Here is a 56,482-nt window from a genome sequence, read left to right on the forward strand (position 1 = left end):
GACCCATGCCCGGATGTCACCGATGGAGGGAGATGTCTTGCCGTTCTCGATGCGCGAGCACTTGGACTCGTGCCAGCCAGCGAGCCTGGCCAGCGCCCGCGCAGTGAGGCCGGAGTGTTTCCGGATCTCGCGCAGACGCTGGCCGAGTGCTTGCCTGGCGTGCTGAACACTGGAGGATGAGGGCAAGGCACCAGTGTGAGGGGGCCCCTGCCGGTCAGCTCAGCCGGTACTCCTCATGCGGGACGGCACGGGACCAGATCGCCTCGAACGCAGTGCCGCACAGCTTGATGACCGCTGGGTCCTCGACCAGTTCGTGCGCATCGACGGGAGCCAATTCTCCCTCCCCGTCAAAGTGGTGCACGAGCAGCACTTCTTCATCGAACAGCCAGAAATCGTTCCCTGGAAGGGCGAGGTCAGTGGCCTGTCGTCGGGGGAGCCATTTAACCTTCTCACCGGCTGCCACATTCGGGTCGGTGACATGATGCTCGAATCTGATGTAGTCGCTGACCGGCTCGGAAACGATACGGGCCCTGCGAACCTCGATTCCCCGGTCGGTGGACTCCCGCATCAGCCGCAGCCAGGGACGGCGCTCGGGATCGAAGTCCTCGGCGGTTTCCCGCTCACCACGAGCCCATGCGATGTAGCTCGGATCGGACTTCATGTAGCCGTCGCGCATCTCCAGATGCCACGCCGAACGGCGACACTTTTGAAACAGCTCCCGGATGGATGGCGTCTCAGCCACCGTTCACCTCCTTGAAGAAGCGCATCATGCGCCTGGGAAGCTCGACCACGGTTTCGTGCTCCGGCAGGTCGATTTGCGAAAGCCGATCGTGGTCGATCACCTTCCAGGACTGCACCAGGTAGGTGTCACGAGCATCGTCGTAATACACCGTCGGCGAGTTCCCGTCCCGGCTGTCCGGGTCTTTGCCGAGCATGTGAAGTGCCACTCCGTCTCCTTCGCCGTAGATGATCGGTGAACGCTCAGCATGCCTGCGAGCGCAAGGAGTTACCAGCAACTTGCGCGAACTTGCACAGTCGCGGCAGCTCCCACGTGTCCGTTGGGGGCAGGCCCCCTGGGTGCTTCCTCGGGCGGCGCCGAGCGGTGGTGTTGTCGTGGCCGGTCGCGTGGCTACGGAAGGGGCCGGGTCGGCCAGACGCGCCGCTTCTCGTCGGGTCGGGGCGGTAGGGCGCGGTCAGGAGGTGCCCGCCCCCGCGCCGCGGGGCGGGAGACGGCGGGGGTCGACGCGGCGGGCGGCCCACAGGACCGTTGCGCGGGTCATGACGAACGATTCGCCCGAGCCGAACACGAGCCGCTTGCGGCCGGGCCCGAGCGCCGCCATGTCGTGAACGGTGAATGCCTGCCCCCCGACCATGATCTGATCCCCGCGCCGCACGGTGTGCGCGTCGACCTCGACGGACACGACAACACCCTTCATGAGGCGGCCCCCTCGGTCCGGACCGGCGGCGGAGCCGGGGGCGCTGTCTCAGCGGGATAGATCAGGACATCGCAGTCCTGACAGTGCGCGCCGTCGTCGCGGCGCACCAATTGGCCGGTGTGGGGACATCCGGGCACGTGCACTCCTCCGGGTAAGGGCGTGGGGCATCAGCGGTTGAGGGCGGTGTCGAGGTTGCACCGCCCGAGGTCGATCAGCGGTTCGGTGTACGGGCGTTCGAGCGAGGGCAGGGCGATGCCGCGCCCAGCGAGCGCGGCGGCCAGCTCGGCCAGTACCCCCTGTGCGGCAGTGGACCGTGTCCCGGGCTGAGCGGTCATGGGTGCTCCCGACTTGGGCCGTGACGAAGTACCGCCTCGACACTCCCCGTTACCCGAGGAACGCCGAGCGTTGCGATGATGGTGCCGGGCATCTCGTCGGCTAGGCAAGTGTTCGCTTAGGATTTCATTCCTTCAGGCAAAGATGGCATATGCCTGGTGTTCGCCCGGTGGACTCGACATCATGTATCCATGGCTCAGAGCGACATGCCCACCATGCGAAGCCGTCGGCTTGGCGCGGAGTTGCGCCGTCTGCGGGTAGAAGCCGGACTCAAGGTCACGGACGCCGCCGACCGGCTGGAGTGCGGTCACCCCAAGATCTCCCAGATCGAGACCGGAAGGCGCGGCATACGGCAAGTCGACCTGACGCTGCTGCTCGACCTGTACGGCGTTGATGACGAGCACCTGCGCGCAGACCTGAAGCGACTCGCCCGCGAGATTCACCGGGTGGACTGGTGGACCAGTGCCGGGCCCATGCTGCGCGGCACCTTGAAGGACTACCTGACGCTCGAAGCGGATTCGGAGTGCGTGCGCGTTTTCGAGGCGATGGTGATTCCGGGTCTGCTCCAGACGGAGGCGTACGCCCGGCACGTCATTGGCTCAGCCGTCCCCGAGCGGCTCGATCCGTTGGTGGAAACCCGCATGAAGCGCCGGGAACTGCTGGCCCAGCACCCCGGTTTCCGGTTGCGGGCGATCATCGACGTCCCGGCCCTGCACCGCATCCCCGGCGGTCGGAGCCTGGTTGTTGAGCAGCTGCACCACCTGCTGACGATGGCGGAGCGGCCGAACGTGAACATCCAGGTGCTTCCACTCGACGCCGTGCTGCCTACCGACCAGATCCCGCCGTTCAACATCTTCACCATGAGGGGTGAGTCGACAGCGAACATCCTCTGGTTGGAGCACCTCACCGGCGCTACGCTGCTGGAACAGCAGTCCGATGTGTCGCGGTACGCCGCGGCATGGGACGAGTTGACCGCCGCGGCGTTGTCTCCGGCGGCGTCCAAGCGATACATCCGTGACCTCATCAAGGACAACACATGAGCGTGAATCCGCCTGCCGCTGCCGAGTTCCAGGGCTGGCACACGAGCAGTTACAGCGACAACGGCAGTGGATGCATTGAGCGTGGGGGGAGCGTCACCGGTAGGCAGGCTGTTCGGGACTCCAAGGACCCGGCCCGTGAAGTCGCCCTGGTCTTCGGGCGGCAGCAGTGGCAGGCGTTCGTCAGCGCGGCGGTGTCCGGCGACCTGAGCTGATCCGGCCAGCGCGGGAACACGATGGCGCCCCGCCGCCGGCGCCCGCGTTGGTCCAGCAGTTGTCGCAACACCCGGCTCCCGGGGAGACGCCGGCCTTCAAGATCCGCAAGATCGCACGCCGCAGACGGGGTGCCGCCATTACGTCTGGGAGGCGCTACGCGGCAAGGACGGCGATCCGTTCGGATGCCTCCTTGACCCTCGATTCGTCGCGGTGAGGGGCGAACGCGCGGCTGACCTCCTGGAGGCGTTCGACGCTGCGCTGGGAGTGAATGCCCTTCTCGATGAGGTCGGCGGCCCTGTGGGTGGCGTCCAGCGCCCCGTCAAGGTCGCCGGTCTGCTGGTAGGCGAGCGCGAGAGTGCCGTAGCGAACAGCTCGATCACGGGGCGCGGCTTGGGTGACGGAGCGTTCCAGGGCTTCGGTGGCCTGCCGTGCCTGTCCACTCAGCAGCAGGAAGCGGCCTTCGGTGGACAGGAGCTGAGACTCGCCGAACCAGGCCAGATAGCCAGGAGTGTCGGAGGTGTCGGCGCGGTCGAGGGCGTCGAAGGCGCGGTTGAGAGCTTCTGCGGCCCTCCTGGTCTCTCCGGCTTTGCTGTAGACGGTGGTCTGGTGGGCCGCCACGGACGCCCGCATCACGGCCGGAACGCGGGCGCGTACGGTCTCGGCGGTGTCCATCAGGCTGACGGCGGCGCGCTGCTCGCGCTGGTTGGCGGCTTGGGTGGCCATGAAGCACAGTGTGTGGGCGCCCAAAGCGTCGTCTCCCGCGGTCCTGGCAGAGCGCAGGGCGGCCGTGTAGTGCTGCTGTGCGGACGTATGGAGGCTGGCGTCGTAGCTCATCCAGCCCAGCAGACAACAGACTTCGGCGGCCAGCGCGTAGAGCCGCTGTCCGGTCGCCTCGGTGTAGCGGCCGTTGTCGAGCATTCGGGCGATCAGGCGCAGGTCGGCCCGTGCGGAGTCGAGATAGTCGCCGCCCCCGGTCTCCTGCTCCATGGCGCGCAGCGATTCGACTCGTTCGCTCATGCGGTCCACCGTGGCGGGCGTGACCGTGTCTCCGGTTGTGGCTGCGGCGACCGCCGAGTCGGCGGCGGCCCACTGGGCGCCGATGCCCGCGAGTGCCGCGCCTCCGGTGCCGAGGAACCCTCTCCGGTCCATGGATGCACTCTCCGCAAGTTGAGTCAGGGATTCCAGCGTAGCCGTCCGGTTCCAGGGGGCCGCGATGGATAAGTTCTCCCATGCCGGCAGCCAGTAAGGCCAGGGAACGGACGTGCGTGCGGAATCGGGAACCTTCAGCATGTCGGCGATCACACATTGGGTGATGTCGTCCGGGGTGTGATCACCGCGTTCCCACTTGAAGATCGTGGACCTGGTGGTTCCCAGATTGCAGCCGAGCGCGCGCCCGTGCAGGCGGATCGTCTCGGCGAACTTCGTCTTCCCCTGCCCGAGATTGGCCCGCACGAAGGCCAGGGGGTGGCGCAGTGCCTCGTCTGGCTGACCGAACATCAAGACTCCCCGCTGTCACCTGCCTGCTCAGCGTAACGCCGCTCTCGGCGTGCGGACGTAGGCGCGGCGAGCAGGTGAAACCCCCTTGAAACCTTATGTCGTTGCAGCCGTGCGGTGGATGGTCGTTACCCCCGTCCCGGAGTCCGGGCGACCCAGAAAGAGGGAAGCGGAGTGTGATCCGTCGTGCTGGAGCGACTGCGTAGATCTGTGCCCCATGGCTTCCGCGTCACACCGACCGGTGGGTCGGTGTCGGCAGCGCGTCAGCGGGTCATATCGGTGGTCTCCGGCTGGCAGCTCGGCCTGTCGCAGGATCGGCTGGACGATCTCCGGCTGCTGACGAGCGAAGTGGTCACCAACGCGCTCAAGCACACCGGCGGCGCGTGCGCCGTCTGCGTGCGGTGGACCGGGACGAGGGTCCGGGTGGAAGTCACCGACCATGACCCCGCGTTGCCGCAGCCTGCCAACGGCCGACTGGACGAGGAGTCTGGGAAGGGGCTGACGCTGGTCGCCATGCTCGCCGTGGCCTGGGGAGCGAAGTCCAACGTCGCTGGAAAGACTGTGTGGTTCGAGATCGAGGCCGATCAGCCGGTCGTGGCTGGTGATCGCCAGCCGGCCGGGGGCGCTCACCCCGCATCGTCCCGAACGCACTTCCGCCCGCTGCTGCGCGGCGCCGCATAAGCGCGCCCGGGCAGCCGCTCGGCCGACAGCCGCCGACGCCAGACGAGGGGCTATCCCCCCGGGTCCGCTCTGGCGTCGGCTTCCCGCCCGCCCCTGCCGGGGTGTTCACCCAGTTGGCCACTGGGGTTCCCGCTGCCCCCCGGCAGGGGCGGGCTCATTCGACAGCCCCCTTACGGAGGAGTGAGCGTCAGCGTGATTCAGCACCGGGCCTTACAGGGCCTTGGCAGTGCTGTACCGGTCCGCGTCACGGTGGACCGGACCTTGCGCGTCAAGGTCATCGATGCGTGCGGCATGACCTGCACGTTCTGCCACAACGAGGGGACACCGGTCAGCGTGGACAATCGCGCGCGGCAGGCTACCGGCGTTCCCACCCGGGCATTCAACCCCGCTGGCCCGTCAGGTCGGGTGTCCATCTACCTCGCCTCGAACGGCGCGCGCTTCGTCGCGGCGCCCATCAACGCCACGGAGAAGTTCCGCGTCGCCCTCGAACAGCTTCAGGAGGCCATGAGCTTCACGGAGGCGCACCTCACGGGTGGCGAGCCCACCCTGCACCCGAAGCTGGCCAGCGTCGTAGCGCTGGCCGGCAACAGCGGCTACCGGGTCAGCGTCACGTCCAACGGGGAGAACGGCGCCCGTATCCTCCCGGGCTGTGTGCAGGCCGGACTCCAGCGCGTCAACTTCTCGATCTTCGGCACCGATCCGGGCGAGCTGGCCGAGGTGCAGAACGAGAAGTTCCGCAGGGGCAAGCTGGCTGCCGCTAAGATCAAAGCGTTGGACAAATCGATTCGTGCGGCGCTGGACTTGGGCCTGAGGACGCGGGCGAACGTCGTGCTTCCCGACCGTTCGCACGTCGGGCGCGTTCACCGGCTTCTGGACCGGTACTCGCCGCACCTGTCGGTCCGCATCCTGTCGTCGCTGGCAGACGGCGAGGAGTCGCTTGACGCCATCGACACCCTGTTGACGGAACTCAGGGCGGAACCTTATGAGGTGCACCTCATCGCCGGCACGTCAGGGTTTCGCGTCTCCTATCGGCTGCCGAACGGGCGCGCGCTCATGGTCAAGCACATCCGCCCGCTTCGCCTCCCCGAGACCTGCACCGGGTGCCGTTTCAACAACGACACCGACTGCCAGGAGGGGTACTACGGGGTGCGTCTTTACCGCGACCCCGCAGGAACCTTCCACGTCGGCGTGTGCATTCAGCGCATGGACCTGTGTCTGCCGGTGGAAGAATTCGTCCGCAGTGGACTGTGTGACGAGATCAAGAAACTGCGGGACCGGGAATTCTACGGCCTGCACGAATGACACTGTTTCTACCGAGGGAAAGTGATGGCGGAACACGAGTACGAAGCCAAGTTCCTGGCGATCGATGTGGAGATTCTGCGGGACCAGATCCGCAACGCTGGCGCGAAACAGGTTTTCCCCGAGACCAAGTTCACTCGCCTGATCTTCGAGAACGACGCCGTTCAGGGCGAACAGTGGCTGCGCCTGAGGGATGAGGGCGGGAAAACCACGCTCACGCTGAAGCAGGTCAGCGACGCCACCCACATCGGCGGGACCACGGAGATCGAGATCGAGGTCAGCGACCTGGAGAAGACGGCCGAACTCCTGAAGGCGGTCGGCCTGCGGCAGGTCCGCTATCAGCAGAACTACCGCGAGGAGTGGCAACTCGACGGCATCACCTACGACTTCGACACCTGGCCCGACCTGCCTACCTTCCTCGAAGTCGAGGGGCCGTCCGAAGAAGCTGTCCGAAAGGCCGTCGCGAACCTCGGTCTCGACTACACCGAGGCGCGGTTCGGCAGCATCGATCTGATCTACAAGAGCGAGGCGAACCGCGACATCCTCGCCGAGCCAACGCTGCTCTTCCCGGAGCACTGAGACCGCCTCGGAGCCAGTGAAGACGCTGCCCGCAGTCCATCCGCGGGCAGCATCCGCGCAGCGCCTCGCGCGCGGGCGCGAGGCGCGACCTGACGGCGGTCAAGGGTGCACCCCCATGGCCGATGCCATGGGCGTGCGGGACGCCAAGCGCCGGGGTCAAGGGCCCGAGTTGTGGGTGCGGGCCGAGGTGGGGCGGGTGTTTCTCGTGGGGGGCGTCAGCGGCACGCTGGGCGCGTAATCCTCCGCCGCGGTCGTTACCAGACGTCGCCGTCGCGCCAGTCGCAGACCAGTTCGGCGGTGCGGTCCAGGGGGATGGCCGCGGTCGGGAGGACGTAGACGCCGTCGTCGTCCTCCTCGGTGCGGGCTATGCCCATCGGGGTCAGGGCGAACGTCGGGCCCTGCCACGCGAGCCAGCCGCGGGAGGCGTACATCCGCCGGCCCTCGGCCGACGAGGACAGCGCGCCCAGGTCGTAGGCGTTACGGATCACCCGTTCCAGCGCGGCCATGAGGGCACCGCCGTGCCCGCGTCCGCGGTGGGCGCGGTGGACGGCGACGCCCTCCACGTAGCCGGCGCGCAGGGCGCGGCCCGCGTGCAGCAGGCGGCGTTGCACGACCGAGGCGTGGCCGATCAGGTCGCTGCCCGCCCACAGCAGGGCGTGCACGCCGCCGAGGGCGTGCTCCCAGTCCAGCTCGGTCAGGTCTCCGTCGAACGCCTCGTCGAGCAGAGTCCTGGCCGCGGCCAGCGTCGCCGCGTCCAGGTCGGCGGTATGAACGGTGCGCACCTCGGTCATTCGCGTCTTCCTTTTACGTCATCGGGCCGCTGCCAGCGCGCGGGTGCCGGCGGTGCAGCTCTCCGTCAGGCGCGTCAGCTCGGCGGGCGGCAGCCGTCCCGCGGCGCCGCGCCGGGTGGGGTCGAGGTGGGTGCGGGCCGCGGCCAGCCAGTCGCGCGGCGCGGGCACCCCCAGGAAGGCGGCCAGGCGGGTCAGTTCACCGGCCGGATCGTTCAGCAGGTCCTCGTAGGCCAGCACGGAACGCTGCGCGCCCGGGACCTCGCCGAGGTGGCCGACGCCCTCGATGATCAGCTCCGACCACAGCGTGCCGAAGCGCACCGGCGACACGTCGGTGTGCGCCCGCAGCACCGCCGCCGGGCGCTGCTCCGCACCGGGTGCGTCCCGTATCGCGCGAATCACGCGGTAGCCGACGTGGCGGCTCATCGACAGCGCGCAGTCCGGGCCGTTGCGGTGGAGGTGGACGAACCGGGCGGTGGGGAACGCCGCGTGCAGCCGCGGGACCCAGCGCAGGGAGTAGCCGGAACGCTCCACCACCGCGTCGCCGCCGAACCGGGCCCGCAGCAGGCCGATGAGCGCCAGATGGTGAACGGCCGCGGCGCGGGCCGGCCAGGCGGCGATCTCCGCGGCCAGGTCGCGCAGCACGGCCTCCGGTTCGCCGGTGAGGTGCGGCAGCACCATCAGGCACAGGGCGGGGCTGCCCGGCCGCGGGCGCAGGAACTCGGGCATCGGCACCCCGTCCCTGATCATCGCGTCGAAGGCGGGGTGCGGCTCGGCGAGCAGCCGCAGGAACGTCCGCCCGTCGACCGGGTGGGCGGGCAGGGCCACGTCGGGGTCGCCGAGGGTGGAGAGGTATTCGTTGAGGCTGAGGATGTCCGGGTGCTGGTTCAGGACGCGGGACAGCGCGGTGGAGCCGCTGCGGCCGGTGCCGACGACGAAGGTGAGCGAGGTCATGGTCCGCACGGGCGCAGCGTAGCGGGCTCACAGCCCGCGGGCGTGGGCGCTGAGGGCAGCGTTGCCTATGAGAAACGGCAGTGATGCCGATGGGTAACAGCGCCCGCGCACGCTCGGGGCATGGGTACGACAAGGCGTGTGGTGGTCGTGGGCGGCGGGATGGCCGCCGCGCGGCTCGCGCAGCAGCTCGGCGGCCGCGAGGGCCGGGCCCACGGGAGCTGGGCCGTGACGGTGCTGGGCGAGGAGCCGCACGCGCCCTACAACCGGGTGCTGCTCGCGGACGTGCTGGCCGGCCGGTACGCGCCCGGGGTGCTCGCGCTGCCGCGCCCGGCAGAGGGCGTCGCCTGGCGGACCGGGACGCGGGTGGTGCGGATCGACCGTTCAATGCGGGTGGCCGTCTGCGACGACGGCACGAGCGAGGCGTTCGACGCACTGGTGCTCGCCACCGGCTCGAATCCGGTACTGCCGCCGCTCCAAGGTCTCTTCGCGCCGGGCGGGGCCGGGCTGCCGGCCGGCGTGCACGCGTTCCGGACGCTGACGGACTGCCTCGCGCTCGGCCGGGAGGTGCGCGAGGGTGCGCCCGCGGTGGTGATCGGCGGCGGGCTGCTCGGCGTGTCGGCGGCCCGCGCGCTGGCCGCCCGCGGCGCCCGGGTGGTGCTCGCCCAGCAGGGCGAGCACCTCATGGACCGCCACCTGGACGCGGGCGCGTCCGCGCTGCTGCGCGCGCACCTGGCGGACCTCGGCGTGGAGGTGCACACCGAGTGCCGGGTCCGCGGCGTGCGCGCGGCGGCGCCCGGCGGCCGGGTGACGGCGGTCGAGCTGGCGGACGGCTACCTGCTGGCCGCCGATCTGGTGGTGCTGGCCTGCGGCGTGCGCCCGCGCACGGGCCTGGCGCGCGCGGCGGGCCTGGCGACCGGGCCGCGCGGCGGCATCGCGGTCGACGACGCGCTGCGCACCCGCACCGACCCGGACGTGTACGCGCTCGGCGACTGCGCGGAGCACGACGGCGTGCTGTACGGGCTCGCCGGGGCCGCCCAGGATCAGGCCGACGTACTGGCCCGGGTGCTGGCCGGCGAGCCGGGCGCCGCGTACACCGGCACCCGCGCGCTGGTGCGCCTGACGCTTCCCGGGCAGGAGGCACTCCCAGGACAGGAGGCAGGCCCAGGCCAGGAGGCCGACCCAGGCCAGGAGGCGTCCGCGCCCGCCGGGCCCTGGGCGGGGCCCTGGGACGTGGCCGCGTTCGGGCAGCCGGACCCCGCTCCCGGGGACGACGTCGTCCAGCTGGCCGACGCGACGCGCGGCGCCTACCGGAAGATCGTCGTCCGCGGCGACCGGCTGCGCGGCGGGATTCTCGTCGGCGACCTGGGGAGCGTCGGAACCCTGGCCCGCGCCTGGGAGGGCGACGAGCCGCTGCCCGCCACGCCGCTGCTGCACCTGCTGACCCACGACGGAGGGTACTGACGCATGTCCACGACCACCGAGACCATCGTGCTGATCGGCCACGGCATGGTCGGCCAGCGCTTCCTCGAAGAGCTGGCCGACCGGGGGGTCACGGCCCGCGCCCGCGTCGTCGTGCTGTGCGAGGAGCCGCGGCCCGCGTACGACCGCGTGCACCTGACCTCGTACTTCTCCGGCACCTCGCCCGAGGAACTGTCCATGCTGCCCGCCGGGTTCACCGAACGGCACGGCATCGACCTGTACGTGGACGACGCGGCCGTGGCCGTCGACCGGGCGGCGCGCGTGGTGACGGCGCGTTCGGGGCGGACGTTCCGCTACGACACGCTGGTGCTGGCCACCGGCTCCGCCCCGTTCGTCCCGCCCGTGCCAGGACACGACAGCACCGGCTGTTTCGTGTACCGCACCGTCGAGGACGTGCTGGCCATCGAGGCGTACGCGAAGGACGCGACGACCGGCGTGGTCGTCGGCGGCGGGCTGCTCGGCCTTGAGGCGGCGGGTGCGCTGCGCGGCCTCGGACTCGCCACGCACATCGTCGAGTTCAACCCGCGGCTGATGGCGCTCCAGGTCGACGAGGGCGGCGGAACGGCGCTGCGCCGGACCGTCGAGGACATGGGCCTCGTCGTGCACACCGGCGTCGGCGGGCAGGAGATCACCGCGGGCGACGACGGCGCGGTGACCGGGATGGTCCTCTCGGACGGCTCCGCGGTCGCGGCCGACCTGGTGGTCTTCTCGGCCGGGGTCAGGCCCCGCGACCAGCTGGCGCGCGAGGCGGGCCTGGCGACCGGCGAACGCGGCGGCGTCGTCGTGGACGAACGGTGCCGCACCGAGGACCCGGCCGTCTACGCCATCGGCGAGTGCGCCCGCGCCGCCGACGGCATGGTGTACGGGCTGGTGGCGCCCGGCTACGAGATGGCCGCCGCGGCGGCGGACGCCATCGCCGCGGCCGGCGGCCAGGAGACGGCGGCGTTCCGCGGCGCCGACACGTCCACGAAGCTGAAGCTGCTCGGCGTGGACGTGGCGTCCTTCGGCGACGCGCACGGCCGTTCCGCGGGCTGCCTGGACGTGGTCTACTCCGACTCGCGGTCCGGGGTGTACAAGAAGCTGGTCATCGGGCAGGACGGCACGCTGCTCGGCGGCGTCCTCGTCGGCGACGCCGACGCCTACGGGCTGCTGCGCCCGCTGACCGGCAGCGTGCCGCCCGCGGCGCCGGAACAGCTGGTGCTGCCCGCGGGGCTGGCCCCGCCGACGGCGCTCGGGCCCTCGGCGCTGCCGGACGACGCGGTCGTCTGCAACTGCCACAACGTCGCGAAGGGCGCCATCAGGGCCGCCGTGGCCGAGCAGGGCTGCACAAACGTTCCCGAGGTGAAGCGGTGCACGAAGGCGGGAACGGGCTGCGGCAGCTGCCTGAAGGTGCTCGGCCAGCTCGTGGACGACGAGCTGGCCGCGGGCGGCGTGGCGGTCGACACCGGCCTGTGCGGCTGTTTCGCGCACACCAGGCAGGAGCTGTACGAGATCGTGCTGGCGCTGCGCGTCACCTCCTACCGGCGGCTGCTCGACGAGCACGGGCGGCCGGAGGCGCGCGGCGGCGACGGCTGCGAGACGTGCAAGCCGGCCGTGGCCTCGATCATCGCCTCGCTCGCCCCGGCGATCGGCGCGGACGGCTACGTGCTGGGCGGCGAGCAGGCCGCGCTCCAGGACACGAACGACCATTTCCTCGCCAATCTCCAGCGGAACGGCTCCTACTCGGTCGTGCCGCGCGTGCCGGGCGGCGAGATCAGTCCGGAGAAGCTCATCGTGATCGGCGAGGTCGCCCGCGACTTCGGCCTGTATACGAAGATCACCGGCGGGCAGCGCATCGACCTGTTCGGCGCCCGCGTCGACCAGTTGCCGGCGATCTGGACGCGCCTGGTGGAGGCGGGCTTCGAGTCGGGGCACGCCTACGGCAAGGCGCTGCGGACGGTGAAGTCGTGCGTGGGCTCGACATGGTGCCGCTACGGGGTGCAGGACAGCGTGCGCATGGCGATCGACCTGGAGCTGCGCTACCGCGGCCTGCGGTCCCCGCACAAGCTGAAGTCGGCGGTGTCCGGCTGCGCCCGCGAGTGCGCCGAGGCGATGGGCAAGGACTTCGGGGTGATCGCCACCGCGAACGGCTGGAACCTGTACGTCGGCGGCAACGGCGGCGCCACCCCGCGGCACGCGGACCTGCTCGCGCAGGACCTGTCCGATGCCGGACTCGTGCGGCTGATCGACCGGTTCCTGATGTTCTACATCCGCACGGCCGACCGTCTTGAACGCACCTCGGTGTGGCTGGAGCGGATCGAGGGCGGGCTCGCGCACGTGCGGGACGTGGTGGTGCACGACTCGCTCGGCATCTGCGACGAGCTGGAGACGCTGATGGCCGCCCACGTCGCGAACTACCGCGACGAGTGGGCCGAGACCCTGGGCGACCCGGAGAAGCTGCGGCGCTTCGTGTCCTTCGTGAACGCGCCGGGGGCGCCCGACCCCACCGTCCGGTTCGTCGCGGAACGCGAGCAGGTCAAGCCGGATCTGACGATACTCGCCGGGCCGGTGCTGCCGGTCCGCACCCTGGAAGGGAGCAGCGCGTCATGAATGTGGAGCTGGAAGTGACGGCGGGACAGTGGATCGCGGTGTGCGGCCCGGCGGAGCTGACGCCGGGGCGCGGGGTGGCCGTGCTCCTGCCGGACGGCGGGCAGGCGGCGGTGTTCGCGGACCGCGGCGGCCGGACGTACGCGATCGGCAACCGCGACCCGTTCACCGGCGCCTATGTCCTCTCCCGCGGCCTCGTCGGCTCGACGGGCAACGGGGGCAGCCCGTTCGTCGCCTCGCCGCTGCTGAAGCAGCGGTTCGACCTGGCCACCGGGGCCTGCCTGGACGACCCGGACCCGGGCCGTTCGGTGCCGGTCTACGCCACCCGCCGGGGCCAGGCGATGTCCGAGGCGTGACCCCGTCGGGTCGCCGCCGCCTCGCCGACTGCGACAAAAGGCGCGAGAGTGGACAGAGGCCGCACGGGAGCACGGGAGCACGGGAGCACGGGAGCACGGGAGCACGGGAGGCAGCGGACGCCATGACTCGCCCCATCACCGCCGGAGTGGACGGATCGCCGCAGAGCCTGGCCGCCGTGGACTGGGCGGCCCGGGAGGCGGCACACCGCGGGCTGCCGCTGCACCTGGTGCACGCCTGGCTCACCGAGCCGCTCTACGTGCCGCCCGCCCCGGACGAGGAGGCGGCCCGCGCCCTGCTCGAACGGACCGCGGCCGGGATCGCGGCGGCGCACCCGGACGTGTCCCTGACCACGGAACTGATCCCCCAGGCGGCCTCGCCGGGACTGATCGACAAGGCGGCGGAGGCCGAGCTGACGGTCCTCGGCTCCCGCGGGCACGGGCCGGTCGTCGGCTTCCTGCTCGGCTCGGTGGGCCTGCCGGTGATCGCCCATACCGAACGCCCCGTGGTGCTGGTGCGTTCGGACCCGCAGGAACGGGAGGGGAACGAAGCGGAGGACGAGGCGGGGGACGAGGCGGGGGACGAGGTCGTCGTCGCCGTCAAGGACGCGGGACCGGCCGCGCTGCCGCTGCTCGACTTCGCGTTCACCACGGCCGCGGCGCGCGGCTCGGGCGTGCGCGCCGTGCGCGCCTGGGGCACGCCGTCACTGTTCGGCGCCGACGTGCCGGACAGCCTGGAGGAGAACGCCGGTGCGGCCAAGGACCTGGAGAGCGCCGAGGACGACGTGCTCTCCGGCGTGCTCGCGCCGTGGCGGCAGCGGTTCCCCGGCGTGCCGGTGACCGAGCACCTGCGCTTCGGCAACGCGGCCGAAGTGCTGCTCTCGGCGGCCGCGTTCCGGGCCGGGCTCGTCGTCGTGGGCCGCCGCCTGCGCCGCCCGCTGCTCGGCACCCGCATCGGCCCGGTCGCGCACGCCGCCCTGCACCACGCCCGCGCGCCAGTCGCGGTCGTCCCGTACCGGGACGAGGAGCCGCCCGGCCCGGAGGGTCACGAACCCGGCTGATGCGGCTCGTGGGGCAGCGGCAGCAGCCGCTCCTCGCCCGGGGCGATGTCCACGCTGTCCTCCGCCAGCACGACACGCACCGACGTCTCCTCCCCGCGCGGCACGCCGATCCACAGCTGGCCCGGCTTCATCCGCACCCGCACCGCGACCCCGCGGTGGCGCACCGAGAAGCCGAACGCCGAGAGTTCGGGCACCGGCGCCGGGTCGAGCCACAGCGCGCCCTCCCGCGTCTGGAGTCCCGCGAGCCCGCGCTGCACCAGGTCGAGCGTGCCCGCCATGGCCCCCAGGTGGATGCCCTCCGCGGTCGTTCCGCCCTGGAGGTCCGACACATCGCTGGCCAGCGCCTCCTTCAGGTGCGTCCACGCCTCGCCGTGCCGCACGCGGGCCAGCACCCAGGCGTGCACGACGCCGCTGAGCGTCGAACCGTGGCTGGTGCGCGCCAGGTAGTAGTCGACGGTGCGGCGCCACGCCGCGTCGTCCACCTCGTAGCCGAGCCGGGCGAACAGCTCCGCCAGTTCGCCGGGCGAGAAGAGGTAGCCGAGCATCAGCACGTCCGCCTGCTTGGACGCCTGGTAGCGGTTGACCGTGTCGCCCTCGGCCTCAAGCAACCGGTCCAGGCGCCTGATGTCCCCGTACCGCTGCCGGTAGCCCTCCCAGTCCAGCTCGCGCAGCTCGCCGTAGCCGTCGAACTGGCTGATGACGCCCCGGTGGAACGGCACCAGGAGCCGCCGCGAGACGTCGTCCCACCGGTCAAGTTCCGCAGGCTCCAGGCGGATGCGCGCGAACAGTTCGCGCCGGCGTGACGCGGGCAGTGTGTGCGCCAGGTCGAGCGCCCGCGCGAGCACCCAGGCCGCCGTGACATTGGTGTACGCGTTGTCGTCGAGCCCCGGTTCCGGCGCGTCCGGATAGCCCTCGTGGTACTCGTCCGGGCCCACGACCCGGCGGATGCGGTAGCGCTCGCGCGCGCCGTCGTACGCCGCGCACGCCGCCCAGAACCGGGCGATCTGGAACATCATCTCCGCGCCCCTGGTGTGCGTGAACTCGGTGTCGCCGGTGGCCTGCCCGTACCGCCACACGTTGTACGCCACCGCCGAGCCGACGTGGTGCTGGAGCCGCGAATTGTCCGGGAGCCAGCGGCCGGAACGCGGGTTCAGGTGCACCTCCGGCGTCTCCTCGCGCCCGTCGCTGCCGCTCTGCCACGGGTACATCGCGCCCTCCCGGCCGGCGTCGCGCGCCGCCCGGCACGCCGCGGGCAGCCGCCGGTAGCGGTAGGTCATCAGCGATCTCGACAGCTCGGGGAAGTGCAGGTTGAGGTAGGGCAGTACGAACAGCTCGTCCCAGAAGACGTGCCCCCGGTACGCCTCCCCGTGCAGGCCGCGCGCCGGAACGCCGACGTCCAGGTCGGCGGTGTGCTCGGGCGACAGCGTCTGGAGCAGGTGGAAGAGGTGCAGCCGCAGGATGTGCCCCGACTCCCCCGGCACTTCGAGATCGGCCCGCCGCCACAGCCGTTCCCACGCCGCGGTGTGCGTGTCCAGCAGGCCCGCGAAGTCCGGTGCCCGCCGCAGCCGTTCCACCGCCGCGCCGAGCGGGCTGCTGATCGCCGCGTCCTTCGAGGTGTGCAGCGCGACCGTCTTCTCCACCGTGACCGGCCGCCCTGGGCCGATCGGCAGCCGCAGCCGCTGCTCGGCGCGGGAGTCCGTCAGCCGCGTCCGCACCTCAGGCGCCGGGCCGTCCGCGTCCGCGTCCGCGCCGGCATCCGCGCCGGCGCGCGTCCTGGCCGCCATCACCACCCGCACGTCCGACGCGCGGGTGCGGCAGCGCAGCCACACGATGTCCGGCTCCTCGTCACCGGTGCTCATGTGCGTCAGGTGGCTCGATGCGAGGTCCCGGTAACGGGCGACGCCCGTGTTCCGTGCCGCCGTGCCGTCCAGCGCGGAGTCCACCTCGATCGTGCCCGACCAGTCCTCGGCGGTGAACGTCGTCCGCAGCGCCGCGAGGTGCGGGTCCGCCATGTGCACGAGACGGGACTGCTCCACGCCCAGGTGCCGCCCGTGCGGGTCGCGGAACCGCACGGACCTGCTCAGCGTGCCGCGCCGCAGGTCCAGCGTCTGCCGGTAGCGCAGCAGCCCGGCCGGATCGTCGTCCGGCGTGAACCACGTGCCGTCCGGACCCTCGTCCGGGTGCGGCCGGAAGCGGAACGCCGGCCAGTTCGGCAGGTTCACCACGTCCTCGTGCTCAAGATCGCGCCCGGCCAGCGTCGTCGTCAGCCGGTTGTACACGCCCGCCGCGTACGTGCCGGGGTAGTGCGCCGGGCCCGCGACCGTCTCGGGCGCCGCGCCGCGCGTCGCGAAATACCCGTTCCCCAGCGTGCACAGCGCCTCGCGCAGCCGTTCCGTGCGCGGGTCGTACCCCTCGTACTCCCACGTCCACTCCGCCACCCGCACCTCACCTCCCGGGGCCGAGCAGTTCGGCCAGATCGTTCACGACGAGGTCCGCCCCGTTCCGCAGCAGGTCGCCCGCGCCGGTCGGCGCCGCCGACCGGTCCACGCCCACCACCACGCCGAAGCCGCCCCGCCGCCCCGCCTCGACGCCGGCCAGCGCGTCCTCCACGACCGCGGCGGAGGCGGCCGGAACGGACAGCCGCCGCGCCGCCTCAAGGAACAGCGCCGGGTCCGGCTTGCCCGGCAGGCCGAGCCGCGCCACGTCGTTGCCGTCCACGACCGTCAGCAGCAGCGACCGCACTCCGGCGCGCGCCAGCAGATCGCGGGCGTGCCGCGAGGCGGACACCGCGGCGCAGCGCACCCCGGCGCCGTGCAGCGCCGTCAGCAGCCGCACGGTGCCGGGGTAGACCTCGGCGCCGCCCTCGTTCAGCATCCGGACGAAGATCCGCTCCTTGCGCGCCGCGACGGCGCACACGCTCCCGGTGCCCGGCTCGTCGTCCGGATCGCCGACCGGCAGCCCGAGGCCCCGCGCGTCGAGGAAGGCGGCGGCGCCGTCCAGGCGCGACTTCCCGTCCACGAAGCGCCGGTAGTCCTCCCCCGCGTCGAACGGCGGCTCCACCCCCGGCACCGCGTCGAACGCCTCCTTCCACGCGGCGGCGTGCAGGCGGGCCGAGTCGGTGATCACCCCGTCGGTGTCGAACACCACCGCGCGGCACGTCCACAACTGCGGGACCGTCGTCATCACTCCATGGGAACCCGCGCCCGCCGCCCCCGCAATTCGCCGGAGCCACCGGACCGGTCGCAGAGGGCTGGCGCGCCGCGCGGCACCACGCCACGAAGCCGCGGGCGGCGGAGTACGGCGAGGCGGAGCCGCGGGACTGGCAGGAGCCGCTCGATCCGCCGCCCGGCGGAGGACACGTTCCGCACGCGGCCGTGAGGGTGGACGGGCACACCCCGGCGGTGACGCTCCGGGCGGGGTGGTTCCCGTCCGGCCGTGTCCACGGCGGAACGGAGGTGCCCCTGTCCCGGGACGCGCTGGACGAGATCTTGTCGGAACGGCGCCCGCACGGTCCGTGGCGGCACCGCGAGGCAAGCCCGGTGATCGCCAGGGACCCGCGGGCCGGTGTCCGTTCGGTACCGCGATGACGGCAGGTGGGGAACACCGAGTCTCCCGCTCATTCCCCCCAGGAACCGACCTCGATCTCCAGAACCAACTCGCCGTCCCGCATCTCGGTCTTGGCGCTGAGGATGGTCGGTTCTGGGTAACCGTCCTCGCGGTCGACGCCCCAGATGCATCCGATTTCCTTGCTCATGCAGTCGGGGTCCGCGGTAGGAACCCCGGCCGATCGGATACCCGGCCCCGCCTCCAGCCACGAGGCCATATCCGCCCATTGCGCGGAGCTCGGCTCGCCATCGACAGGTCCGCCCACGTAGACGACTCGCGCCCGTTCGCCGTGGACACGGGATTTGGAGTCCACGGTGAAGGAAACCGGATGCCCCATCGCCTCGGCTACCTCAAGGTTCTTCTCGTAGTTCCCGGTATCCGAGGCCAGTATCGAGAACGTCACAGCGGCCAGCACGACCGCGGTGATCAGCGCGCCCCAACGGAATATTCGTCGGCGGCGGACCGCGGCGGGCGTTCCCGCAGCGGCCCCAGGCCGGGGCTCCGGACCTGCGGGTGGCGTGGCGGGCGGCTGCGCGGGGGCGGTGGGCCAATAGGCCGGGTTTCCGGGCAGCGCCCCGGGAGTCGGCGGTGCGTCGGCCACCTGGTCCAACTGGGCCTGCAGTTGCTGCATGGTCAGGCGCCCGGCCGGTTCCTTGCGGAGCAGGCCCTCCAGCGTGGAAGTGAGGGGCCCGGCCCGCACGGCAGGGGCGGGCGCCTCTGTCACGACGGCGACCAGCACGGCGCTCGGGGCCGACCCAGCGAAGGGCGGATGCCCTTCCACGGCGGTATAGAGCGTGGCCCCCAGTGACCAGAGGTCGGACGCGGCGGTGGCCGGATGGCCCCGCACCTGCTCCGGCGCCATGAAGGCGGGCGTACCCATGATCAAGCCGGTGGCCGTGAGGGTGGCGTCGCCTTCCAAAGCCGCGATCCCGAAGTCGGTCAGGACGGCCCGGCCGTCCTCAAGGAGGATGTTGGCGGGTTTGATGTCCCGATGGGTGATCCCCGTCCGGTGCGCGGCGCTCAGCGCGGCGGCCACCTGCCGCCCGATGTCGGCGACGCGCTGCGGGGACAGAGGGCCCTGCTGGCGCAACAGGTCTTCCAGTGACCCTCCGGTCACCAACTCCATGACGATCCACGGCCGCCCGTCCGCGCCGGTGATCCGGTCGTGGACAGTCACGATGCCCGGGTGCTTCAGCCGCGCGGCCGCCCGCGCCTCGCGATCGAGCCGGGCCATCCAGTTGGCCCGCTCCTCGGCGTTCAGATGCTCGGGCAGGCGCAACTCCTTCACGGCCACGTCCCGCCCCAGCTGCTGGTCGTAGGCACGCCAGACCGCACCCATCCCGCCTTGGCCGAGCAGGCTGGTCAACTGGTACCTGTCCGCGAGGAGCTGTCCCTGATCGTCGTCCACAGACGGAATATAGCCGGGCCGACCTCGCGGGGCGGGGCCGCTCCCGAACCGAGGGCATTCCGGTCGGCTGTGCGGCCTGCCGGGCGCCAGGCGGGCTTCCGGGCAGGACGCGAAGTCCGTGCCCGGAGTTCCCCGGCCCGGCCCGGGCCCGGCGCCACGCCACGCCACGCCACGCCACAGGAGAGCACGGTCGCCCGCGTGCGCCCGGCCCGCGCCGCGGGGCGCCGCCCCGGGGCGGGTGTCCTCGGCCGGCGTGGCCCTACTCGAGGTGAACTCGGCGGCCGGTCACGCGTTCCGGGTGCAGCCGCACCCACAGCTCGGACGCGTCCCGCTCCTCCTCTCCCGGCCGGACGCCCGTGCGCCCGGCCAGGGCGGCGACCTCCGCCGGGTCCGTGATCTGCCGGGGCCTGCCGACGACGAGCACGCTCCAGCCGACGCCGCGCAGCTCGTCGAGGTGGTCGACCTCGAACGCGGTCTCCGCCGCCTCGCGCACGCACGAGACGCCCGAGCCGTTCGCCTTGACGCGGAAGACGATCGCGCCGTCGACCAGGCTGTAGGTCACCGGCACGATCGCCGGCCCGCTCGCCGTGTCCAGGGCGATGCGGCCCACATTGTGCTCCGCGACCAGTTGGTAGCACGCGTCGGTGTCCAGCTCGATCAGCCTGCCGTGCGGGGCGGCGTGCTGCCCCGCGGGCTGCGGCTCGGCGCCGCTCAGCTCGGACACGGTCGTGTCCAGCGCCCTGGCCACTCTGGTCAGCGACGCCTGGCTCGGCGAGGCGGGCCGCTCCTCCAGGTAGCGCAGGTATTGCGGCGCGACGCCCGCCCGGTCGGCCACGTCCTCGCGGCTGAGCCCAAGCTGCTCGCGGCGCAGCGCGACGCGCCGCCCGATGTCACTGCGATGATTACGCGTCTCATCGCTCACCGGCATCACCTCCGACCCAACCCCCAGGATGGCCGGACCGGGCTCAGCCCGCTCGTCGGGCAGCGTGGCGCGCACGCCCACAGGCGGAACGGGTAGCCGAAACGGGGATGCCGCAGGGTGCCGAGCTCGCGGGCCCGGACGCCGAGGTAGCTGCCGCAGAGGGCACAGTGCATACCCATGAGCTGGTACGGCCCCAGCCGTTCCAGCGGCGGCAGCGGCTCCCCGTTCACCGCACGCCGCCCCACGGAGAAGCGGTTAAATCCTGCACGACTGATATCTGCCCACCAATGCGGGTTCCGACCCGGATGAGACCACTCCGCGATCAGCCCGTTACCGTGTGCACGCCAAATCGGCGTCCTGCGCAGGTCAGCCGAGCGGCGCCGGCCCCACGGGGCCACCGGCGATGGAGTCGCGGCAGGCCGCGCAGGAGGGGTCCGCGCAGCGCGTCAGTGTCTGGTCGGCCCGCAGCGCGGCGACGGCCGCCGCCAGCGCCCGGGCGGCCGGGTAGGCCGTCCACCGCGAGGCGCGCACCATCCGCGTGGCGGCGCAGTGGCGCAGGTACGGCTCGAACCGGGGGAAACCCTCGGAGCAGGAACCGGCCTCCACCATGAAGACCTCACCGCCGGGCCGCCGCGCCCAGCGGACGAACAGGCGGCGCCCCGAACGCTGTTCCGCCAGATGCAGGGCCGTCATCCGGCTCAGTCCCACGCCCAGCAGCAGCACCGTGCCGCCCGCCGCCGCCAGCGCGCGGACCGGCCCGTAGACGTCGGACGGGCTCTGCGCCGCGGCCAGCCCGGCGGCGAGCGGGCCGACGGCGGCGAAGGAGTCCAGCGGGTGCAGCCCGCGGTGCCCGTCCGCGCGGGCGAGCACCGCGGCCGGCAGCGCCCCCATGGCCGGGTCGACAAGTCCGCAGTCGACGCGGAACGCGTGCCCCGGCGGCCGCGCCGACTCGTCGGGCGGCGTCGCGTAGTCGGTGCCGTTGCGCCCGGGGCGCAGGTGGGCCGGGGCCGCCGCCAGGAAGAACGACTCCGTGAAGGCCGGCACGAGGACAGTGCGCCCGCGCCCGAGCAGCGCGTCGAGCACGCCGTCCGGGCCGCCCTCGACCGGCTCGCCGAACGACCGCAGCGACGCGTGCACCATCACCGGACGACCGGGCGGCAACAGCTCATCGGCCACCGCCGCCAGTTGCGGAACGGAGAGGGTCATGCGCCGCAACGATAGCCTTGGCGCGTGAGCCCTGTTGATCTCGCTCCCGAGGAGGAGCCGGCCCACGGGTCCTGGAGCGGTCCGCGGCCTGCCCCCGAGCCGGTCACGGACGCCACGGAACGGCTGCACCGCCTCGCGGCCCAGGTGCGCGACGAGCTGGCCGGGGCCGGTCTCGGCGGTGCGGCCGTGCGCGTCGCGCGCGGCGGTGTCGACATCGCCTGGCCGGGCGCGTACTGCCCGGCGGGCGCGCAACGGCTGCTCGCCGCGGCCGGCTTCGAGCCGGTGGCGGTGGACGGCGTGCTGCGCGTGACCGGCCGGGCGCGCGGCGATGTGCGGCTGCGGCCGCTGGACGAGGCCCTGCTGCGGCGCCTGCTCGCGGCGGCCGTCGCCGACGCCGACCCGCTGGAGGTGATGCCGCCGGTCGCGGGCCCGCCCGGCTGGACGCGGGAGCGCCGCGAGGCGTTCGTGCGCTTCCACCGCTCCCGTTCGCTGTCGGCCAGGCCGGTGGAGTCCACGTACGCGATCGTGCTCACCGGGCCGGACGGCGCGGGCGACGCGGACGGTGCGGGCGACGCGGACGGTGCGGATGGCGCGGGCGGCGTGGTGGGGGCCGCCCGGCTCGCGCCGGTGACGGAGGAGCCGGGGTCGGTCGAGGCCGGCGTGTGGCTCGGACGCTCCGTGCGCGGGGCGGGGGTGGGCGGCGCGGTGCTGCGGCAGCTCGCCGGGATCGCGCGGGCCGGGGGCGCGGTGCGGATGGTGGCCGAGACGACACCCGACAACATCGCCTCGCAGCGCATCCTGTCCGCGCTGTGCGCGAGCGTGACCCGCCACGACAACGCCGTCACCGCACGCCTCGGCCTGGGCCACGCCCCGTCCTGACCCCTGCCGCGACGTGCGGGAACGTCCCGGCCAGCGTCCCTGACCTGTGACAATTCCACGGTTGAACCACACCAGGACCGCAACTACCGTCAGTGGCGACGTACCGGACGACAACCAGACATGGGGGGCGCATGGCCGGCCTGGCCGCGGAGCACCTGGGTCAGCTGCCGCCTCCGCCACCCGCCCCCGGCGCCGCGGCCTGGCGGCGCGGGCTCGATCCGGCCACGGGCGGCGTGGCGCTGGCCGCCACCGACGTGCACATACCCGGCGCGCTGCCGCTGCTGCTCGTCCGGCACTACCGCGCCGGGACGAAGGCGGGCCGGCGGTTCGGCAGGGGCTGGGGCTCCACGCTCGACCAGTGCCTGGTCCTGCGCCCCGACGGCGTCCGGCTGATCGCCGAGGACGGCCGGGTGCTCGACTACCCGGTCCCCGGGCCCGCCGCGGCCGTGCTGCCGGCGGCCGGGCCGCGCTGGCCGCTGACCTGGGACGGGCGGCCCGGCGGGGCGATGACGGTGCGGCGGCCCGAGACCGGGCACACGCTGCACTACCGGCCCGTCCCGGGCACGGCCGGCGCCGAACTGCCGCTGGTGGAGGTGACGGACGGCCGGGGGAACGCCGTGCGCCTGGCCTACGACGGCGGCGCACCGGCCGAGGTGGCGCACAGCGACGGGCACCGCGTCGGCGTGATCTCGCAGGGGGACGGGCGCGTGGCCGAACTGCGGCTGCTGAGCGACCCCGCGGGGCCGCTGCTGCGCCGCTTCGGCTATGACGCGGCGGGAAACCTGCTCGCCGCGGAGAGCGCCGAAGGCCCGGTGGAGCGTCTTGAGTACGACGTGCGGCGGCGCCTCACCGGCCGGGCGCGCGGCCCGGGGGGCTGGTACCGGTACGCGTACGACGCGTCCGGCCGCGTCGTCCGGGCGGGCGCGGAGGACGGCCGGGCGGCCGCCGTGCTGGCCTACGACGACGCGGAGCGGACGACCCGCCTGACGGACTCGCTCGGGCATACGACGGTCTACACGTTCGACGAGGAGGGGCGGCCGGTCGCCGAGACCGACCCGCTCGGCCACACCACCCGCAGGGAGTGGGGGCCGCACGGCGGTCTGGTGGCGCTGACCGACCCGCTGGGGCGGGTCACGCGCTGGGAGCGCGACGCGCACGGCGCCGTTACCGCCGTCACGCTGCCCGACGGCACGGTGGCCGCCCGCCCGGCGGAGGCCTCCGAGCCACTGCCGGAGCCACCGCTGGAGCCGCCGGTGGAGGAGCCGGGCGGGGAGCCGGGCGGGGAGCCGGGCGGGGAGCCGGGCGAGGACGGACTGCGGCGCGAGCACGATACGGAAGGCCGACTGACGGGCCTCGCGGATGCCGAGGGGAACAGCTGGACCTACACGTACGACGCCGCGGGCCGGCTGACCGGCGAGGCGGATACCGCCGGCCGCGCCCTGCGCCACCGCTACGACGCGGCCGGGCAGCACGTCGGCTGGACGAACGGCGCCGGTCAGCGCGTCTCCCACACCCTCGACGGGTGCGGCCGGCTGCTCGAACAGCGCACCGACAGCGGCATCGCGCGCTTCCGCTACGACGCGGCCGGCCGGCTGATCGCGGCGGCCAACGAGGAGACGGAGCTGACCTGGGAGCGCGATGCCGCCTCCGGCGCGGTGATCGCCGAGACGTGCAACGGCCGCACCGTGCGGTACGCCCACGACGCGCAGGGACGGCGGACCGAACGGCACACGCCGTCGGGCGCCGTGACCCGCTGGGAGTACGACGCGGCGGGCCGCCCGGCGGCCCTGCACGCCGGGCCGGGCAGCCTGGCGTTCGCATACGACGCGGCCGGGCGCGAGATCGCGCGGCGCCTCGGTGACGCCGGCCCGGTCCTGCGGCAGGAGTGGGACGCGGCGGGCCGCCCGGCCGCGCTGGTCCTGCCGGCCAGGCTGCGCCGGACGTTCCACTACCGGGAGGACGGCGCGCCGGTGCGCGTGGCGGACCCGGCGGCCGGCGTGCTCGACATCACGCTGGACACGACCGGGCGGGTGCTCGCCGTCCACGGCCCCGGCGGCACGCAGAAGTTTGGCCAGGACGCGGAGGGCGGACTGGCCGGCGCGACCGGCAACCACCGCTACGACGGCCAGGGGCGCGTCGTGAAGGCGGGGCGGCTCGGCCTCAGCTGGGACGCGCTGGACCGGCTGACGGACGTGGTCACCGCGGAGGGCCGGCACTGGCACTACGTGTACGACCCGCTCGGGCGCCGGGTCGCGAAGCAACTGCTCGACGACTACGGCGCGGTGGTGACCGAGACGACGTACGCCTGGGAGGGCACGAGACCGGCAGAGGAGCGCCGCCCGGACGGCACGGCCACCGCCTGGCACTGGGCCCCGGCCGGCCACCGGCCGCTGGCGCAGACCACGCACGCGCCGGAGGGCGCGGCGGTCTGGCACGCGGTCGTCACGGACCCGCTCGGGACGCCGACCGAACTCCTGGGCGCGGACGGCGCGGTCGTCTGGCGGCGGCGCGCCTCGTTCTGGGGAGCGCCGGACCCGGCGGGCGCTGCCGGCACGGAGGACACGGCGGAGTGCCGGCTCGGCTTCCCCGGGCAGCTCCTCGACCCGGAGACGGGCCTGTACTACCACCTGCGCCGCTACTACGACCCGGTCGCCGCGTGCTACCTCTCCCCCGATCCGCGCCGCGTGGGCCCGGCGCCCTACGCCTATGTCGCGCACCCGCTGCGCGACAGCGCCCCGGAGGGGCTGCCTGGCGGCGGCCCGTGGCCGGGCCGGCGGGGCTGGCTCGACCTGCTGCACGCCGTGGCGGGGACCGGCGCGGGCGCGGCGGACCCGCGCGCCGGGTGGCAGGGCTGAGGCGGGGATCAGACGCCGGTGACGGTGACGCGGAACACCGGGTGGTCGGGGGCTATGCGCCGCAGGTCATCCTCGGAGGAGTCGGGCCCCACCCCGTTGAAGAAGGCGCCGACCTCCGCCTTCCACCGCTTGAGGTAGGCGCGCAGCAGCTCCGGCTTCTGCTCGTCCGGCACCTCCTCGGCGGTGAAGTCCTGCACGCTCTTCCCCAGGAGGAGGCGGCCGCCGCCGGCCGCCCGCATGTTGTGCGTCCACTGGACGTGGCCGCGGGGGGCGACGAGGTACTGACGGCCGTCCACCGTCAGCAGATTGACCGGGGTGGTGCGCCACTCGCCGCTCTTGCGGCCGCGGACCGCGAGGACCCGGGAGCCCCAGATGCTGAGCCCGCGGCGGGTGAGGAAGGCGATGGCGGGGTTGAACAGGCGGCGGGTGATCCAGCCGGGCTTCTTGACGTGGAGAGTGGCGCTCATCGGAACTCCTCGGGGTGCGGCGCGGGGCGCCGGAATGAGTGAGCAGCGCTCGCTTTTGTGAGCACCAGCTCCCTGACGTGTTCCAGCATGCCCCACCCGCCGCTCAAAAACAAGAGCAGCGCTCACTTTGTTGAACGGTGCTTCCGACGGTGGCACACTGGCGGCATGACTGCGATCCAAGGAGCCAGGGAGCGGGCCAGGCGCGAGGTGACCGCGGCGATCAAGTCGGAGGCCCGCGACAGAATCGCGGCGGAGGGCGCGGCCCAGCTGTCGCTCCGCGCCGTCTCGCGCAATCTCGGCATGGCCTCCTCGGCCCTCTACCGCTACTTCCCCAGCCGCGACGACCTGCTGACCGCACTCATCATCGACGCGTACAACGCGCTGGGCGAAGCGGCCGAGGGCCCGCTGGCCTCCGGTGACCCGCCGGAGTCGCCCGCGGAGCGGTGGCTGGCCGTGTGCCTGTCCGTGCGGGAGTGGGCGCTGGACCATCCGCACGAGTTCGCGCTGATCCACGGGACGCCGGTGCCCGGCTACGCGGCGCCCCAGGAGACGGGCGGCCCAGGTACGCGGGTGCCGTTCGCCCTCATCGCGGTGACGCTCGACGCGCACCGCTCGGGCGCGCTCGGGCCCGTTCCCGGCGGCCCGCCGCCGCCCGCGGTGCTCGCCGAGGCGGCGGCACTGGCCGCCGAGCACGCGCCGGGCCTGCCGGCCCCGTCGATGGCGGCCGTCACCGCGGCCTGGGCGCAGTTGACGGGCCTGGTCGCGTTCGAGGTGTTCGGCCAGTACACGCACGTGATCGAGGAGTCGCGCGCGGAGTTCTTCGCGTACACCGTGCGCCGGATGGCCGCGGGGATAGGGCTGCCCTGAGTATGCCGCCGTCCGGCGGCGGCGCGGTGGCCGCCGCCGGACGGGCGGGTGGTGCGGGGAGGTGGTGGGAGCCGGGCGGTCAGGCCGCGTCGCAGACGGCCCCGTTGAGGCTGACCACGGGGGCGCTGTAGACGGCGCCGCTGTTGGTCTGGAAGCCGAAGCTCAGCGTGCCGCCCGCCGGGATGCTGCCGTTGTACGGCGCGTTGCGTGCCGTCACGGTGGTTCCGGCCTGCGTGAGCTGGGTGTTCCAGTGGCTGGTGACGGATTCGCCGGCCGGCAGGCTGAAGGAGACCGACCAGCCGCTGACCGCCTCCTCCACGGTGACGCCGACCTGGACCACGGAGCCCGCGTTCCACCGGCTGGTGACCTGGTAGGTGGCCAGGCAGCCCTCGACCGGGTCGGGGCCGGGGCCCGGGCCGCCGCCCGGCGTGCCGCCGAGGCCGGCGAGCACCCCGTCGTAGGCCGGTTTCGGCTGGTAGCTCTCGTCGTAGAGGCACGCCGCGCCCTGGCCCTCGAAGACGTCGGGTACCCAGGAGTCTGCGTCACCGAAGCCCCACACGGTCACGCCCGCGCAGCCGTCCACGGCGAGGCAGGCGCTGACCACGCCTTCGAACTGGTCGGCCTGGCGGTCCAGTTCGGCGCTGTCGGCGGGCATGGTGATCCGGATGTCGAGTTCGGTGACGATCACCTCAAGGCCGAGGTCGGCGAAGCGCTGGAGGTTCGACTGGATGTCGCCGGGGATCGAGTCGAGGATCAGGTGGGACTGGAAGCCCACGCAGTCGATCGGCACGCCGTCGGCGAGCAGGCCCTGCACGAGGTCGTACATGCCGTTGCTCTTGGCGTTGGCACCCTCGATGTTGTAGTCGTTGATGCAGAGCTTGGCGTTCGGGTCGGCGGCGTCCGCCGTGCGGAACGCGTTGGCGATGTACTCCTCGCCGATGGTCTGCTGGAAGACCGACTGGCGGAAGGTGCCGTCCTCGTTGAATGCCTCGTTGACCACGTCCCAGTAGGCGATGTCGCCCTCGTAGTGGTCCATCACGGTGGTGATGTGCTCGTCCGTGATCTCGGTCAGCTCGGCCGCGTCGAAGCCGCCGTTTTCCACCCAGTCCGGGAGCTGGCTGTGCCAGACGAGGGTGTGGCCCCAGACCTGCTGGTCGTTCGCCTGCGCGAAGTCCACCAGCCGGTCGCCCGCGGCGAAGTTGAACGAGCCGCGGGAGGGCTGGATCGACTCCCACTTCATGACGTTCTCTGCCGTGACGCTGTTGAACTCGGTGCTGGCGATACCGTTGTACGTGGCGTCGCTCAGCCGGTGGTCGGCGATGGCCGATCCGATGAACTTCCCCTGGGCTTCGGCCGCTTCACGCAGCGTTTCGGCTTGGGTGGATGGGTCCTGGGCTTGCGCGCTGCCGTGCATCGCGGCACCGGAGAGCAAAGCACCGGCAGCGAAGACGACCGCGGCTCTGCGCACCAGGGATAGCATGGAGTACCCCTCTCGTTGTCACGCCCCCGCAGGCTGACGGGTCCGTTTCTAAGGGGCACCCTGGGACGCGTCAAGAGTTCCGGAATAATGTCGAAAAACTTCCGGCATCCGGAACACGACAGAAGAGGTGCCCATGACTGGGGAACGTAAAGTCACGATCACGGCCATCGCCAGGGAGGCCGGCGTCTCCGTGCCCACCGTCTCCCGGGTGGTCAACGGGCGCTCCGACGTGGCCCCCGAGACCCGCGCGAAGGTCGAGGAGCTGCTGCGACAGTACGGTTACCGGCGCCGCACCCACGCCCCCGGCGACCGGGCGGCGCTGCTCGACCTCGTCTTCAACGATCTGGACAGCCCGTGGGCCGTGGAGATCATCCGCGGCGTGGAGGAGGTCGCGCACGCGTCCGGCATCGGCACCGTGGTTTCGGCCATTCACGACCGCGCCGGCGCCGCCCGGCAGTGGATGACCAACCTGCGGGCGCGCGCCTCGGACGGGGTGATCCTGGTGACCTCGGCGCTCGAACCGGTCCTGCACAAGGAGTTGCACCGGCTCGGCGTGCCGATCGTCGTGGTCGACCCGGCCGGCGCGCCGGCGCTCGCCGCGCCGACGGTGGGCGCGACCAACTGGGCGGGCGGCCTGGCCGCCACCGAGCACCTGCTCCAGCTCGGCCACCGCCGCATCGGTTTCATCGCGGGCCCGCCGCGGCTGTTGTGCAGCCGGGCGCGGCTCGACGGCTACCGGGCGGCGCTGGAGTCGGCGGGGGTGGCGCCGGACGAGGAGCTGACCGTGCCGGGCGACTTCTACCACGAGGCCGGGTTCACCGGCTGCCGGCGGCTGATGGATCTGGCCGAGCCGCCGACGGCGGTCTTCGCCGCCAGCGACCAGATGGCGATGGGCGCGGTCGAGGCGCTGCGGCAGCGCGGGCTGCGGGTGCCGCAGGACGTGAGCATCGTCGGCTTCGACGATCTTCCGGAAATGCGGTGGTCGGCTCCGCCGCTCACCACGGTGCGCCAGCCGCTCGCGGAGATGGGCAAGGTGGCCGCGCGCACGGTGCTCCGCCAGGCCCGCGGGGAGGAAATCGACTCGCCTCGCGTGGAGTTGGCCACCGAGTTGGTGGTCCGCGCGTCGACGGCGCCGCCGCCGGCCGCGGCTTGATCGGGTCCCTTAACCGACTTGTTGCCGTCCGCCCCGTTGACGCGGCCGCCACGGGGCCGTAATTTCCTTCGGCACCTGCCCGATAATTTTCGGCGAGTTTCCGGAAGGTGAGCGATGCGAAGCCTCAACCCGTGGCGACCCCGGCGGACCAGAACCCTCGCGGTGACGGCAGCGTTCGCGCTGACCGCACCCGTCCTCGCGGCCTGCGGCAGTGAAGGACCCGGGGGCGGCGGCGGCAACGCCCTTGAGGTCTGGACCTACCAGGACGGATCGTCCACGATTCAGGAGGAGTTCGTCGAGCAGTTCAACGAGACCTCCGACATCGACATCAACCTCACCCAGGTCCCCGGCGAGAATTACCAGGACCGCATGCGAACGGCCATGGGCAGCTCCAACGCCCCGGACATCTTCTTCAACTGGGGCGGCGGCAGCATCAGCGACTTCGTCGCCGAGGACATGCTCGTCGACCTCACCGACACCCTCGCCGAGGACGAGGAGTTCCAGGGCGCCTTCCTCCCCACCATCCTCGACGCCGGAACGGTGGACGGCCGCTACTACGGCATACCCATGCGCGGCGTGCAGACCGTTACTCTCTTCTACAACCAGCGGATCTTCGACGAGGCGGGCGTCCAGCCCCCGGAAACCCTCGACGACCTCTTCTCGCTCGTCGAGACCTTCCAGGAGCAGGACATCACGCCCGCCGCGCTGGCCGGGGCCGACGCCTGGACCGAGCTGATGTGGATCGAGTACCTGCTCGACCGCCAGGGCGGGCACGAGATCTTCGAACGCATCCGCAACGGCGACTCCTCCGCCTGGGGCGAGCCGGCCGCCCTCGAAGCGATCGAGACCGCCGTCGAGCTGGTCGACGCCGGGGCCTTCGGCAACGACTTCCGCTCCGTCAGCTACACCACCGACGGCGCCTCCACCTTCTTCGCCCAGGGCGAGGCCGCCATGCACCTGATGGGCAACTGGGAGTTCTCCAACCAGCTGACCAACCAGCCGGAGTTCGCCGAGAACGAGCTGGCCTGGACCACGTTCCCCGTCATCGAGGGCGGCGCCGGCGACCCCTCCGCCGTCGTGGGCAACCCGACCAACTACTGGTCCGTCAACTCACAGGTCGAGGGTGAACGCCTCGACGCCGCCATCGAGTTCCTCAAGGTGCACGCCACCGAGGAATACGCACAGGCGCTGATCGACAACGGCGACATCCCGGCCACCACCAACGCCGAGAGCCTGATCGCCTCCAGCCCCGTCCCCGAATACGCGCAGGACCAGTGGGACATGATCTCCGGGGCCTCCTCCTTCACCCTCTCCTGGGACCAGGCGCTGCCCGCCGGGCAGGCCGCGCCGCTCATCGACAACATCGAGCAGTTGTTCAGCGGTCAGCTCAGCCCGCAGGACTTCATCGAAGCCGCACAGGCCCTGTAGGGACCCCGTGAAGCTCGATAAGAACCCCAGCGCACCGCGCACCGGTCGCCCAGGCATCGCCTGGGCGATTCCGGGCGCCCTCTTCTTCCTCTTCTTCGCCGGTGCCCCCATGGCGATCGTCGGCTACCTGTCGTTCACCGACTGGAACGGCCTGAGCAACCCCGTCTGGTCCGGCATGGACAACTGGTCGCGGCTCTGGAACGACGACGGCATGCGCAACGCCGTCTGGCTGAGCCTGCTCCTGACCGCCCTGACCTGGCTGACGCAGACGCCCATCGTCCTGCTCCTCGGTGTCTGGGCGGCCGGCCGCCAGCGCAACCGCGCCGTGCTGTCCGCGATCTTCTTCGTGCCGCTGCTCGCGTCCTCCGTCGCGCTCGCCCTGCTGTGGCGCACGATCTTCGACCCGAACTTCGGACTCGCCCCGGACATCGCGAACTTCCTCAACCTGGAGAGCGCCGACCTGCTCGGCTCGGAACGCGGCGCCTTCGCGGCCGTACTGTTCGTCACCGGCTGGCAGTTCGTCCCGTTCCACATGCTGATCTACCAGGGCGGTGCCCGGCAGATCCCGCGCTCGTTCTACGACGCCGCCGCCATCGACGGCGCCGGGACGGTGCGGCAGTTCTTCCACATCACGCTGCCGCAGCTGCGCAACACCATCGTCACCTCGACCGTGCTGATGGTGGTCGGAGCGCTCACCTACTTCGACACCGTGCTCATCCTCACCCGCGGCGGCCCTGGCGACGCCACCGCGATCGTTCCGTACCTCATGTACGACACCGGGTTCAAGGCGTTCGACCTCGGGTACGCCAGCGCGGTCGCGACCGCCCTCGTCGTCGTCGCCACCGCGGCCTCCCTGCTGCTGGTGCGGCTGACCGGGTTCACGAAGATGCGCAGCACCCGGGAGGGACTGTGACCCAGACCATCGACAAGCGCCCGGCCGGCGTCCGGGAGCGGACCCCGGGCGAACGGCCCCGGGCCGCCCGCGCGCTCCGCCTGCGCCGCGCCAACTACCCGGCCGGCGTCGGCGTCCTGGTGTGGCTGGTCATCGTCATGGTGCCGCTGTACATCCTGGTCGCCTCGACCCTCCAGACGCGCCAGTCGTACCTGGACAACGGCCCCCTGTCGCTCCCGACGGAACCCACGCTCGACGCCTACCGGACGGTCCTCGAAAGCGACTTCCCGCGCTACCTGCTCAACACGGCGATCGTGACCGCCTCCTGCGCGGCCATCGCCATCGTGCTCGCGGTGACCGTCAGCTACAGCATCGTGCGCACCCGGTCGCGCGCCTCCCGGCGGATCTTCCAGATCTTCCTGCTGGGTCTCGCGATCCCCTCCCAGGCGGTGATCATCCCCGTCTACCTGATCATCACCGAACTCCAGCTCTACGACACGCTGCTGGCGATCATCCTGCCGACCGCGGCGTTCGCCCTCCCGGTGAGTGTGCTGATCCTCGTCGGCACCATGCGCGACATCGAGGAGGAGCTGTACGAGTCGATGGCTCTCGACGGCGCGAGCCAGACCCGCATCCTGCTCCAGCTGGTGGTGCCCATCTCCCGGGCCGGCATCTCCACCGTCGGGGTCTTCTCCGCCCTCGGCGCGTGGAACGGCTTCCTCTTCCCCCTGATCCTCACCCAGTCACCGGAGACGCGGGTGCTCACCCTCGGCCTGTACGACTACGTCGGCGAGTTCCGCGTCGACATCCCGGCGCTGCTCGCCGCCGTGGTGCTGTCCATCGTGCCGATCTTCACCGCCTACCTCTTCGCCCGCCGTCAGCTGATCAACGGTCTGATGGGTGTCGGCGGCCGCTAGAGCCCCGGGGTCCGTCCCCGGAACCACGGCCGCCCAGACAAGGAGCCTTATGCACAGCCCCTGGCAGGACACGACACTTCCGGCCGAGACCCGTGCCGCGGAACTGCTGTCCCGGATGACCCTTGAGGAAAAGCTCGCCCAACTGGTCGGGATCTGGCCCGGCTCGGACGCGGGCGAGGGCGACGACGCCGACGTCGCCCCCATGCAGTCCGAGGTCAACGCGGCCACGCCCGACCTCCAGTCGCTCCTCGCCGACGGACTCGGCCAGCTGACCCGGCCCTTCGGCACCGCCCCGGTGGACCCCACCGAGAAGACCAAGGCCCTGGCGGAGGACCAGCGCAGGATCGCGGACGCGAACCGGTTCTCGGTGCCCGCGCTGGTCCACGAGGAATGCCTCACCGGCTTCGCCGCCTGGCAGGCCGCCATCTTCCCCTCCCCCCTCGCCTGGGGCGCCAGCTTCGACCCCGACCTGGTCGAGCAGGCCGCCCGGCTCATCGGCGACTCGATGCGCTCCGTCGGCATCCACCAGGGCCTCGCGCCCGTCCTCGACGTGCTGCGCGACCCGCGCTGGGGGCGCACCGAGGAGACCATCGGCGAGGACCCCTACCTTGTGGCGACCATCGGCACCGGCTACGTGCGCGGCCTCGAAACCGCGGGCGTCGTCGCCACCCTCAAGCACTTCGCCGGCCACGCCGCCTCCCGCGGCGCCCGCAACCACGCGCCGGTGTCCATCGGCCCGCGCGAACTCGCCGACATCGTCCTCTTCCCGTTCGAGATGGCGCTGCGCGAGGGCGGCGCCCGTTCCGTCATGAGCGCCTACCACGACCTCGACGGCGTGCCCGCGAGCGGCGACGCCTGGCTGCTGACCGAACTGCTGCGCGAGCAGTGGGGCTTCGCCGGCACCGTCGTCTCCGACTACTTCGCCGTCTCCTTCCTCGAACTCACCCACCGCGTCGCCGGCTCCCCCGCCGAAGCCGCCGCTCTCGCACTCGCCGCCGGCATCGACGTCGAGCTGCCCGCGCAGCGCGCGTACGGAACGCCGCTGCTCAAGGCCGTGCAGTCCGGCGAGGTCGCCGAGGAGCTGGTCGACCGCTCCGTGCTGCGCGTGCTCACCCAGAAGGCGGAACTCGGCCTCCTCGACGCCGACTGGTCCCCCGAGCCGCCCGCCCTCGCCGCGGACGCGCCCGTCGACCTCGACCCGCCCGCCCTGCGGGACGCCGCCCGGCGCATCGCCGAGGAGTCCGTGGTCCTGCTCGCCAACCGCGACAACGCCCTGCCGCTCGCGCCGGGCGCCCGGATCGCCGTCGCCGGGCCGCTCGCCGACGACGTCGCGCCGCTGCTCGGCTGCTACACGTTCCCCAGGCACGTGGGCGTGCGGCATCCGGAGCTGCCGGTCGGCGTCGACCTGGCCAGCCCGTTCGCCGCGCTGCGCGCCGAATTCCCCGGCGCGGACGTCACGCTCGCGAAGACCCCGCGGGACGCGGCCGGGGCCGACGTCGTCGTCATGGTGGCGGGCGACCGCTCCGGCCTGTTCGGCCGCGGCACCTCGGGCGAGGGCTGCGACGCCGCCGACCTCGAACTCCCCGACGGCCAAGGCGAGCTGCTCGACCGGCTGCTGGACATCGGCGTCCCCGTGGTGCTGGTGCTGCTGACCGGGCGGCCCTACGCGCTTGGCCGCTTCGCGGACCGGCTGGCCGCCTGCGTCCAGACGTTCTTCCCCGGCGAGGAGGGCGGCGGCGCCCTCGCGGGCGTGCTCTCCGGCCGCATCAACCCCTCCGGCCGGCTGCCCGTCGGGGTGCCCAGCGGCCCGGGCGCGCAGCCCGCCCCCTACCTGGCGCCGCCGCTCGGCCGGCGGGGCGACGCCAGCAACATCGACCCCACCCCGCTGTACCCGTTCGGGCACGGCCTCTCCTACACGTCGTTCGCCTGGGAGGATGCCTCGGCCGACGCCACCGAGCTGAGCACCGACGGCGGGACCACCGTGCGGCTGACCGTGACCAACACCGGCGCCCTGGCCGGAACGGAGGTGGTGCAGCTCTACCTGCACGACCCGGTCGCCCGCGTCACCCGCCCGGTGAACCGGCTCATCGGCTACACGCGCGTCACGCTCGAACCCGGCCGTTCCGCCGAGGTCCGCCTCGGCTTCCACGCCGACCTGACCGCCTACACGCTCGCCCCCGGTGAGCGGATCGTCGAGCCGGGCGCGCTCGAACTGCGGCTCGCCGCCTCCAGCGAGGACATCCGGCACACGGTGCCGGTGACGCTCACCGGACCCGAACGCCGCGTTGGCCTCGACCGGCGCCTGCGCTGCCCCGTCACGGTGCATCCGGTGCATCCGGTGCATCCGGCGTGACGTAACGTTACGTATTCGTCTCACCACCCACCGCGGTGCGGGCCTACCCTGGGGGCATGGGCTGGACCGTACGCGATATCCCCGACCTCAAGGGCCGCACCGCGGTGGTGACGGGCGCCAACAGCGGTCTCGGCTATGTGACCGCCCGTGAGCTGGCCCGCCGCGGCGCCCGCGTGGTCCTGGCCTGCCGCAGCCAGGACCGGGGGCAGACGGCGCTGGAGCGGCTGTTCGACGAGGTGCCCGAGGCCCGCGCCGAGCTGCGGCTGCTCGACCTCGCCGACCTGGCGTCGGTGCGGGCGTTCGCCGTCGAGTGGGGCGCGCGGCGGCTCGACCTGCTCATCAACAACGCCGGTCTGATGGCCGTCCCCTACGCCAGGACGGCCGACGGCTTCGAGATGCAGTTCGGTGTCAACCACCTGGGCCACTTCGCGCTCACCGGGCTGCTGCTCGACCGCCTGCTCGCCAGCCCCGGCGCCCGCGTGGTCACCGTCTCCAGCCTGCTGCACCTGCTGGCCAACCTCGACATGCACGACCTCAACTCCCAGCGCAAATACGGCCGCTGGGTGGCGTACGGCCGCTCCAAAACGGCCAACCTGCTGTTCACCCACGAGCTGGCCAGGCGGCTGCGCGGGCGGCACGTCGTCGCCGCCGCCGTTCACCCCGGCTACGCCGAGTCCGGGCTGCACACCCGCGGCGCGCGACTGGCCGGCAGCCGTTTCCAGGAGCGGGTCGCGCGCGCCGGCACCCGGCTGTTCGCCGCGCCGCCGGAGGCCGGCGCGACGCCCTCGCTGTACGCGGCGACCGCGCCCGGCGTGGCCCCCGATTCGTTCACAGGACCCAGCGTGCTCGGCGCCCGCACCCCGCGCGGCGGCCCCGGTGGATCGTGGCGCGCGCCCTGGACGCGGAACGACGCGGCCGCCACCCGCCTGTGGCACGCCTCCGAGGAGCTGACCGGGGTCCGCTGGCAGGTGTGACCCCGCCCGTGCCCACGCCGGGGCCGCCGGTCAGGTCAGCAGGTCGGCGCCCAGCGGCGTGAGCGTGTGCAGCACCTCGCTGCCGCGCCGCACCGACCGCACGAGGCCCGCGTCCCGCAGCACGCGCGCGTGCTGGCTGGCCGAGGCGGGCGACACCCCGGCGCGGCGGGCGAGTTCACCCGTGGTCGTGCCGTATTCGATGCAGCCGAGCACCCGCGCCCTCGTGCCGCCGAGCAGCCGCCCCAGCGCGGAGGGGCTCGGCCGCGGCGGCGCGGCGTGCTCCACCGGGTAGACCACGACGGGCGTCAGCTCCTTGTCCGCGTAGGTGACCGGCTGCCGCCCGCAGAAGTACGACGGCACCAGCAGCAGCCCTCTGCCGCCGGGGAACAGCTCGCGCCGCACCGGGTAGTCCGATTCCAGCACCGGCGGGTTCCACCGCAGGACCGGGCGCAGCCCCGCCAGCAGGCCCTGCGCCCCACCGGCCAGCAGATGCCGCACCCGCACCGCCCGGTCGGCGTCCACGTCGGCCTGCACCCGCTGCCACACGGCCGCGTCGAGGGCCGCGCGCCGGTAGCGTTCCAGGTCGGCGACGAGCTGCTCGACCGCCTCCCGTTCACCGTCGGCGAGCAGCCGCACCCAGTGCGGCAGCGACGGCTGCCCGGCCGCGAGCAGCGCAATGTCGGCGGCGAGGCGGCGGCGCGGCGTGGCGCGCAGCGCCTCGACGGCGCTGTCCCAGCCCTCCTGCGCCGCGAGCGGGTTGAGGAAGTCGGGGAAGTAGCCCGTGGGCGGGACCAGGGCGCGCAGGGTGCCGGGCAGCGCGCGGATGCGGCGGCGCGCCGCCAGCCGCCAGGGCCCGTAGATGTGTTGGGCGCGCCGGTCCCGGAAGCGGTGGGAGCTGAGCATCGTCTCCCACATCGGATCGGGCCCCTCGGCGATGCGGATGCGCGCCAGATCCTCGCCGGTCAGGTGAATCCGCAGCACCGTGCAACCTCCCTTGCAGCGCCCCGTTCCGCTGACCACGGAGTTTCAGCCTACGTCGAAATCGTTGGCCGGACCCGGCTGTTGTCATGGAGGGTGGGGCGCATTCCGGCACCGCTCGGGGACGGGGGGATCAGTGGTTCTCCGGGGGGAGCGACCACTGGTGACCAAGCCGTCCGCGTGGCGCAACGTTTCCTCGTCCGCCCGCGGTCGGCCCCCCGAGCGGATGCCGGACCGTACCCGTGTCATACTCTGCCGACTCAAGGCGAGGCATGAGCAACGGGGGTGGGCCGATGGGCCTCATATTGGCCTTGGCCGGAGTGGTGGCGCTGGCGGCCGCGGTCGCCGTGCTGCTGCGCGTCAGACGCGCGCGGGAAGCGGCGCGAAAGGCGGCGGCACGCCGCGCGCCGCGCGATCCGTTCGACCCCGGTCAGGACACCGCAGGCGACCCGCGGCGGCTGAAGGCCGGCGACATGGTCGAGTACCTGGGTGAACGACTCTTCGTCCGGGGCTCGTTGAGGCTGCGGCAGGGCGGCTTCACCTGGTCGGAACACTACCTCGACGCCATGGACGGCACCGAGGAGGGGCGCCGCTGGCTCTCCGTCGAGGAGGACCCCGATCTCGAAGTCGTGCTGTGGACCGAGTACCGCGGCGACGAACTCCTGCCCAGCAAGAAGACGTTGACGGTCGAGGGCGTCACCTACCACCGCAGCGAGCACGGCACCGCCGACTACCGCTCGGAGGGCACCACCGGGCTCGGCGCGACCGGCCGTATGGAGTACGCCGACTTCGACGCGCCCGGCGGACGCGGCCTGGCTTTCGAACGGTTCCTCGGCGACGGCGGGCGCGGCACCTGGGAGGTGTCCCTCGGCGAACGCGTTCCGGGCGGCACGCTGGTCATCTATCCGGGCGGCGACGCGTGAGCCCCGGCATCGAGCTGGCCGCCCCCTACCTGGACACGCGCGCCGACCAGCTCCGGTTCGCGCTCGGGCTGCCCGCGCGCGACGCGCTGGCCGTCACCCGGGTCGACCTCGGCGGCGTCGGCGTGGAGCTGCGGCTGCTCGGCGCCTCGCACCAGGTGCACGCCGGGCCGGTCACGGAAACCCTGGCCTGCCTGCCCGGACGGCCGGGCGACGGCCCGCCGAGCGAGGTGACGGAGACCGTCGACGGCTGGCGCTACCGCTTCGTCTCACGCGTACGGCACTGCGCCCCCGGCGAGTTCGCCGCACGGGCGCGGGCGCTGCGCGAGCGGACGGCGGGGCGGGAGGGCGCGCTGTGCGGCGTGTTCCCCGGCTCGCCCGACGCCGTGACCGCACTCGCCGCGGAACGCGCGGCGGACGTCATCACCTGGCGGACCTGGCACGCGTACCCGCAGGCCGGCCAGATCGTGGAAACCCGCACCCGGCTGGAGGCACCGTGAACCGCACCAGGACCCTTTCCGCGACCGCGACCGCGGCCGCCGGCGCGCTGATGCTGCTGGCCGCCGGCTGCGGCGGCGGCAGCGGTGAGGACGACGACGCGCCGCGCGCGTGGATCGCCGACACCTACGAGCGGGCCGGCGCCGACGACCGTTACCGCGACGCGGCCGACCGGCCGACCGCGGTCGCCTCGGAGATCGAGGGGGAACGCCGCCCCGAGGACCGCATCGACAGCGAGGGCATGGTCTTCCTCCGCTACGACGACGACATCGTCGCGGTGCTGCCGCACACGTCGGGCGGCAGCGAGATAGACATCGACGACTACGACTCCGGCCGTTCGCGCTACAGCAGCCACGTCGGCCACCGGTGGCCCGCGTCGCAGGGCAGGAGCGGCGGCGACTTCAGGGGCGGCGGCCCCGGCTCGGGCAAGTAGCGCGGAGCACATAGCCCGGAACGAGCAGCGCAGAGCGAGCAGCGCAGAGCGAGCAGCGCACGGAAACCGAAGGAATCGGAACCGGAAGGCGAAGAAGCACATGGTGGGAGAGATACTCGAATCCGCCGGGGAGGCCGTGCTCTACGGCGTCGTCGGATTCGCGGTGATGGCGGTGGCGTTCTACGCCCTCGACCTGGTGACGCCGGGGCACCTCGCGAAGGTCGTGTGGCAGGAACGCAACAAGGGCGCGGCCGTCGTCCTCGGCGGTGAAATGCTCGGCGTCGGCCTCGTGATCGCCGAGGCGATCCGCGCCAGCGAGTCCGAGGAGGGCCTCGGCTACGGCCTGCTCAGCACCGGTCTTTACGGGCTGGCCGGGGTCGTGGTGATGACGCTGGTCTTCGCGGTGGTCGGCGCCATCACGCCCGGTCCGATGGGGGCCATGGTGCTGGAGGACCAGGACGGCCGTGCACACCCGGCCGCCTGGGTGCAGGGCGCGGTCTACGTCGGCACGGCCCTGATGGTCGGCGCGGCACTCTCGTGACGGCGCGGCCCCGGCTGGCGCGGTTCTTCCTGCTGCTGACCGTGTTCCTGTGCGCCGCGTGCGGTCTGGTGTACGAGCTTGCGCTCGTGGCGCTCGGCGGCTACCTCATCGGGAACACGGTTTTCCAGACCTCGCTCGTCCTGTCGATCATGGTCTTCGCCATGGGCGTCGGCTCGCTGGCCGCCAAGCCGCTCCAGCGGCGCGCGGTGGGCGCGTTCGCCGTCGTGGAGGGGCTGCTGGCCCTGATCGGCGGCCTGTCCGTGCTGCTGCTGTACGTGATGTTCGCCTGGGTGGGGATCTACACCCCGGCGATGACGGTGGTCGCGTTCGTCGTGGGCCTGCTGATCGGCGCGGAGATCCCGCTGCTGATGACGCTGCTCCAGCGCATCCGGCGGCAGGAGCCGGGCGGCGCCGTCGCCGACATGTTCGCGGTGGACTACCTGGGGGCGCTGGTCGGCGGTCTTTGCTTCCCGCTGCTCCTGCTGCCGACGTTCGGGCAGCTGAAGGGCGTGCTGGTGGTGGGCGCGGTCAACGCGGTCGCCGGCGTCGCCGCCGTGCTGTGGATCTTCCGGCGGCAGACCCGCAGGTTCGTGCAGGGCGCGCTGCTGGCCGGGATGGCGGTGGTGCTGACCGTGCTGACCGGCGCGTACGTGTACGCGGGCGATATCGAGATGACGGCCAGGCAGCGCCTGTACCGGGACCCGATCGTGCACGCGGAGCGCACCCCGTACCAGGAAATCGTCATCACCGAGTCGATCGGCTTCATGGAGACCGCGGACATGCGGCTGTTCCTGAACGGCGATCTCCAGTTCTCCTCGCTCGACGAGTACCGCTACCACGAGGCGCTGGTGCACCCGGCGTTCGCCGCCGCCCCGGAGCGTTCCTCGGTGCTGATCCTCGGCGGCGGCGACGGCCTGGCGCTGCGCGAGGTGCTGCGGTACGAGGACGTCGCCGAGGTGACGCTCGTCGAGCTGGACAAGGCGATGACCGACCTCGGCGCCGGGTACGGCCCGCTGCGCGACCTCAACCGGGACGCGCTGTCCGACCCGCGGGTCGAGGTGGTCAACGCGGACGCGTTCAGCTGGCTGCGGAACGCGCCCGGGCCGTACGACACGGTGCTGGTCGACTTCCCCGACCCCGAGGACATCGCGACCGCGAAGCTGTACTCGGTCGAGTTCTACACGATGCTCTCGCGTGTGCTCGCCCCCGAGGGCCGGCTGGTCGTGCAGGCCGGCTCGCCGTTCTTCGCCCCGCGCACGTACTGGTCGGTCGACGCGACGCTGCGCGCGGCGGGCTTCGCGACCACCCCCTACCAGGTGGACGTGCCCAGCTTCGGCAACTGGGGCTTCGTGCTGGCCGACCGGGGCCGGACGCCGCCGCGGCTGCGGCTGGCGCCCGACGCTCCCCGGCTGCGCTTCCTGGACGACGCGGTACTGCGAGCCGCCACCGTCTTCCCCGTCGACCGCAGGGAGCGGGACGTACGGGCGAGCACGCTGATGGACCCGGTCGTGCTCGAATACGCCCAGCGCGAGTGGCAGTTCGACTGAGATCCGGCTGAACGCGACCGGTCGTCAGTTCCGCTGCTGCTCCGCCGGCAGGTCCGGCTCGGCCAGCGGCACGAAGCGCGCGTTCTCCTCCGGGTTCTCCTCCGCATTCGGCTCCGCGTTCGGCTCCGCGTTCCGCTCGGCGACCTCGGGCGCCGCCGGGGCCTCGGCGCCGCAGAACGCGGCTTCCAGGGTCTCGCCCAGCGCGGTGTTCACGACCCCGTTGTTCGAGGTGTTCGCCGTGGCGGCCAGGCTCTCCTCGCCGTCCTCGGTCGTGAACGCGTAGGTGTAGTAGCCCTGCACCGTGCCGGTGTGCCCGAAGACCGAGGTCTCGCAGGACAGGTCGTAGCGCCGCAGGCCCAACCCGTAGTGCCGGGTGCCGGTGTCGTCGGTCGGCATCACCTCAAGCATCACGTCCAGCTGCTCGGGCGCCAGCAGCTCCCCGCCGAGCAGCCCGCTCGTGAACCGGTTCAGGTCGCCGGGCGTGGAGATCATCGCCCCGGCCGACTGGGCCCACGACGCCGTCTGCTCCGTGGAGTCCACCAGTGGCTGACCGGCCTCGTCCGGAGTGAGGTGCCCGTCGATGTGCTCCCCGGGCATCGTGTTCTCCGGGTGCACGTAGGCGGTGCCCGCCAGGTCCAGCGGACCGATGATCCGCTCCTGGTACGCCTCGGCGAGCGACTGGCCGGTGAGGTGCTCGACGAGCAGGCCGACGACGACGAAGTTCGCGTTCGAGTAGGCGTAGGCCGAACCGGGCTCGACGGTCAGCGGCTCGGCCGTCGACAGGCCGACCAGGTCCTGAAGCGGGTAGACCTCGTTGCGCACCGCCTCGAAGCCGGGCACCGTCTGCGTGAACATGTCGTTGCTGTAGTCCCACAGCCCGCTGCGGTGGTTCAGCACGTGCCGCAGCGTGATGCGGTCGTCGGGCAGCAGCCCCGGCAGGTGGTCGTTCACCGGGTCGTCGAGCCCGGCCGCGCCCTCCCCGATCAGCTGGAGCAGCACGACGGCGGAGAAGGACTTGGTGACGCTGCCGATGCGAAACTGGGCGTCGGTGTCCATCGGCAGCCCGGAGCCGGCCTCCCGCTCGCCGACGACCTCGGACAGCGCCCCGTCCGGCCCGTCGTAGCGGGCCATCGCCCCGGGGGCGCCCAGCTCGGTCGCCTCGGTCAGCGCCGCCCGCACCCCCGCCATGTCAGGGCCTGGGTCCTGCGGCGCGTCGTCACCGCCGCCGCCCGGTACGCCGACGGCTTGAGCGGCAATGGTGAACGAGGCGAGCAGCGTGCCGGCGACGAGCGCCGCCTGCTTGCGTGTGGGGGAACGCACGACGATCCTCAACTCCCGATGACTTGCGGAATCACTGGTTGAATCACTGGTTGAATCACTTGTGTTCCTCACCCTAGGGCGCACGTCACGGCGCCCCGCCCCGCACCCGCCCTCTTCACACCACGTCCACCCCGCCCCACCGACGGCGTCACGGCAGGGGGGCTGGCCCCACCATCCGCACGCCGGGCGGCCGGATGGTCACCGCTGGTCCCGCTTCCGTAGCGTCCTCGGCAGGGACATCGGAGCAACGGAGCAACGGACACCGGTACAGGGAGTGACGGACAATGAGGTACCGCCGAACGACACTGGTCCGCGCGGCACTCGCGACGGCGGCGCTGGCGCTGACCACCGCCACGGCGATGGCCACCGGGAGCGCCGCGGTCGGCACCCCGCCGGAGCCGGAGCCGGACTCCGGCCTCGACCGGGACGCGGAGGCCGTGCACGCCACCGGAGCCACCGGCGTGCTCGCGGAGTGGGAGAACGCGGCGGGCGACGGCTCGTGGGCACGCGCCGGAGCCGCCGACCTCGACGGCGACCGGCCCGTGCCGCGCGACGCCTACTACCGGATCGGCAGCGACACCAAGACGTTCACCGCGGTCGTCGCCCTCCAGCTCGTCGCCGAGGGCACGCTCGGACTCGACGACACCGTCGAACAGTGGCTGCCCGGCCTGGTCGGCGGCAACGGGAACGACGGCAGCCGCGTCACGCTGCACAACCTGCTGCGGCAGACCAGCGGCCTCGCCAACTACACCGACGTCCTCTTCGGCGACCCGGAGGCGCTGACCCCGGAGTCCTACCACGAGTCACGTTTCACGACGACGACCGCCGAGCAGGCGGTCGGCCTCGCCACCAGCCGCCCGCCGGCGTGGCTGCCCGACGCGGCGGACCCGGCGAGTGAGACCCGGTGGGGCTACTCCAACACCAACTACGTGCTGGCCGGCCTGATCATCGAGGCCGCCACCGGCCACTCCTGGGAACGCGAGGTGCACGAACGGATCATCGAGCCGCTGGGCCTGACCCGCACCCTCACCCCCGGCACCTCGGCGTACGTGCCGCAGCCGACGGCCGCCGCCTACCTGCGGTTCCCCGGCGAGGACGAGCTGACCGACACCACGCTGTCCGGGGGCGGCGGCGCGGACGGCGCCATCATCAGCACCACCGGCGACATGAACACGTTCCTGCGCGCGCTGATGGACGGCACGCTGCTGCCGCCCGCCCAGCTCGCGGAGATGAAACGGACCGTGCCCGCCCCGGACTTCTACGGCCCCGGCACCGGCTACGGCCTGGGCATCGCGTGGGCGCCGCGGTGCGGCAACGGCGAGGGCCTGTGGTTCCACGGCGGCACCTCCTTCGGCACCGTCTCGGAAACCGCCGTCACGGAGAACGGCGACACCGCGGCCTCGGCGGCGGTATTCACCCTGAGCTTCGACGCCCGCCAGGACGACCAGGACGAGGCCACCCGCACGATGATCGACCACGCCCTGTGCGGCTGACGGGCGCCGGGCCCGCCCGCCCCTGGGCTGTCGTTGCCGACGCCGGGGACGCGCACCTGCTCGGGGCCGTCAGATCCGGTACTGCTCGTGTGGCGTGGCCCGCTGCCACACCGGACCGCCACGAGCGGGACAGACTGGTCCACCTCTGTGAACGACCTTCGTGGGACGGAGCGTTACGGTCGGCACTTTCGCACCGGTACCGGCCCGCGGCGGCGTACACATCGCGCGCCTCGGATCAACCAGGCCGCCGGCGAGGAGCATCCTCCCCGGGGATCTGAATTCCCTGGTTCGTCGCATCGTCTACTTCGCGAGCCTGGACAAGCATGTGTACGCCGTCCACGCGGTCGACCCGTCGACGGGTGCCGAGAAGTGGAATCACGGGGGCATCTTGTCGCCCACGCGGTTCACGGTGGCGGGGGACATGGTCTACGTCGGCGACACCCTGAGCACCATGGGCACCGTCCACGCCCTCGACGCCGATGACGGTGCCGAGCGCTGGTCCGCCTCGACCCTCGCCACCCCGAGCAGCGGCAACCGGGACAACGGCCCGGTCACGGCGTACGACTTCGTGTACATCGCCAACGAGAACGGTGTGGTGGCCCTCGACGCGGCCACGGGGGCGGCGCCCGACTGACCCCCGTCGGCCGCTCCTACCCGGGCCCGGTGACGTGGACCACCAGGTCCGGGGCGGCAACGCCGATGGGGTGCCCGTACGCCTCCGCCGCCGCCTCGGTCGCGGCGGCCGGGTCCGTTCCGGGCCACAGATGGGTGAGCAAGAGCCGGGCGGCGCCCGCGCGTTCGGCATAGTGGCCCGCCAGCCGTGCGGTCAGCAGGTACGGTGCGTCGGCGGTCGGCACCCGGTGCACGTAGGTGGCCTCCGACAACAGCAGGTCGGCGTCCCGCGCGAGGCGCACGATGTCCGGGCTCGGCCCGGTGTCGCCGGTGTAGGCGAGCACGCCCTCCGGCGTGGTGAGCCGGATGCCCGCGTTGGGCACGAAGTGCGGCAGCAGCCACGTGTCGGCCATGAAGGGGCCGAGTGCGAACCGGTCGCCGGGCCGGAACTCGTGGCGGCGGTACGCCCCGGCGAGCATGCCCGGCCGGTCGAGGGCGAGCACGGCATCGACCGCCCCGTGCGGGGCGTACACCGGCAGGGCCGGGGGCGGGGTGTCGCTCAGCCCGCGGGCGCGCAGCAGCGGGTTGAGGTCGGCGCAGTGATCGGGGTGCCCGTGGCTGACCAGCACGGCGTCGATCGCGTCAACCGTGGTGTGCCGGAGCAGGCGTGGCAGCGTGGCGTATCCGGGGTCGAGCAGCAGGCGGAAGCCGGCGTGCTCGACGAGGTAGCCGCTGCACGCCTGTTCCGCGGTGGGCCACGCGCCGCAGCCGCCGAGGACCGTCAGGTGCATGGGGCCGGACTCTACGGGAGCACTCCCATGGCACGCCCGCCCCCGTGGTGGGCGTGCCATGGGAGCGGGCTCATCGCCTTACGTGCGGCTCCGTGCTCCGGACCGATCTTGGCGGGAACGGGCGGCGCGCCGCCAGGGGTTCCGGGTGTTCCGGACAGGCGTAGCCCGCTGACCTGCGCCGTCCCGGGCGTTCCGGACAGCTGGGCAATCATGGACGGCATGGACGGCATGGACGATCTGATCACGTTCGTGCGCGCAAGGATCGAGGAAGACGAGCAGACGGCGCGGGCCGCGTCCGCCGCCTGGGGCGAGGAGGGCGACCGGCAGGCGCGGGACGGCCTGTCCCCCGCGTCGCGCGCCCACGCGGGGCGCCAGGACCCGGCTCACGTGCTGCGGCAGGCGGAAGCGCTGAGCGCCCTCACCAACGTCATGGCCCCCATCGTCCTCGGGGAACACAACGGCCGGGCCATGCAGGGCGTCGCGATGTACGCGCTCTTCGGCATTGCGGCCATCTGGTCCGACCACCCCGACTTCCGGTGCAACGCGGCGGCAAACGCCTGCACTTCGCCTCCGGCGAGACGTTCACCATGACCAGCACCACGGTCCTTCGGGCTGCGCGCCGCATCGACCCCCGCATCGCCCGCGGCCAACGCCGGCCACCGCCCTGGGACTGGCCGTGCGGGCGGGGGGCCGGTCCCGCCATGGCAGGTCATCGCGGCACGTGCCTCCGCCAAGGCGCCCGCGGCGTCATCCGCCGTCCTGGCGGGGAGTTGGGGGGCGGCGCCTCCGCACAGGCGCCGCCCCCGGTGCATCCCGGGGGCATCCGGGCCTTGAGGGAAAGGCCCGGGGGAGATGCCCCGCGGCGGCTAGGGGGCCGCCGTCGCCGCCCGGCCCGCTTCGAGCCGGGCGACGGGGATGCGGAACGGTGAGCAGGACACGTAGTCGAGTCCCACCGTGTGGAAGAAGCGCACGGATTCGGGGTCACCGCCGTGCTCGCCGCAGACGCCGAGTTTCAGATCCTCGCGGGCCGCGCGACCCGCCGCCGCGGCGGTGCGGACGAGGGCGCCGACGCCGTCGGCGTCAATGGTCTCGAACGGGGAGACGCCGAAGATGCCCTTCTCCAAGTAGGCGGCGAAGAAGCTCGCTTCGACGTCGTCGCGCGAGAACCCCCAGACGGTCTGGGTGAGATCGTTCGTACCGAACGAGAAGAAGTCGGCGTGCTCGGCGATCTGACCCGCCGTCAGGGCGGCCCGCGGCAGCTCGATCATGGTGCCGAGCGGAATCCCGAGCCGCACCCCGTGGGCCTCTTCGACCTCGGTGACGACGGCTTCGGCGTCCTCGCGGACGATCTCCAGCTCCCGCACGGTGCCCACCAGCGGGATCATGATTTCCGGCCGCGGGTCGCCGCCGGCCGCGCGCCGCTGCGCCGCCGCCTCGGCCACGGCCCGTACCTGCATCGCGAACAGGCCGGGCACGACGAGGCCGAGCCGCACGCCGCGCAGGCCGAGCATCGGATTCTGCTCGTGCAGCCGCCGCACCGCGGCCAGCAGGCGAACGTCCTCGTCGCGGCGGTCGAGCGCCACCCGCACCGACAGTTCGGTGAGGTCGGGCAGGAACTCGTGCAGGGGCGGGTCGAGCAGCCGCACGGTGACCGGCAGGCCGTCCATGGCGGCGAACAGGTCGGTGAAGCCCGCGCGTTGCAGCGGCAGCAGGGCGGCGAGCGCGGCGTGGCGCTCGCGGTCGGTGCCGGCGAGGATCAGCCGTTCGACCAGCTCGCGCCGTTCGCCGAGGAACATGTGCTCGGTGCGGCACAGCCCGATGCCGTTGGCGCCGAAGCGGCGGGCTCGGGCCGCGTCCTCGGCGGTGTCCGCGTTGGCGCGGACGTCGAGGCGGCGCGCCGCGTCGGCCAGGCCCATGATGCGGTGCACGGCCGCCACCAGCTCGTCGGCGTCCGCCAGCGCCGTGCCCTCGAAGTACTCGACGACGGCGGACGGAACGACGGGCACCTCGCCGCGGTGGACGCGGCCGGTCGTCCCGTCGAGGGAGAGGATGTCGCCCTCGCGGATCACCGTCCCTTCGGCGGTGGTCAGTTGGCGGGCTGCGACGTCGACGGTCAGTTCCTCGGCGCCGCATACGCAGGTCTTGCCCATGCCGCGGGCCACGACGGCGGCGTGCGAGGTCTTGCCGCCGCGCGCGGTGAGGATGCCCTCCGCGGCGATCATGCCGTCCAGGTCGTCGGGCGTGGTCTCGCGCCGCACGAGCACGACCCGTTCGCCGGCCGCGGCGCGCGCGACTGCGGTGGCCGGGTCGAACACCGCGGCGCCGACGGCCGCGCCGGGCGAGGCGGCGATGCCGGTGGCCAGCGGCGCGGGCGCGGCGCCCGCGTCGAAGCGCGGGAACATCAGCTGCGCCAGCTGCTCGCCGGTGACGCGCCGCAGTGCCTCCGCCTCGTCGATGAGGCCCTGGTCGAGGAGCTGCACCGCGATGCGGAACGCGGCGGCGGCGGTGCGCTTGCCGACGCGGGTCTGGAGCATCCACAGGGTGCCGCGCTCGACGGTGAACTCGATGTCGCACAGGTCCCGGTAGTGGTTCTCCAGGGTTTCCATGATGCGCAGCAGTTCGGCGTGCGCCCGCGGGCCCCGCCGGGCCAGCTCGGTGAGCGGCACGGTGTTCCTGCGGCCCGCGACCACGTCCTCGCCCTGGGCGCCTGGCAGGTAGTCGCCGTATACGCCCTGCCGCCCCGTGGCCGGGTCGCGGGTGAACGCGACGCCGGTGCCGGAGTCGGGGCCCAGGTTGCCGAAGACCATGGTGCAGATGGTGACGGCGGTGCCCAGGTGGTGCGGGATGCGCTCGCGGCGGCGGTACAGCCTGGCCCGTTCGCCGTTCCACGAGTCGAAGACGGCCCGGATGGCCAGATCGAGCTGTTCGCGCGGGTCCTGGGGGAACGGGCGGCCGGTGCGCTCGCGCACGATGTCCTTGAACGCGCCGGTCAGCCGCTCCAGTTGGCCCGCGGTCAGCTCGGTTTCGTCGTTCGCCCCGGTCGGCCGCGCGGCGTGCGCGAGACGTTCCTCGAACGCGGCGGCGTCGATGCCGAGAACCGTTTCGCCGAACATCTGGATCAGCCGGCGGTAGGAGTCCCAGGCGAAACGTTCGTCCCCGGACCGCGCCGCCAGCGCGTGCACCGAGGTGTCGGTGAGCCCGATGTTGAGGACGGTGTCCATCATGCCCGGCATGGAACGCTCCGCCCCCGAACGGACGGACACCAGCAGCGGGTTGGTGCCGTCGCCGAGGCGGCGGCCGGTGCGGCGCTCCAGCGCGGCGAGGTGCGCACTCACCTCGTCGTGCAGGGCGGGCGGCGGCGTGCCGGTGCGCAGGTATGCGCGGCACGCCTCGGTGGTGATCGTGAAGCCCGGCGGGACGGGCAGGCCGAGCCTGGTCATCTCGGCGAGGTTGGCGCCCTTGCCGCCCAGCAGTCTTGCGAGGCCGCGGTGGCCCTCGGTGAAGTCGTACACGTACGTCACCGGCGTGGCCGGGAGTACGGGGGTGCGGGGCGGGGGCGTGATGAGGGATGGAGCTTGCGTATCCGGCACGGGACTCGACTCCTCGTGAACGGCTGCCCTGACAGCGGGAGGCTACCCCGCCAATCGCTCATCTGAGCATCCTCGCCATCATTCGTGGCGGGCATCACGCGCACATAAGCAGCATTACGCCCAAGTCAGGTCCCGTGAACGCTCTTGAACGCCCTTGAACGCGAAGTACGCCTCCCGTGCGCCGTGGGCGCCGGGCGCGTCCGGCCGCTCAGTGCGCCGTTGCGGCGGCGAGCCGGGTGTCCGCGTGGTCCGGCGCGTAGAGCGACTCGACGACCATGGCCGCGGCGCCCGCGAGACCGGCGCGGTCGCCGAGCCGGGAGGTGACGACCTGGAGGTAGGCCGTGGTCCGCGGCATGGCCCGCTGGTACAGCAGCTCGCGGACGCCGGTCAGGAACGGCGGCCCGGTCAGATCGCCCGCGATCATCAACACCCCGGGATTGAGCAGCGTGACCACCGTCGCCAGCACCCCGCCCACCAGCCGGCCCGCGTCCCGCGCCAGCCGCACCGCGTCGGGCTGGCCGATCGCCAGCTGGTCCCGCACGCCGGAGCCGGACGCGGTCGGCACCCCCGCCGCCGTCAGCTGCTCGGCCAGCGCCCGCCCGCTCGCCACGGCGGCCAGGCAGCCGTAGGAGCCGCAGCGGCACAGCGCGTGCGGATGGTCGCTGAGCCTGATGTGCCCTATGTCACCGGCCGCGCCGTCGATCCCCCGGTACATGTCGCCGTCGACCACCACCCCGGCCCCTATCCCGGTCGACACCTTGATCAGCAGGAACGCCGCACAGTCGGGGAAGCCGCGGCGCTGCTCGGCGTAGGCCATCAGATTGGCGTCGTTCTCCACGAGGACCGGGACGTGCCGCGCGACGCCGCCCGCGTGGGCCGCGAACGCCTGCCGCATCCGCTCCGGCACCGGATACCGGTCCCAGCCCGGCATCAACGGCGGCTGGAGGACCCGCCCCGAGGCCCGGTCCACCGGTCCTGGCACCGAGAGCCCGATACCGCAGACGGCCCCCGCCCCGAGTCCCGTCTTCTCCAGCAGCAGCGCGAACCACTGCGCCAGCCGGTCAAGCACCTCGTCCGGCCCCTGGTTGATCAGCAGCGCCCCGGAGTGCTCGGCGAGCATCGTGCCGCCGAGGTCGAGCACGGCGGCGCGGGCGTGCCGCGTCTCCAGATCCGCGCACAGGACGACGGCGTGCGAGGCGTCGAACTCCAGCCGCAGGGAAGGCCGTCCACCGGTCGGGGCGTCCACCGGATCACCGGCCGCCTCCCTGATCCACCCGGCGCGGAAGAGCTGATCCAGCCGGTGGCCCACCGTTGACCTGGAGAGTCCGGTGATCCGCTGAAGCTCACCGCGTGTGGTGGCCTGCCCGTTGCGTATCAACCGCAACAGATGACCCGCGCTCGCCTGGTTCATGACCGCCTTCCGGGCCGCCGTTTCGGTTTTTCTTCCCCCTTCAGCTTGTGAAGTAGATATTACAGCGGTACTTTTGCGTGTTAAGTAGACGTAACTCTACGGTACCTTCGACAAAACAAACGGTGCGCCCGCACGCCGGCGGGCGCGGCCAACGTCTTCGGAGCCCTCGTGGAACGCGCTGACCAGCCAGCCACCCTCCCCTCAATCGCATACAACGGCGCGCGCCGCGTACTCTCCGGCAACTGGACCGGCTCCTCGACGGTTCCCTCGCGGACGCTCTACCCGCACCAGTGGAGCTGGGACTCCGGGTTCATCGCCATCGGCCTGCGCCACCTGTCGCCCGCCCGCGCCCAGCGCGAGCTGGAGACGCTGCTCGCCGCGCAGTGGGCCGACGGCCGTATCCCGCACATCGTGTTCAATCCGTCGGTGCCGCTCAGCGCCTACTTCCCCAGCCCCGACTTCTGGCGTTCTTCCACGGCCGGCGACAAGGCCGGGGCGCCGGGCGGCGTCGAGACCTCGGGGATCATCCAGCCGCCCATCCACGCGCTGGCGGCCTGGCTGGTGCACCGGGCCGACCCCGCCGCGTCCGTGCGGCGGGGTTTCCTGCCCCGGGTCTACCCGCGGCTCGTGGCCTGGCAGCGCTACCTCACCGAGCGCAGGGACCTGGGCGGGCGCGGCCTGGCGTCAATCGTGCACCCCTGGGAGTCCGGCATGGACAACAGTCCGTGCTGGGACCCGCCGCTCGCCCGGATCGAGCCGGCCGCCACCGGCTCCTTCCACCGGGCCGACCTGGACCACGGCTGCCCCGCCGACCGGCCCACCGACCTGGACTACGGCCGTTATGTCCGGCTGGCCGAGCGGTACCGCGGCCAGCAGTACGCGGACGACGACGGGCACCCGTTCGCCGTCGAGGACCCGGGCGTCAACGCGCTGCTGATCGCCTCGGAGCACGCCCTCGGGGACATCGCCGCCGTCCTCGGCACCGACCCGTCCGACCACCAGGTCCGCGCCGAGGAGCTGACCACCGCGCTGCTGAAGCGGCTGTGGAACGCGGACGAGGGCATGTTCCTGTGCCAGGACGTGATCGGCGGCGCCCAGATCCACGAGTACAGTGCGGCCGGCCTGCTGCCACTGATCGTTCCCGGCCTGCCGGGGGACGTCGCCGCCGCCCTCGTCCGCACGCTGCGCGGCAAACGCTTCGGCCTGGGCGGCACCACGCGCCTCGCGCCGAGCTACGACCTGACCGGCCACGCCTTCGACCCGGCGCGGTACTGGCGTGGCCCGGCCTGGTTCAACGTCAACTGGCTCCTCGAACGCGGCCTGCGGCGGCACGGCGCGCACGAACGGGCCGACGCCATCCGCACCACCGTCCTCCAGGCCGCGGTGGCCTCGGGGTTCGCCGAGTACGTCGACCCGTTCTCGGGCGACGCGCGCGGCACCCGGGACTTCAGCTGGACCGCGGCCCTCACCATCGACCTGCTCGCGGAGGTAGCTCGGTGATCACCACCAGCCACTGTCTGCTCGTCCACGACGGCACCTTCGCCGCCGTCGGCCCGTCCGGCGACATCACGGGCGAACGCGGGACCCACCCGCACGGCCTGTTCGCCCGCGATGCGCGCCACCTCAGCCGCTGGCAGCTCACGGTCGACGGCTCCACGCCGACCGTGCTGGTGCCCGCCACCGCGAGCGGCGCCGCCGCCACGGCCGTGCTGACGCCGCCCGCCAGCCGCGCCGAGGCGCCCGCGCTGACCGTCTTCCGCGAGCAGCGGATCGCGGAGGGCGCGCTCGTGGAGCGCCTCCGGCTCAGCAGCAACCGCGGCACGCCCTGCGCCGCGCTGATCGCGCTGACCGTCGACGCCGACTTCGCCGACCAGTTCGAGCTGCGCGCGGACCACCGCTGGTACGAGAAGCCGCACGCCGTGCGCACGCGGGCCGCCCGCCCCGACGGCATCGAGTTCGGCTACCGGCGCAGCGAGTGGCATGCGCGCACGGTGGTCTCGGCGCGGCCGGAGCCGGACGCCGTGGAGGAGACCGGCAGCGGCGCGAGACGGCTGTGCTGGCGGCTCCAGTTGCCGCCGCACGGCTCGGCCGAGCTGGCGCTGCGGGTGGAGGCGCATCCGCACGGCGTGCCGGAGCCGGCCGCCGAGGCCGCGGACGTCTTCCCGCCCGCCGCGGCGGACACCCCGGCCGTTCCCGAGGGCTGGCCTGGGCTCGCCCCGGCCTGCGCCCAGGGCCTCGCCGACCTGTCCGGGCTGCGGGTGGCCGCCACAGGACCCGATGGCGAGGCGCTGCGGGTGCCCGCGGCGGGCGCGCCGTGGTTCCTCACCCTCTTCGGCCGGCACGCGGCGATCACCTCGCTGTTCACCCTGCCCAGCCGCCCCGAGACCGCCGCCGCCACCCTGCTCGCGCTCGCCGCCGCCCAGGCCACCGGCGAGGACCAGGACCGGCTGGCGCAGCCCGGCAAGATCGTGCACGAGCTGCGCCACGGCGAGCTGGCCTACTTCGGGCAGGTGCCCTACGGCAGGTACTTCGGCTCGGTCGACAGCACGCCGCTGTTCCTGATGCTGCTCGGCGCGCACGCCGAGGCGACCGGCGACGACAAGCTGGCCCACCGCCTGGAGCGGCACGCGCGCGCCGCGGTGGAGTGGATGTTCCAGTACAGCGGTCTTTCCGACCACGGCTACCTGATGTACCAGGCGGACGAGGGCGGCCTGGCCAACCAGAGCTGGAAGGATTCCGCCGACGCCATCTGCCACGCCGACGGCACCCCGGTCCGCGGCGTGATCCGGTCCGCCGCGGCTCAGGGCTACGCGTACGACGCGCTGCGGCGCACGGCCCGCCTGGCGCGCACCGCGTGGGGCGACACGGCGTACGCGGACCGCCTGGACGACGCGGCGACGCAGCTGCGGCGGCGTTTCCTCGCCGACTTCTGGCTGCCGGAGCAGGACTTCCCCGCGCTGGCCCTCGACGCGGCCGGCCGCCGGGCGGACGCGCTCGGCTCGGACGCGGGCCACCTGCTGTGGACGGGCCTCCTCGACCAGCGGCACGGCGAGACGGTGGGCCGCCGGCTGCTGTCCGACGCGTTCTTCTCCGGCTGGGGCCTGCGGACCCTGGCGGCCGGGCAGGAGGCGTACCACCCGCTGTCGTACCACCGGGGCAGCGTCTGGCCGCACGACAGCGCCATCGCCGCGCTCGGTCTGGCCCGTTACGGACTGCACGAGGAGGCGGCCCGGCTGACGCGCGGGCTGCTCGACATGGCGGCGCGGTCCGGCTTCCGGATGCCGGAGGTGATCGCGGGCTACGCACGCGCCGAGCACCCGGAGCCGGTGTCCTACCCGGACGCGTGCTGGCCGCAGGCGTGGTCGGCGGCCTCCCCGTTCGCGCTGCTGACGGCGGCGACGGCGGCGGTGACAGCGACGGCGACGGCGACGGCGACGCAGAACTGAGGTCGCGGGGAGGCGGGGGGCGCGGGCGCGGGGGAGAGTCAGCCGCCGGAGGTGTCGTGCTCGGCCTCGCGGCCGGGCACGGTCGCGTCCTGCGGGTCGGCCAGCCAGCCGTCGGGCAGCACGACGCGGCTGCGGCCCGAGGTGCGCCCGCGCGGGCCGTCGGCGCCGTCCGGCCAGGGCTGGTCCAGGTCCAGCTCGCCGAGCAGCGCGGCCAGCTCCGCCAGGGACGCGGCCACGGCAAGCCGGCGGCGGGCCTGCGAGCCGACCGAGAAGCCCTTGGTGTACCAGGCGACGTGTTTGCGGAAGTCGATGACGCCGCGCGGCTCGTCGTCGAGCCACTCGCCGAGCAGCGCCGCGTGCCGCAGCATCACGTCGGCGACCTCCCGCAGCGAGGGGCGCGCGTACCCGGCGGGCCCGCGGCCGTCGAACGCGGCCACCAGGTCGCCGAACAGCCACGGCCGCCCCAGGCAGCCGCGGCCGACGACGACGCCGTCGCAGCCGGTCTCGCGCAGCATCCGCACCGCGTCGTCCGCCGACCAGATGTCGCCGTTGCCCAGCACCGGGATCTCGGGAACGGCCTCCTTCAGCCGGGCGATGGCGTGCCAGTCGGCCGCGCCGCCGTAGTGCTGGGCGGCGGTGCGGCCGTGCAGCGCGATGGCGGCCACGCCCTCGTCGACGGCGATGCGGCCGGCGTCCAGGTAGGTCAGGTGATCGTCGTCGATGCCCTTGCGCATCTTCATCGTGACCGGCAGGCCGCCCGCGTTACCGACGGCGGCGCGGAGGATGGCGCGCAGCAGCGGGCGCTTGTATGGCAGGGCGGAGCCGCCGCCGCGCCGGGTGACCTTGGGAACGGGGCAGCCGAAGTTGAGGTCGACGTGATCGGCCAGGTCCTCGTCGGCGATCATGCGGACGGCCCGGCCGACGGTGTCCGGGTCGACGCCGTAGAGCTGGATGGAACGGGGCTTCTCCGCGGCGTCGAAGTGGACGAGCCGCATCGTCTTGTCGTTCCGCTCGACCAGGGCCCTGCTGGTGATCATTTCGCTGACGAACAGGCCCCTGCCCCCGCTGAACTCCCGGCACAGGGTGCGGAACGGCGCGTTGGTGATGCCCGCCATGGGGGCGAGCACCACGGGCGGGTCCACGGTGTGCGGGCCGATCTGGAGCGGTGGCACGGACTCGGTCATGGGGACCATTGTCCTCCTTCCGCGTCGGGTCCCGCGTCGGGTTCCGCGTCGGGCAGGCGGGCCGCGATCCCGCCGACGAGGACATCGAGGGAGAACTCGAAGAACTCGTCGGGCGAGCCGGTCCCGTCGGGCATGTCCGCGGCGAGACGGCTCAGGTGCGGCAGTTCGTCCGCGCCGTCCGGGGTGAGCCACGGCGGCAGGGGGGCCGTGTCGGCCGGGCCGAGGTGGGCGGGCGGCCGATCGTACGGGGAGTCCTGGAACTCGACGAAGCCGACGACGAGCCGGATGGACTCCATGCAGGCGCGGTAGGCGTCCGGCAGGGGCAGCCCGAGGCCGGCGAAGAAGCCGATGAGGGCGTCCACGTTCCGCAGCATGACGGGGTGGCGGGCGGCGGTGACGTTCTCGGCGAGGGCCAGGGTCGTCATGCCGGGGTGGCGCCGGTAATGCGCGCGCAGGTCGCGGCACATGGCACGCAGGCTCTCCGGCCAGCGTCCGGGCGCGGGGTCGAGCGGTGGGAGGCGCCAGTCGGCCTCGAAGATCTCGGCCGCGACGGTGATCAGGTCGCGCCGGTCCTCGACGTAGTTGTAGAGCGCGCGGGGCGAGACGCCGAGGGCGGCGGCGAGCGAGCGCATCGTCAGTTCGGCGGGCCGGTGGTCGCCGAGGAAGTCGAGCGCGGCGCGACCGACCGACTCCCGGGTGAGGGTGGCGCGGCCCTTGCGGTGGGTCGGCCGACGGCGGGACGGGGGAAGGTCGCTGCTCATGAGGGGTACGAGGCTAGCAAGCCCTTGAACTTCACACGCGTTGACTTTAACTCCCGCACCCGACAAGCTGAGCAGGTAAGGCTTACCTCACCTGCTCGCGACGAGCATGTTCCCCCGGAGCCCTTCATGCCGTTGGCGTCTCTCGCCATGGACCTCACCCCCCTCCGCGGCAGCCGCGATTTCCGGCTGCTGTTCGCCGGTTTCGCCGGGGCGCTGATCGGCACCCTGATGACCGGCGTCGCCGTGGCCGTGCAGGTCTACGACCTCAGCGGATCGCCGCTCCACATCGGACTCACCGGACTCGCCCGCGCCCTGCCCCTGGTCGTCGGCGTCCTGGCGGGCGGCGTCCTGGCCGACCGCGTGGACCGCCGTCGGCTGCTGCTGGCCACCCGGCCGCCGCTGATCCTGGCCGCGGGTGCCCTGGCGGTCAACGCGCTGCTGCCCGAGCCGCAACTGTGGGTCATCTACGTCGCCACCGGCCTGACCGGGCTCCTCGCCGGTCTCGGCGGCCCGGCCATGCTCGCGGCCATCCCCGACCTGGTGGGTACCGGCCGGCTCGCCGCGGCCGGGGCCCTGACCGCGGCGGCCACCCAGCTCGCGGCCCTGCTCGGCCCCGCGCTCGGCGGCGTCCTGATCGCCGGTCCTGGACTCGCCTTCTGCTACGCCATCGACGCCGTCGGCCTGCTGGCCTTCTCCGTCGCCCTGCTCTTCGTCCGGCCGCTGCCGCCCACTCGGACCGGGGCCGGTGCCGGGGCCGGCCCTGGCACCGGCCGGGACCTCAGACAGGCGTTCGGCGCGGTGGCGGCCGGGCTGCGCTTCGTGCGCGGCCACCGCCTGATCGTCGGCCTGCTGCTGATCGACGCCGCGGCGATGGTGTTCACGATGCCGCAGGCGCTGTATCCGGTGCTGGCGGACGAGCAGTTCGGCGGCGGCCCCGGCATCGTCGGCCTGCTGTACGCCGCCCCCGCGTTCGGCGCCCTCGTCGGCGCGGCCACCAGCGGCTGGACGCGCCGCGCCGGCGGGCACGTGCTCGTCGCGGCCGTATCACTGTGGGGCCTGTCGCTGACAGGCTTCGGCGCGACCTCGTTCCTGCCGCTCGCACTGCTCCTGCTCGCGCTCGCCGGGCTCGGCGACCTGATATCCGAGACCCTGCGCTCGGCGCTTCTCCAGCACAGCACGCCCCGGAGCCTGCGCGGGCGGGTGAGCAGCCTGTGGATGGTCCAGGCAACGGTCTCCCCGGCGCTCGGCAACGCC

52 protein-coding genes (2 of these 52 running past the window's edge) are annotated in these 56,482 nt (G+C 72.9%); 30 read left to right on the forward strand and 22 right to left on the reverse strand.

The features are described 5' to 3' along the window. The 5 genes from RM779_RS33710 to RM779_RS15095 all read right to left on the reverse strand — a co-directional run. Nucleotides 1-186 carry the 5' portion of a helix-turn-helix domain-containing protein gene (locus RM779_RS33710; RefSeq protein WP_394813296.1) on the reverse strand. 162 nt of this gene lie to the left of the window's left edge, so 186 of the gene's 348 nt are visible here — the first part of the coding sequence; it begins with the start codon at nt 184-186; its stop codon lies off the left edge, out of view. 28 nt (nt 187-214) lie between these two features. Continuing rightward, nucleotides 215-742, reverse strand: coding sequence for a DUF6879 family protein (locus RM779_RS15080; RefSeq protein ID WP_311618204.1), 528 nt, complete (start codon nt 740-742; stop codon nt 215-217). Next, nucleotides 735-947 (reverse strand): hypothetical protein, encoded by a 213-nt coding sequence (locus RM779_RS15085; protein WP_311618205.1) that lies wholly within the window; start codon nt 945-947, stop codon nt 735-737. Before RM779_RS15085 ends, RM779_RS15080 begins: the two co-directional genes overlap by 8 nt. A gap of 246 nt (nt 948-1,193) precedes the next feature. Next, a complete protein-coding gene (locus tag RM779_RS15090) occupies nt 1,194-1,436 on the reverse strand; it encodes a hypothetical protein (RefSeq protein ID WP_311618206.1) in 243 nt (80 codons plus the stop codon). 167 nt (nt 1,437-1,603) lie between these two features. After that, a complete protein-coding gene (locus RM779_RS15095; protein ID WP_311618207.1) occupies nt 1,604-1,771 on the reverse strand; it encodes a hypothetical protein in 168 nt (55 codons plus the stop codon). A 189-nt stretch (nt 1,772-1,960) separates the two neighbouring features. Here RM779_RS15095 and RM779_RS15100 point away from each other — a divergent pair, with 189 nt between their 5' ends. Both RM779_RS15100 and RM779_RS15105 read left to right on the forward strand, forming a co-directional pair. Then, entirely contained in the window at nt 1,961-2,809 is an 849-nt protein-coding gene (locus tag RM779_RS15100; protein ID WP_311618208.1) for a helix-turn-helix domain-containing protein, read from the forward strand. Then, complete coding sequence (locus RM779_RS15105) at nt 2,806-3,021, forward strand: DUF397 domain-containing protein (RefSeq protein ID WP_311618209.1); 216 nt, start codon at nt 2,806-2,808, stop codon at nt 3,019-3,021. The genes RM779_RS15100 and RM779_RS15105 overlap by 4 nt, the downstream gene beginning before the upstream one ends. Nucleotides 3,022-3,175: 154 nt before the next feature. On the opposite strand, the gene RM779_RS15110 is transcribed toward RM779_RS15105, so the two are convergent. Then, the gene (locus RM779_RS15110; protein ID WP_311618210.1) at nt 3,176-4,519 is read right to left on the reverse strand and encodes a transcriptional regulator; all 1,344 of its coding nucleotides are present in this window, start codon (nt 4,517-4,519) and stop codon (nt 3,176-3,178) included. A 183-nt stretch (nt 4,520-4,702) separates the two neighbouring features. On the opposite strand from RM779_RS15110, the gene RM779_RS15115 reads away from it, so the two are divergent. The 4 genes from RM779_RS15115 (at nt 4,703) to RM779_RS15130 (ending at nt 7,313) form a co-directional block, all read left to right on the forward strand. Then, entirely contained in the window at nt 4,703-5,197 is a 495-nt protein-coding gene (locus RM779_RS15115; RefSeq protein WP_311618211.1) for an ATP-binding protein, read from the forward strand. Nucleotides 5,198-5,377: 180 nt separating this feature from the next. After that, nucleotides 5,378-6,499 carry a radical SAM protein gene (locus RM779_RS15120; protein WP_311618212.1) on the forward strand — a complete coding sequence of 374 codons (1,122 nt, stop codon included), beginning with the start codon at nt 5,378-5,380 and terminating at the stop codon, nt 6,497-6,499. 24 nt (nt 6,500-6,523) lie between these two features. Beyond that, nucleotides 6,524-7,075: a class IV adenylate cyclase gene (locus RM779_RS15125; RefSeq protein WP_311618213.1), complete on the forward strand. Its 552-nt coding sequence runs from the start codon at nt 6,524-6,526 to the stop codon at nt 7,073-7,075. Between the two features lie 115 nt (nt 7,076-7,190). Further along, entirely contained in the window at nt 7,191-7,313 is a 123-nt protein-coding gene (locus RM779_RS15130) for a hypothetical protein (RefSeq protein ID WP_311618214.1), read from the forward strand. Nucleotides 7,314-7,329: 16 nt separating this feature from the next. On the opposite strand, the gene RM779_RS15135 is transcribed toward RM779_RS15130, so the two are convergent. Continuing rightward, on the reverse strand, nt 7,330-7,866 hold the full coding sequence (locus RM779_RS15135) for a GNAT family N-acetyltransferase (protein WP_311618215.1): 537 nt from the start codon (nt 7,864-7,866) through the stop codon (nt 7,330-7,332). Between the two features lie 18 nt (nt 7,867-7,884). Next, nucleotides 7,885-8,817: a sulfotransferase family protein gene (locus RM779_RS15140; protein WP_311618347.1), complete on the reverse strand. Its 933-nt coding sequence runs from the start codon at nt 8,815-8,817 to the stop codon at nt 7,885-7,887. Between the two features lie 120 nt (nt 8,818-8,937). On the opposite strand from RM779_RS15140, the gene RM779_RS15145 reads away from it, so the two are divergent. From RM779_RS15145 to RM779_RS15160, 4 genes are all read left to right on the forward strand, one after another. Then, complete coding sequence (locus RM779_RS15145; protein WP_311618216.1) at nt 8,938-10,278, forward strand: NAD(P)/FAD-dependent oxidoreductase; 1,341 nt, start codon at nt 8,938-8,940, stop codon at nt 10,276-10,278. Between the two features lie 3 nt (nt 10,279-10,281). Further along, nucleotides 10,282-12,885 carry a nitrite reductase large subunit NirB gene (nirB, locus tag RM779_RS15150; RefSeq protein ID WP_311618217.1) on the forward strand — a complete coding sequence of 868 codons (2,604 nt, stop codon included), beginning with the start codon at nt 10,282-10,284 and terminating at the stop codon, nt 12,883-12,885. Continuing rightward, complete coding sequence (locus RM779_RS15155; protein WP_311618218.1) at nt 12,882-13,238, forward strand: nitrite reductase (NAD(P)H) small subunit; 357 nt, start codon at nt 12,882-12,884, stop codon at nt 13,236-13,238. The genes nirB and RM779_RS15155 overlap by 4 nt, the downstream gene beginning before the upstream one ends. A 122-nt stretch (nt 13,239-13,360) precedes the next feature. Next, nucleotides 13,361-14,296, forward strand: coding sequence for a universal stress protein (locus tag RM779_RS15160; protein WP_311618219.1), 936 nt, complete (start codon nt 13,361-13,363; stop codon nt 14,294-14,296). Here RM779_RS15160 and RM779_RS15165 read toward each other — a convergent pair. From RM779_RS15165 to RM779_RS15185, 5 genes are all read right to left on the reverse strand, one after another. Then, nucleotides 14,281-16,734 (reverse strand): glycoside hydrolase family 65 protein, encoded by a 2,454-nt coding sequence (locus tag RM779_RS15165; protein ID WP_311618220.1) that lies wholly within the window; start codon nt 16,732-16,734, stop codon nt 14,281-14,283. The genes RM779_RS15160 and RM779_RS15165 overlap by 16 nt on opposite strands. A 7-nt stretch (nt 16,735-16,741) precedes the next feature. Continuing rightward, the gene (locus RM779_RS15170; RefSeq protein ID WP_311618221.1) at nt 16,742-17,479 is read right to left on the reverse strand and encodes an HAD family hydrolase; all 738 of its coding nucleotides are present in this window, start codon (nt 17,477-17,479) and stop codon (nt 16,742-16,744) included. A 433-nt stretch (nt 17,480-17,912) separates the two neighbouring features. Beyond that, nucleotides 17,913-19,310 (reverse strand): serine/threonine-protein kinase, encoded by a 1,398-nt coding sequence (locus tag RM779_RS15175; protein ID WP_311618222.1) that lies wholly within the window; start codon nt 19,308-19,310, stop codon nt 17,913-17,915. A gap of 259 nt (nt 19,311-19,569) precedes the next feature. Beyond that, the gene (locus tag RM779_RS15180; RefSeq protein WP_311618223.1) at nt 19,570-20,232 is read right to left on the reverse strand and encodes a helix-turn-helix domain-containing protein; all 663 of its coding nucleotides are present in this window, start codon (nt 20,230-20,232) and stop codon (nt 19,570-19,572) included. Between the two features lie 366 nt (nt 20,233-20,598). Then, complete coding sequence (locus RM779_RS15185; protein ID WP_311618224.1) at nt 20,599-21,438, reverse strand: AAC(3) family N-acetyltransferase; 840 nt, start codon at nt 21,436-21,438, stop codon at nt 20,599-20,601. Nucleotides 21,439-21,462: 24 nt separating this feature from the next. Between RM779_RS15185 and RM779_RS15190 the strand changes: the two genes are divergently transcribed. After that, on the forward strand, nt 21,463-22,317 hold the full coding sequence (locus RM779_RS15190; protein WP_311618225.1) for a GNAT family N-acetyltransferase: 855 nt from the start codon (nt 21,463-21,465) through the stop codon (nt 22,315-22,317). Nucleotides 22,318-22,448: 131 nt separating this feature from the next. After that, the gene (locus RM779_RS15195) at nt 22,449-25,172 is read left to right on the forward strand and encodes a DUF6531 domain-containing protein (protein ID WP_311618226.1); all 2,724 of its coding nucleotides are present in this window, start codon (nt 22,449-22,451) and stop codon (nt 25,170-25,172) included. A gap of 8 nt (nt 25,173-25,180) precedes the next feature. Here the strand turns inward: RM779_RS15195 and RM779_RS15200 are convergent, their stop codons facing one another. Further along, nucleotides 25,181-25,639: a nitroreductase family deazaflavin-dependent oxidoreductase gene (locus RM779_RS15200; protein WP_311618227.1), complete on the reverse strand. Its 459-nt coding sequence runs from the start codon at nt 25,637-25,639 to the stop codon at nt 25,181-25,183. Nucleotides 25,640-25,804: 165 nt separating this feature from the next. On the opposite strand from RM779_RS15200, the gene RM779_RS15205 reads away from it, so the two are divergent. Further along, nucleotides 25,805-26,506: a TetR/AcrR family transcriptional regulator gene (locus tag RM779_RS15205; RefSeq protein WP_311618228.1), complete on the forward strand. Its 702-nt coding sequence runs from the start codon at nt 25,805-25,807 to the stop codon at nt 26,504-26,506. Between the two features lie 79 nt (nt 26,507-26,585). Here the strand turns inward: RM779_RS15205 and RM779_RS15210 are convergent, their stop codons facing one another. After that, a complete protein-coding gene (locus RM779_RS15210) occupies nt 26,586-27,986 on the reverse strand; it encodes an endo-1,4-beta-xylanase (RefSeq protein WP_311618229.1) in 1,401 nt (466 codons plus the stop codon). Nucleotides 27,987-28,119: 133 nt separating this feature from the next. Between RM779_RS15210 and RM779_RS15215 the strand changes: the two genes are divergently transcribed. The 6 genes from RM779_RS15215 (at nt 28,120) to RM779_RS15240 (ending at nt 35,703) form a co-directional block, all read left to right on the forward strand. After that, nucleotides 28,120-29,139 (forward strand): LacI family DNA-binding transcriptional regulator, encoded by a 1,020-nt coding sequence (locus RM779_RS15215; protein WP_077061548.1) that lies wholly within the window; start codon nt 28,120-28,122, stop codon nt 29,137-29,139. Nucleotides 29,140-29,301: 162 nt separating this feature from the next. Continuing rightward, the gene (locus RM779_RS15220) at nt 29,302-30,567 is read left to right on the forward strand and encodes an extracellular solute-binding protein (RefSeq protein ID WP_311618230.1); all 1,266 of its coding nucleotides are present in this window, start codon (nt 29,302-29,304) and stop codon (nt 30,565-30,567) included. Nucleotides 30,568-30,574: 7 nt separating this feature from the next. Then, on the forward strand, nt 30,575-31,480 hold the full coding sequence (locus RM779_RS15225) for a carbohydrate ABC transporter permease (RefSeq protein WP_311618231.1): 906 nt from the start codon (nt 30,575-30,577) through the stop codon (nt 31,478-31,480). Beyond that, nucleotides 31,477-32,376 (forward strand): carbohydrate ABC transporter permease, encoded by a 900-nt coding sequence (locus tag RM779_RS15230; protein WP_394813297.1) that lies wholly within the window; start codon nt 31,477-31,479, stop codon nt 32,374-32,376. Before RM779_RS15225 ends, RM779_RS15230 begins: the two co-directional genes overlap by 4 nt. A 49-nt stretch (nt 32,377-32,425) precedes the next feature. Next, a complete protein-coding gene (locus RM779_RS15235) occupies nt 32,426-34,729 on the forward strand; it encodes a beta-xylosidase/alpha-l-arabinosidase (protein ID WP_311618232.1) in 2,304 nt (767 codons plus the stop codon). Between the two features lie 56 nt (nt 34,730-34,785). Next, the gene (locus RM779_RS15240; RefSeq protein ID WP_311618233.1) at nt 34,786-35,703 is read left to right on the forward strand and encodes an oxidoreductase; all 918 of its coding nucleotides are present in this window, start codon (nt 34,786-34,788) and stop codon (nt 35,701-35,703) included. A gap of 30 nt (nt 35,704-35,733) precedes the next feature. Here RM779_RS15240 and RM779_RS15245 read toward each other — a convergent pair whose 3' ends face one another. Next, the gene (locus RM779_RS15245; protein WP_311618234.1) at nt 35,734-36,684 is read right to left on the reverse strand and encodes an ArsR/SmtB family transcription factor; all 951 of its coding nucleotides are present in this window, start codon (nt 36,682-36,684) and stop codon (nt 35,734-35,736) included. A gap of 290 nt (nt 36,685-36,974) precedes the next feature. Here RM779_RS15245 and RM779_RS15250 point away from each other — a divergent pair, with 290 nt between their 5' ends. The 5 genes from RM779_RS15250 to RM779_RS15270 all read left to right on the forward strand — a co-directional run bounded on the left by RM779_RS15250 (nt 36,975) and on the right by RM779_RS15270 (nt 40,620). Further along, nucleotides 36,975-37,604 (forward strand): DUF4178 domain-containing protein, encoded by a 630-nt coding sequence (locus RM779_RS15250; protein ID WP_077061541.1) that lies wholly within the window; start codon nt 36,975-36,977, stop codon nt 37,602-37,604. After that, entirely contained in the window at nt 37,601-38,101 is a 501-nt protein-coding gene (locus RM779_RS15255; RefSeq protein WP_311618235.1) for a DUF2617 family protein, read from the forward strand. The genes RM779_RS15250 and RM779_RS15255 overlap by 4 nt, the downstream gene beginning before the upstream one ends. After that, nucleotides 38,098-38,532, forward strand: coding sequence for a DUF4247 domain-containing protein (locus RM779_RS15260; protein ID WP_311618236.1), 435 nt, complete (start codon nt 38,098-38,100; stop codon nt 38,530-38,532). Before RM779_RS15255 ends, RM779_RS15260 begins: the two co-directional genes overlap by 4 nt. 100 nt (nt 38,533-38,632) lie before the next feature. Continuing rightward, nucleotides 38,633-39,073, forward strand: a complete 441-nt coding sequence (locus RM779_RS15265) for a DUF350 domain-containing protein (RefSeq protein WP_311618237.1) — start codon at nt 38,633-38,635, stop codon at nt 39,071-39,073. After that, entirely contained in the window at nt 39,070-40,620 is a 1,551-nt protein-coding gene (locus RM779_RS15270) for a polyamine aminopropyltransferase (RefSeq protein ID WP_311618238.1), read from the forward strand. Before RM779_RS15265 ends, RM779_RS15270 begins: the two co-directional genes overlap by 4 nt. Nucleotides 40,621-40,644: 24 nt before the next feature. Here RM779_RS15270 and RM779_RS15275 read toward each other — a convergent pair whose 3' ends face one another. Continuing rightward, the gene (locus RM779_RS15275; protein WP_311618239.1) at nt 40,645-41,940 is read right to left on the reverse strand and encodes a serine hydrolase domain-containing protein; all 1,296 of its coding nucleotides are present in this window, start codon (nt 41,938-41,940) and stop codon (nt 40,645-40,647) included. 284 nt (nt 41,941-42,224) lie between these two features. Here RM779_RS15275 and RM779_RS15280 point away from each other — a divergent pair, with 284 nt between their 5' ends. Together RM779_RS15280 and RM779_RS15285 are read left to right on the forward strand one after the other, a co-directional pair. Continuing rightward, on the forward strand, nt 42,225-43,433 hold the full coding sequence (locus RM779_RS15280) for a serine hydrolase domain-containing protein (protein ID WP_311618240.1): 1,209 nt from the start codon (nt 42,225-42,227) through the stop codon (nt 43,431-43,433). A 160-nt stretch (nt 43,434-43,593) separates the two neighbouring features. Further along, on the forward strand, nt 43,594-44,067 hold the full coding sequence (locus tag RM779_RS15285; RefSeq protein ID WP_311618241.1) for an outer membrane protein assembly factor BamB family protein: 474 nt from the start codon (nt 43,594-43,596) through the stop codon (nt 44,065-44,067). Nucleotides 44,068-44,083: 16 nt separating this feature from the next. Here RM779_RS15285 and RM779_RS15290 read toward each other — a convergent pair whose 3' ends face one another. Then, nucleotides 44,084-44,836 carry an MBL fold metallo-hydrolase gene (locus tag RM779_RS15290; RefSeq protein ID WP_311618242.1) on the reverse strand — a complete coding sequence of 251 codons (753 nt, stop codon included), beginning with the start codon at nt 44,834-44,836 and terminating at the stop codon, nt 44,084-44,086. A gap of 219 nt (nt 44,837-45,055) precedes the next feature. Between RM779_RS15290 and RM779_RS15295 the strand changes: the two genes are divergently transcribed. Next, nucleotides 45,056-45,427 carry a DUF6221 family protein gene (locus tag RM779_RS15295; protein WP_311618243.1) on the forward strand — a complete coding sequence of 124 codons (372 nt, stop codon included), beginning with the start codon at nt 45,056-45,058 and terminating at the stop codon, nt 45,425-45,427. Nucleotides 45,428-45,702: 275 nt separating this feature from the next. Here RM779_RS15295 and ppdK read toward each other — a convergent pair whose 3' ends face one another. After that, nucleotides 45,703-48,357 carry a pyruvate, phosphate dikinase gene (gene ppdK / locus RM779_RS15300; protein WP_311618349.1) on the reverse strand — a complete coding sequence of 885 codons (2,655 nt, stop codon included), beginning with the start codon at nt 48,355-48,357 and terminating at the stop codon, nt 45,703-45,705. A gap of 277 nt (nt 48,358-48,634) precedes the next feature. Beyond that, complete coding sequence (locus RM779_RS15305; protein ID WP_311618244.1) at nt 48,635-49,837, reverse strand: ROK family transcriptional regulator; 1,203 nt, start codon at nt 49,835-49,837, stop codon at nt 48,635-48,637. A 168-nt stretch (nt 49,838-50,005) separates the two neighbouring features. Between RM779_RS15305 and RM779_RS15310 the strand changes: the two genes are divergently transcribed. Continuing rightward, nucleotides 50,006-51,337: an MGH1-like glycoside hydrolase domain-containing protein gene (locus RM779_RS15310; protein ID WP_311618245.1), complete on the forward strand. Its 1,332-nt coding sequence runs from the start codon at nt 50,006-50,008 to the stop codon at nt 51,335-51,337. Continuing rightward, on the forward strand, nt 51,337-53,283 hold the full coding sequence (locus tag RM779_RS15315; RefSeq protein ID WP_311618350.1) for an amylo-alpha-1,6-glucosidase: 1,947 nt from the start codon (nt 51,337-51,339) through the stop codon (nt 53,281-53,283). The genes RM779_RS15310 and RM779_RS15315 overlap by 1 nt, the downstream gene beginning before the upstream one ends. 38 nt (nt 53,284-53,321) lie before the next feature. Here RM779_RS15315 and dusB read toward each other — a convergent pair whose 3' ends face one another. Both dusB and RM779_RS15325 read right to left on the reverse strand, forming a co-directional pair. Further along, nucleotides 53,322-54,467, reverse strand: a complete 1,146-nt coding sequence (gene dusB, locus RM779_RS15320; RefSeq protein ID WP_311618246.1) for a tRNA dihydrouridine synthase DusB — start codon at nt 54,465-54,467, stop codon at nt 53,322-53,324. Continuing rightward, complete coding sequence (locus RM779_RS15325) at nt 54,464-55,228, reverse strand: TetR/AcrR family transcriptional regulator (RefSeq protein ID WP_311618247.1); 765 nt, start codon at nt 55,226-55,228, stop codon at nt 54,464-54,466. The genes dusB and RM779_RS15325 overlap by 4 nt, the downstream gene beginning before the upstream one ends. Before the next feature lie 126 nt (nt 55,229-55,354). Here RM779_RS15325 and RM779_RS15330 point away from each other — a divergent pair, with 126 nt between their 5' ends. Next, nucleotides 55,355-56,482 carry the 5' portion of an MFS transporter gene (locus RM779_RS15330; RefSeq protein ID WP_311618248.1) on the forward strand. Its footprint extends 159 nt past the window's final position, so 1,128 of the gene's 1,287 nt are visible here — the first part of the coding sequence; its start codon is at nt 55,355-55,357; its stop codon lies off the right edge, out of view.

The organism is Streptomyces johnsoniae (assembly GCF_031845565.1).
Classification (GTDB): domain Bacteria; phylum Actinomycetota; class Actinomycetes; order Streptomycetales; family Streptomycetaceae; genus Streptomyces; species Streptomyces johnsoniae.

What these genes read in the sequence shown, in the direction of transcription:
- RM779_RS15090 (WP_311618206.1), bottom strand. Translation starts at nt 1,436, where the DNA reads ATGAAGGGTGTTGTCGTGTCCGTCGAGGTCGACGCGCACACCGTGCGG.
- RM779_RS15095 (WP_311618207.1), bottom strand. Translation starts at nt 1,771, where the DNA reads ATGACCGCTCAGCCCGGGACACGGTCCACTGCCGCACAGGGGGTACTG.
- RM779_RS15100 (WP_311618208.1), top strand. Translation starts at nt 1,961, where the DNA reads ATGGCTCAGAGCGACATGCCCACCATGCGAAGCCGTCGGCTTGGCGCG.
- RM779_RS15105 (WP_311618209.1), top strand. Translation starts at nt 2,806, where the DNA reads ATGAGCGTGAATCCGCCTGCCGCTGCCGAGTTCCAGGGCTGGCACACG.
- RM779_RS15110 (WP_311618210.1), bottom strand. Translation starts at nt 4,519, where the DNA reads ATGTTCGGTCAGCCAGACGAGGCACTGCGCCACCCCCTGGCCTTCGTG.
- RM779_RS15125 (WP_311618213.1), top strand. Translation starts at nt 6,524, where the DNA reads ATGGCGGAACACGAGTACGAAGCCAAGTTCCTGGCGATCGATGTGGAG.
- RM779_RS15130 (WP_311618214.1), top strand. Translation starts at nt 7,191, where the DNA reads ATGGCCGATGCCATGGGCGTGCGGGACGCCAAGCGCCGGGGTCAAGGG.
- RM779_RS15135 (WP_311618215.1), bottom strand. Translation starts at nt 7,866, where the DNA reads ATGACCGAGGTGCGCACCGTTCATACCGCCGACCTGGACGCGGCGACG.
- RM779_RS15140 (WP_311618347.1), bottom strand. Translation starts at nt 8,817, where the DNA reads ATGACCTCGCTCACCTTCGTCGTCGGCACCGGCCGCAGCGGCTCCACC.
- RM779_RS15145 (WP_311618216.1), top strand. Translation starts at nt 8,938, where the DNA reads ATGGGTACGACAAGGCGTGTGGTGGTCGTGGGCGGCGGGATGGCCGCC.
- nirB (WP_311618217.1), top strand. Translation starts at nt 10,282, where the DNA reads ATGTCCACGACCACCGAGACCATCGTGCTGATCGGCCACGGCATGGTC.
- RM779_RS15155 (WP_311618218.1), top strand. Translation starts at nt 12,882, where the DNA reads ATGAATGTGGAGCTGGAAGTGACGGCGGGACAGTGGATCGCGGTGTGC.
- RM779_RS15160 (WP_311618219.1), top strand. Translation starts at nt 13,361, where the DNA reads ATGACTCGCCCCATCACCGCCGGAGTGGACGGATCGCCGCAGAGCCTG.
- RM779_RS15170 (WP_311618221.1), bottom strand. Translation starts at nt 17,479, where the DNA reads ATGACGACGGTCCCGCAGTTGTGGACGTGCCGCGCGGTGGTGTTCGAC.
- RM779_RS15185 (WP_311618224.1), bottom strand. Translation starts at nt 21,438, where the DNA reads ATGACCCTCTCCGTTCCGCAACTGGCGGCGGTGGCCGATGAGCTGTTG.
- RM779_RS15195 (WP_311618226.1), top strand. Translation starts at nt 22,449, where the DNA reads ATGGCCGGCCTGGCCGCGGAGCACCTGGGTCAGCTGCCGCCTCCGCCA.
- RM779_RS15200 (WP_311618227.1), bottom strand. Translation starts at nt 25,639, where the DNA reads ATGAGCGCCACTCTCCACGTCAAGAAGCCCGGCTGGATCACCCGCCGC.
- RM779_RS15205 (WP_311618228.1), top strand. Translation starts at nt 25,805, where the DNA reads ATGACTGCGATCCAAGGAGCCAGGGAGCGGGCCAGGCGCGAGGTGACC.
- RM779_RS15210 (WP_311618229.1), bottom strand. Translation starts at nt 27,986, where the DNA reads ATGCTATCCCTGGTGCGCAGAGCCGCGGTCGTCTTCGCTGCCGGTGCT.
- RM779_RS15215 (WP_077061548.1), top strand. Translation starts at nt 28,120, where the DNA reads ATGACTGGGGAACGTAAAGTCACGATCACGGCCATCGCCAGGGAGGCC.
- RM779_RS15235 (WP_311618232.1), top strand. Translation starts at nt 32,426, where the DNA reads ATGCACAGCCCCTGGCAGGACACGACACTTCCGGCCGAGACCCGTGCC.
- RM779_RS15240 (WP_311618233.1), top strand. Translation starts at nt 34,786, where the DNA reads ATGGGCTGGACCGTACGCGATATCCCCGACCTCAAGGGCCGCACCGCG.
- RM779_RS15250 (WP_077061541.1), top strand. Translation starts at nt 36,975, where the DNA reads ATGGGCCTCATATTGGCCTTGGCCGGAGTGGTGGCGCTGGCGGCCGCG.
- RM779_RS15265 (WP_311618237.1), top strand. Translation starts at nt 38,633, where the DNA reads ATGGTGGGAGAGATACTCGAATCCGCCGGGGAGGCCGTGCTCTACGGC.
- RM779_RS15280 (WP_311618240.1), top strand. Translation starts at nt 42,225, where the DNA reads ATGAGGTACCGCCGAACGACACTGGTCCGCGCGGCACTCGCGACGGCG.
- RM779_RS15290 (WP_311618242.1), bottom strand. Translation starts at nt 44,836, where the DNA reads ATGCACCTGACGGTCCTCGGCGGCTGCGGCGCGTGGCCCACCGCGGAA.
- RM779_RS15295 (WP_311618243.1), top strand. Translation starts at nt 45,056, where the DNA reads ATGGACGGCATGGACGATCTGATCACGTTCGTGCGCGCAAGGATCGAG.
- RM779_RS15305 (WP_311618244.1), bottom strand. Translation starts at nt 49,837, where the DNA reads ATGAACCAGGCGAGCGCGGGTCATCTGTTGCGGTTGATACGCAACGGG.
- dusB (WP_311618246.1), bottom strand. Translation starts at nt 54,467, where the DNA reads ATGACCGAGTCCGTGCCACCGCTCCAGATCGGCCCGCACACCGTGGAC.
- RM779_RS15325 (WP_311618247.1), bottom strand. Translation starts at nt 55,228, where the DNA reads ATGAGCAGCGACCTTCCCCCGTCCCGCCGTCGGCCGACCCACCGCAAG.